Genomic DNA, 57,671 nt, shown 5'->3' with positions numbered 1-57,671 from the left:
AAGGTCATCATACCTACACCCGGCCACAATAAAACCACAGGGTTGGTATCGCGAATGGCCGGGCTATTTGGGTGTTTGCACCGCTCGTAATAAGCCGTATAATCGGCACGGTAATCGGCAAACGCCTGGCCAAGATAGGCCGTGCTGTCCTCTCCGGTTAGTTTCTCAGGGTCGAGCACTAATGGGCGGATTTTGGTGCGCAGGAAGTGGTCGGGGCAGCTTGTACCCAGGCGAGCCAGACGAGGCAGATCGTTGGAGTTTACAAATTCCAGTACCCGTTCGTCATCGGTAAAATGACCGATCATCTGCCGATAGCTGGAAGCCAGTCCCCGTAAGGTCGGCATCAGATCGGCTGCCAGTTTTTTCCGGGTATCGGCCGTTTCACTCTGGCGAGCTGCTCCTCCGAACACCGGACGCTTTTTACCGAAGTTCTGATGCAGGTATTCTGATGCCTGTTCAATCACTTCCAGCGTATTCATGTATGATTCGTAGGATGTATCCCCCCAGGTGAACAGCCCATGGCCCCCCAGGATAATCCCCCGAAGATTCGGATTTTTCTTAACGGCTTCTTCAAGCTTCAGGCCCAGATCGAAACCAGGCCGCTGCCAGGGAATCCAGGCCATCTGATCGCCCCAGATTTCGTGCATGATGGCTTCACCATCTTTGCTGGCAGCAATGGCAATCAGAGCATCAGGGTGCAGGTGGTCGATGTGCTTGAAGGGGAGCAATCCATGCAGGGGAGTATCGATGGATGGCGCGGCACATTTGGGATCGAAGAGGCAGTGATCAAAAAGACCAACCATTTCATCTTCAAATTCCAGACCCCGGTAGCGGCTTTTCAGCGCATGCAAACGCTCAACATACAGATTGGCACAGCCTTTTTTGGTAAGCGTACCAATATCTCCACCAGACCCTTTCACCCACATCACCTCAACAGGCTCGCCGGTTAATGGATTGGTTTCCATCAACTTAACCGACGTATTCCCACCGGCGTAGTTCGTCAGACGCAGGTCAGCACCCAGCAGGTTAGAACGATAAATAAACAAAGCTACTTCATCACCCGCGAGCTCTGCGGCTTTCTGATCATCCCAGAGATAGCTAACGTAGTTGAACGCTTGCGTCGTATTCATAGATAAATTGTAAGTAGTATCTTTCCGAAATCTTGTTTTTAAGCAAAGTACGTTTTATTTGATTTCTCCTGTGTCATGCACTCTCCTGTTATAAAAGAGATTCTTTTTTTCGGATGGAATCATTACATGGCCATCCGGTAGTCATTTGTTGTCATTGATAGTCATTAGATAGCAAGGGCACCGGATGACCATGTAATGCCATACAGGAGAGAGCAGGTAAGTTTGTGGATCAAATTAGGATAAATTTGTTAAAATTCATGAATACGAACTATCCCCTTGGGGTTACTCAGTATTCGCTCTAAATCATTCATCATTCAAAAACCGTGGCTGTAATCTGGGGAGTTGTACTGCATGCGCTGGGAGGCTTTGCTTCCGGCAGTTTTTATCTACCATATAAAAAAGTTCAGGGATGGGCCTGGGAAAGTTACTGGCTGGTGGGCGGGCTATTCTCCTGGGTGGCCGCTCCGTTGATTTTAGGCGCACTCACCGTCCCCAATCTGTTTGGTGTACTGGCGCAGGCCCCAACCGAAACCGTCCTATGGTGCTATTTCTGGGGTGTGTTATGGGGCTTCGGGGCCTGACGTTTGGCTTAGCCATGCGGTATCTGGGCTTATCGCTGGGCATGGCAGTTACTCTCGGTTTATGCGCGTTCTTTGGCACCCTGGTTCCGCCCATCTGGCAAGGTCAATTTGGTGAACTGATCAGCACCACCTCCGGGCAGGTTATTATTTTGGGGCTGGCCGTATGCGTACTGGGCATTTCGATCTGCGGCATTGCTGGCATGATGAAAGAGCGCTCTTTAACGGATGAACAAAAAAAGGCCGTCATCGCGGAATTTGACATTCGGAAGGGGCTCATGGTAGCCATTTTCTCGGGTGTCATGAGTGCCTGTTTTGCCTTTGGACAAACGGCCGGACAGCCAATTGCTCAACTGGCGGTAAAGGCCGGGGCCGATCCGCTCTACATGAACAATGCCGCCCTGGTTATCATTCTCTTGGGGGCCTGACTACCAACGCCATATGGACCATTTACCTGAATATCAAAAACCGTACGTATACCGATTATACAAATTATTCAACCCCCATTGTGGCGAATATCATTTTCTGTGCGCTGGCCGGATTCACCTGGTATTTCCAATTCTTCTTTTACGGCATGGGCGACAGTAAAATGGGCGAGTATCGTTTCTCTGGCTGGACATTACACATGGCCTTTATTATTGCCTTCAGTAGTTTATGGGGGCTAATCCTGCACGAATGGCGAGGCTCCAATCCCAAAACGATGCGGACGATTTCGCTGGGGATACTGACCGTCGTTCTGTCAACGGTTATTGTCGGCATCGGTAATTACCTGGCTGCATAACAATTGAATGACACACAAATCGTATCTACTCTAAAAGATGGCCGCTTCTCTGTTAAAACAAGAAGCGGCCATCTTTTTTGAACAAGCCCTGGCGAATCGCCTGCTCGACCGGAGAGTAATCACCATCCGATCGATTGAGCTGTATGGGTTCGGCCGGAAGTAAAGGGGGTTGCGCCATAAACCGGGGTACCGAACCTCGATGAGGCTGAGCGGCATGAACCAGAAAAGGATGGCAGAGATATACGGTTCCGGCCGGGCCCGTTGCCAGTTCAACCGGGCGATTCAGCGTGACTTCGTCGAATTGTTGCGCCAACTCTATAAACGACAACCCATTATCGCCAGCCGGTTGCAGCCATTTCGGTACATCCTGATGCGAACCCACCAGAATTCGGGTTGGTGCATCCTCTGGCCCCACATCCGAGAACAAAAATAGCATGAGCAAGGCCCGTCCTTTCGAAGCCACATTCAATCGCCATGACCCATCTTCACCCGCAAAACTCGCTTCGGCATGCCAGCCTGTATCCCCCGGATCGTCGGGACTTGGAAACCGGATTGGAAACGTCCCTAAACTGTTGCGCGGCTCCCAGCGTCCTTTACCGACCAGTTGATCGAAGGCGTCGTGCAGGCTGGGTGTATTGACCGCTTTCTGGAAAGGCTCCTGTGCATACCCGCCCAGCCGGATCACGGGCTGTGTCCAGGTCGTAGAATCAGTTGGATTACATCCCGTGTCTTTCCACAAAATCGCACAACCTTCATCGGCCAGTTCACGCGGAAAGGCATTATCGATACGAACAAACCCGTCGCGGATAAACTGATTAATTTCGGTGTCACGTAGCATAATTTCTCTCTGCCCTTACCCTACTCCCCTATTGCATCAGAACAGTTCGCGGGCAATTTTCATGATATTATCGGCTTTCCCCATCGTATAAAAATGCAGGACAGGTGCACCAGTTGCCGTGAGTTCCCGACATTGCTGGATACACCACTCCACCCCAACCTGTCGGGCCTGTTGATCGTTTTCGCAGGCTTCAACGGCTTTCCGTAACTCCTCTGGAATTTCCAGATGGAAGAGCTTGGGCAGAATCTGAAGTTGCTTCCGTGTGCTGAGGGGTTTCAGACCCGGAATGATCGGCACAGTAATACCTTCCTGCCGACACCGGGCCACAAAATCCAGAAATTTTTTATTATCAAAAAACATCTGGGTTACGATATAATCCGCCCCCTTGTCGATTTTCTGCTTGAGGTAGTGAAAGTCAATGTCGTGATCGAGGGCTTCAAAATGCTTTTCGGGATAAGCGGCCACCCCGATACAGAAATCACTGGGAGCGAGGGCCGTATCTTCCTCATGCAGATAAATACCCCGGTTCATGTTGGCGACCTGCTCTACCAGTTCGCTCGCATACGAGTAGCCGTTTTCTTTAGGCTTGAAGGTCGTAAACGGCTTGGCAGGGTCACCACGCAGCACCAGGGCGTTATCGATGCCGAGGTAATGCAGATCGATCAGAAAATCTTCAGTTTCTTCGCGGGTAAACCCACCACAGAGTACGTGTGGTACCGGGTCGACACCGAACTTATGCATGATAGCCGCACAAATACCTACCGTACCGGGTCGTTTACGGGTTACTATTTTTTGAATGGTTCCGTCGGGCAGGGGCCGTTCCATGTATTCTTCCCGATGGTAGGTAACGTCGATAAACGGTGGTTTAAACTCCATCAATGGCTCGATGTTGTCGAGCAGATTCTTGAGATTATCGCCTTTGATGGGCGGTATCACTTCAATCGAAAAAATAGGCTTGCCGTTCGCAGCTTTTATGTGATCCGTAATTTTAGTCATTCGTCAAATACTCATGTCGGTTATTGATGCGTGAATTAGTTTGTAATGAAGGCTATTTCCTCTTTGTTGAAAAAAGCCTTAACTAACTCATGATTGGCTTGTAGATGTTTAATTTGTTCACGAATCGCAATTGTTAGCTCATCTAAATTAGTGAACACCTGATTCTTTAACTGACCTTTCAGGTAGCTCCAGATCAGTTCTACTGGATTCAGCTCTGGGCTGTAAGCCGGTAAACGCTCTAAATGAACTCGGTTTGGACGTGCTTTCAAAAAAGCTTTGACGGCCTCGCTGCGGTGGATGGCAGCCCCATCCCAGATCACCAGCATATTTCGTTTGCGATAACGCCCGCACAGCATAGTGAGGAACCAGACAATATCTTCACCCGTAAACGGCTGGTCTTGCCCCGCTACATAGATACGACCGTTAGGCGCAATAGCAGCGATCAAACTTAGATGAGCCCGTCCCGCTTGCTCAACTAATATCGGTGTTTGCCCCCGAGGGGCCCATGTGTTAGCCAGCATGGGTAACAAATAACAAGCCGATTCATCCACATATAAAATGACGCGCCCTTCAATTTGGGCTTTTTTTGAGTTCGGGTAAGCGTTCTTCTTTCCATTGGGCAACCGCTTGAGGATCTTGTTGATAGGCTTTGCGCTGCGGCTTCTGTCTGCTCCAGCCCACCTTTTTTAAAATCCGGCCTACTTGTGAGGGGTCATAACTGACAGCAAATAACTTTTTGATCACCTCATTGACGCGAGGACGGGTCCATATCTGGCCCGGAAAGCCATGATGCTCAGCTCCTTTATTCAATTCCTCAACTAGTTGAGCCAGTTGCGTATTAGTCAGCTTAGCTGTAGCCCCGGCAGGTTTGCGCCAAGTCAGTGCATCTTGACCTTGCTGACGATATTTAGTTATAGTGCGACTGACCCAGCCTTGAGTTAGCCCTAAGGCCTGAGCGATATCGGCCTGTTTCCAGCCTTCTTGATGGAGAGTGGCACATCGTCGGCGCAGGACTTCATATTGGGTCTGTTGATAGCTTGCCATAATGAAGGCAAGATACGAACATTACAAACCTATTCACGGATCAATAAACGACGTCAGGCAGCAGTACGTAACCGTTAACGCGAAAACACCGCTAAGCGCATATAGATTCCGTTGGCCATTCCGTTGCTCCAGGGCTGCACATCCAGCCGTTTCCCCAGGTCACTTCCCTTTTTTATCTGATGAAGCTTAGGAATTCCCCAACCGACCAGCGAACCAAACGCAGCACCAGCCAGCAGGTCTGTCGGATAGTGTAAACCGGCTTCGTACCGAAACAAAGCCGTAGCTGATGCCAGCCCAAGTGTTCCAACCCAGACTACAGGTTTTAATTTGGAATGGGGAAAATAATGCCGAAAGACCTCACTTGTAAAAACAGCCGTAGCAAACGCATTGGTCGCATGGCCTGAAAAGAAGGACTGTCGGGAGGTTCGATCCAGCTTTTCATCCAGTGGAACCAGCGGGTTATATACATACGGCCGGGTACGTTGAGTTACTGATTTGACTGTCCGTTCAATGCCATTCGCCAGTAGCAACGTTTCGACGTACATGACGGCCACGGTCTTAAAATCCTGCCGTATGGGCTGCAAACCCAGCGACACTACCCCTGCGGCCCCAATCGTACCTACCAGCGCAACATCACTCCACTTATCGGCCGAGGTCGACCAATGGAAGGTAGCATTACGGTCGAAGGAGCTAATGTCTCCCCGATTGAGTGAAGCAATTTCGGCGGTAGTAAGTGGGTCGATGGCATTGGTCAACGCTACCGATGCCCCAAGCGTTACAGCGCCCGCTCCTAGTAAACCGATTTCGCGGCCTGTGCGTAGCTGATAGGGCGACTGTGCCAGGCAGATGCCAATGGATACTGAATAATGGATAATGTATACTGTTGGAACAACAAGAATCTTACGGTGTATTCCTTTCCAAACCCTCTGAATCGTTTCAATCATGTAGCTTGTTCATTAAATCTATTTCATTCTTCACACGCGCACCACCACCGGTATTTCTGCCAGATAAACCAATCGGCCCTCTACTTCCGGGAAGCCCATGTCGCGATAAAGGCTTGTAAAGTATTTTAATGAAGCCGTCGGATTTCTGGCTTGTTCGTTATACTCATCCGCTTCATAGCCAGTCGGTGCAATGGCTACCGATTCGTATTGTACCAGCACAACAGGCCCATCTGGAAAATGGACAACGCGGTGGGGCGCTCCATGAATACGCTTGCTACTTAAAATACTTCTGTCGGTATCTATACGCAACTGAGAATCAAAGAGATTAATCAGATCAGGATGCGAGATAATAGCCAGCAGATTATCTTTCATCAATTCACACTCAACTTTGCGAACTAATCCCTCACTGACGAGCCGACGTAGTACCAAATCAATTGTTTCCGGGCCTTTGATCAGGCTCAGGGCCGCGCAAAGCTTTCGGTCACGTTCACGGGTATGCTCAAACGTAGCCACATCAAAAATACGGTCGGCCAGTCGGCGCAATTGCAAATCCTGCCCCCGGTGCCCGCTTACAATATTGTTCAGTACAATTTCGTCCAGGGGCTCCTCAACGGCCTTATGCGACCAAACGTCGGCGCATAAGCTAACCGGATACGAATACAAGCCATCCTGCCAGGCACAACCACAGTTACGGGCCACCTCACTATCTCGCAGAAATCCATGTAGCCAGTGCCCAACGGTATTCTGAGGCCCTTTGCCAAAGTCTCTGGCTTCGCTGATTACATACAGACGGTCGGTAGGGCGGGTAAAGGCCACATAGAGCAGATTCATGTTCTCCAGAAACGTACGCGTTATTTCTTCTTCGTACTGGGCCGCAACGGGTTCAGGAGTCCCCCTCAGTTTACCGGTTGCATTGACGGGCGCTGTCAGAAGTCGAGTGGACTGGCCTTTATCGGTCGAATGGGTCAGTACATCCGCCTGAATCTGATTCAGATTAAGCCAGATGGTGCTATCGTTGATGGGCTCAACCCGCCAATTGGCAAAAGGAATAATGACCACCGGAAACTCCAGCCCTTTCGATTTGTGAATCGTCTGAATACTTACCGCATTGCGGGTATTGCCTTCTACGGAAATTTTCTGCCGTACACTTTCCCAATAGAGCAGAAAATCGCTCAGATGACCGCTCCGTTTCTGATTGAACGTTAACACTTCGTCCAGGAACCGAAACAGAAAGGGATTATGCTCCGCCTGATTGAACAGCCCAAACTGAGCCGTCAGGCGTTCCGCCAGTTCGTACGGATTCAACTGGCCTAAGGCATACACATCTAACGCATAACCTTGTTCGGCCAGGTAGTCGTACATCGCCAGCATAGGGCCTTCGGCAACAGCCCGCAGCTTCTCTGTAAGGGCATCGTCTGGAAAAATACCCTGCACAACCCGGTGAAACAGATACAGCATTTCGTAACGAAGCATTCGCTGATCGGGGCGCTGTAACACCTGCATAAAGGTCACCAGCCACTTAACCGGGTCCGAAAACTCCAGCGATAAGGAATCGGCTGAAACCAGTGGGATCTGACGGGCGTTCAATTCATTGGCTAATGCTTTTGCCTGCGATTTTTTACGACAGAGAATGGCAATGTCACCATACCGATACCCGTCGGCCAGCGATCGATTCAGGTGCTCGATGGTCTTTTCGAGCATCAGCGTCGTCAGATCTTTATCGGCGTCTTCCTCTTTCACCACAAAGTCGAGCTGCACATGGCCAGCCTGCCGGGCTCTGGGCGAAGGTGTCTGATGGAATTGTCGCTCTGGATCAAATATATCGGCTACTTTGGGATGCTGATGCTCGAACCGACGAGCCGTAAACTCAAAAAAGTCATTGTTGAACCGGACAATTGGTTCGGCACTTCGCCAGTTGGTATTGAGGACTTCAGGTTGTAGATGCCCGTCGAGCATTTCAATCCGTTCAGCGGTCCAGGATTCGGGATTATGAGCTTCTTTCAGTGTTGTCAAATCCCGGCGATGTAGCGCTACAATCTGATCCATATCGCCCCCCCGAAAGCGATAAATCGCCTGCTTCCCATCGCCCACAGCCAGGTTAAAGTGATCGCCCCCGAGCGCATTTTCAATCAGGGGCAACAGGTTGGCAAATTGTAGTCGGGATGTATCCTGAAACTCGTCGATCAATATATGATTGTACCGAACCCCCAGCCGTTCGTACAGAAACGGGACCGGCTCCGAGGCCACAATAGACAGGATTTTCTTGTTAAACTCGGAGATATGTACCCGACCATCCTTTCGTAGCAGCTCGTCGAACTCAACCCGCATCTGCTTTAATAAGGCCAGTTTCTGTAAATGAGGCAACAGGCACTCGAACAGGGTAACCTCACGACCACTTTTTTCCCGGATTGTATTGATTTGAGTCAGGCAGTCGGTCAGTTCATCGGTCATAGCATCGATCATGCCCTGAACAGGCAACGGTGTTTTTTTTCCGTACCACTCTCCCTTTTGAATGGCATTATACACCCGCGTACCAGGTTCTTTCTGGGCATTTCCCTCGGCTACAGCCTTAATAAAACCCGCTACCCCACTCAAGCCATAGGCAAAATCAGCTTCTGACAAACCGGCACTGGTAATCAGTTCCCAAGCACGCTGACCACAACCAACAATGTCGGCCTCAATCTGCTGATTGTGGTGGATCAACTGTTCCCGGATGATTCGCAAGGCAGCAGGTGAAAGTTCCTGAGCCGCATTGACGGATTCGTAAAACTGGTCGGAGGTTAGGTTGCGACCGAATTCTTTCAGCACCTCCGGCAGTTGGTTCCAGCTTTTTCCTTCGGCCGCTACATGCGTGTAGTACTCACCCAGAATGGTAGTAATTTCCTCCATCTCCTCGGTTCCAGCCTTTTCGATCAGGTTATCGATAGCCAGTTCGAGGACTTCGTCGGTTTCCAGTTCGACCTCAAACGAATAGGGCAAACCCAGTTCGTCGGTAAACGCCATGACAATGCGCTGGGTAAACGAGTCGATCGTGGTAACGCTAAAATCGGCGTAGCGATGCAGAATGGTTCTGAAAACTGAAGCCGCCTTTCGACGAAGCGTAGCTTTGGCAATCTCGAACCCATCCGAATCACTAGCTGTGCCGTAGAGTTCAACGACCAGTTCATCGAGCAGGGGGAGTTCTTTCTCTCCGGCCATGTCGGAAAGGCGTTCAAGAATCCGGTTCTTCATTTCATTGGCAGCCGCGTTGGTAAACGTTACCGCCAGAATGTGCCGGAAATAGTCATCCTTCACATCGGGCCGAAGCGCCAGTTTCAGGTATTCTTTGGTAAGCGTGTACGTCTTACCTGACCCCGCCGAAGAACTGTAGACTTTGAACATAGTGAGTAGTAGTGAAGAGCGAGGAGTGAGGAGTGAGAATGCTGGCGCATATTTTTTTGCTGTTGCACCAGCATTCTCACTCCTCACTCCTCGCTCCTCACTACTTTAAAAATTATACCGCAATCCCAATCCTGTATTTAAACTCAGGAAGAAGGGAGCCTGAAGGAGTTCGACATAAGCGCCGGTTTCCAGAAAGAACGAATAGGGTTTGCTGGGAGGAAAAAACTCGATGCCCCCAATACCCGACCCGCCCAGCGAAATATTGCCTTTCACATAATTAACGGACTGACCAGCCAGATAGTCTGGATAATACCGACGGTTATTTATTTGACCGCCGAAACCATAGTATGCCCGGATGCTCTCACTTTTGGTAAGGGCCGTATGCCATAAGTAGTGCCCCTGAATCGACAGACCGACGGTCTTATAATCGCCCGAACGATAGCTTCGGTTCGTTCCGTAAATGCCACCATACGTTCCGATATTCAGGTCGAAGGCATGATTGTTTCCAAAATATTTACGGACGTTTATCCCGGAAGGCTCCCCAATTCGGAACCCCAACGACCAGTTGTTATACTGTGCGCAGACCTTATTGACCTGCATTAGAAACCCCAGGAGGGTCAGACTTGTTAACAGCAACGATTTTCTCATAGAGCCAGCATTAATCACTCTTAGACTATCGAAACCCATCCACGTAACCAGCTTATGCATTAAACAATCAGGTATTTGCCACCAATTCAGGTTTGGTGGCGCCTTAGCCGTTTATAACTGGAAGCTCCGATAGAATAGGGTTACCATTCATTTGCCAAAGCACCTCAAGCAGCCGTTCGTTTTCCTCGTGTGTACCAACCGAAATGCGCAGGCAGCCTTCGCAGAGCTTCACCTTCGACCGATCACGAACAATAACCTGTTGTTCGATCAGATAGTCGAACACCTGTTTGGCATCGTCAAACTGAACGAGCAGGAAGTTGGCATCGGATGGATGGACTATCCGTACGGAGGGCAAAGAACGTAGTTTTTCGGCCAAAACCTGCCTGTCGCTCAAAATTTGAGCGACCATTTCGTCCTTTCTTGATGCCTGCAAGAGCGCTTCCAGTGCCAGTGCCTGCGTAGGTGCCGAAATATTGTACGGAGGTTTAATCTTGTTTAGGATCTGAATCAACTCTTCCGACGCAAAGCACATACCCAGCCGCAAAGCTGCTAGTCCCCAGGCTTTCGAGAAAGTTTGCAATACCACCAGATTCGGATAGGTATCCAGTTGGGTTGTCCAGGAAGGCGTATTAGCGAAATCGATATAAGCCTCATCGACAATCACCAGCGAATGGTCGGCTGCTTCCAGAATCCGACGGATGGCATCGGCCTGTAGCAGATTACCCGACGGATTGTTGGGCGAACACAACCAGATCAGCTTCGTATTCTCTGTAATAGCTGCCAGCACAGCCTCCGTATCGACCTGATAATCGGGCGTGAGCGGCACTTTGATCAGGGCGACATCATTCACGGCTGCCGACACCTCGTACATCCCATAGGTAGGCGGCATAATCAGTATGTTATCCTTGCCGGGTACACAGGTAGCCCGCACTAACAGATCGATGGGTTCATCGGAACCGTTTCCCAGAAAAATCTGCTCCACTCGAACACCTTTAATTGGTGCCAATCGCTGCTTGATTGCCCATTGGTGGGGGTCAGGATAGCGGTTGTAATCACCGGCATTGGTCGTCGAGCCAATTGGGTTTTCATTAGCATCCAGAAACACGCCGATCGTACCCGTATACTCGTCGCGAGCCGATGAATAAGGCGTCAACGAGAGAATATGTGGGCGAAGAAAGTTATTCAGATTAAACATAAAAATTAGTCGAATTAAAGAGTGGGAGTTGGTCGCCAGCGAAATGCCTGTTCGTCAATGGCCCGCATCGTACACAATACTCCATTCAGATGGTCGTATTCATGCTGAATCAGCTCCGACAGGGCCCAATCACTTACCTCCCATGTATGGGATTGCCAGTGTTCATCACGGTACAGCATCGTTAGGTTTCGATGTCGGCGGACCCGGACCAGTAAGTTTGGAAAACTCATGCAATCGTCCCAAAGCTCACCCATATCGTCGCTGAGGGCGATCAGTTCAGGATTGATGATCACCTGAGGCCGGTCGACATTCAGATAGATCAGTCGTTTCATAATGCCCAGTTGCGGAGCGGCAATCCCCCGTCCAAACTGGTACTTTGCCCTGATTTCTTCCATTACATGGTGCAGGTCGACTACCCAACCCGCCACCAAGGGCAACTCCGATTCCAGTACCGGCTCACAGGTTTCATACAGGCGCGGATCGCCCAAGAGCAGAAGATCAGCGAGGTGTTTCATGAGTTTACGATGTCGGACAAGGCAATAAGCTGTAGCCCGTCGATGTCCGAAAAGTCGGCTACATTGTTTGTCAGAATAGGTTGATTGTCGATTAGTCCCGTTGCCACTCAGATGGATCGCCAAATGAATCACCAACACCCCCTCGTGCAGCAATATCCTCCATTACTTTTAGAAATGCTGCTTTTTTTCTTTATCACTCTGCGGATCAACAACCCGTGCATTCAATCGTGGAAGCAGGGCAAGAAGTAACTCTTTGTCTTGTACGGTTCCGACTTCTATAAGTATCTGTTCCATAATCTACCCTGTTTTTTAGCAAAATAACGAAATCAAACCAGATTCGTTTCGTCCAGACTGGCCAGTCGCAGGCTCACCGCTCGTTTATGAGCCTCCAGTGATTCGGCCTCGGCCATCGCTTCCACGACGGGCCCAACCCGTTGCAATCCGGCAGGCGTTATGTACTGTACTGTAATTTTCTTCACAAAACTGTCCAGCGATACGCCACTGTACGCCCGCGCAAACCCATTGGTCGGTAGGGTATGGTTGGTTCCTGATGCATAATCGCCCGCCGATTCGGGGGTATAGTTCCCAAGAAAAATCGAGCCTGCATTCACAATCTGGTTGGCCACTTCTTCTGCATTCTCAACACTCAGAATAAGGTGTTCGGCAGCATATTGATTCAGTAAGTCAATGGCATCTGCCTGATTTTCGACCAGAATCATCTTGCTATTTTCCAGCGCTTTAGCCGCCATTTCCTGCCGGGGTAATCGACCAAGCTGGGTTGATAAGGTCAGATTGACACTCGCCAGGAGTTTTTTACTCGTCGACACCAGAAGCACCTGGCTATCGGCTCCGTGTTCGGCCTGCGAAAGCAGATCAGCCGCTACAAACGACGGAACCGCCGAATCATCGGCATATACGGCCACTTCGCTCGGCCCGGCCGGCATATCGATCGCCATTCCCTCTTTAGCCACCAACATTTTAGCGGCTGTAACATACTGATTGCCTGGGCCAAAAACCTTGTACACCTGAGGAATAGACTCGGTTCCGTAGGCCATAGCCGCAATAGCCTGAGCGCCACCAATCCGAAATACTTTCGTAACACCCACCAGTTTGGCCGCGAAATAGATAGCCGGATGGTTGCTTGGCGTACACAGCACAACTTCCCGGCAACCAGCCAGTTGAGCCGGTATTCCCAGCATCAGCACCGTACTAAACAGGGGAGCCGTTCCTCCTGGAATATACAACCCAACTTTTTCGATACCCACACTCTTGCGCCAGCATGTAACTCCGGGCATTGTTTCGATCTTCTCAACAGGCTGTTTCTGCTTTTCATGAAACAGGCGGATGTTTTGATACGCCTGCCGGATCGCCGTTTTTAGCTCATCGCTTAGCTGGGCTTCGGCAGCCTCCAACTCGACACTATCGACACGCAGTTGCGCCGTAGTCAGCTCAACCTTGTCAAATTTTTGCGCCAGCGCCAGCAAAGCCGAATCGCCTTCAGCTTTTACCTGAGCCAGAATCGGTGCCACAGCCGCTTCGATCTGCTGGGTCGATTGCACTGGACGGGCCAGCAAAGCAGACCATTCAGTACGGGCGGGAAACGGAATGATATTCATTTTTTAGGAGGGAGGAGGGAGGAGCGAGGAGTGAGAATGACGATGCAGTACTAGATGAATGCGTCAGCCATTCTCACTCCTCGCTCCTCACTCCTAGCTACTTAATGTTAATAAATCATTTTCTCTATCGGAATCACGAGTATACCTTCGGCACCAGCGGCCCGGATGGCTTCGATATTTTCCCAGAATTCATTTTCATTCAGCACCGAATGGACCGAACTCCAGCCTTCAGTAGCCAATGGGGTAACGGTCGGGCTTTTCATCCCAGGAAGCAGGGCTGTAATCTGATTCAGTGAATCGTTCGGTGCATTCAGGACAATGTACTTATTATTCTTAGCCACCTGTACCGCTTTGATGCGGAAGAGCAGCTTATCGACAAGTTCCTGTTTTTCCTCATTTAGTTCATTTGGAGCAATCAGAATGGCTTCCGAACGAAAGATGGTTTCCACTTCTTTGAGGCCATTACTGAGTAGTGTACTTCCCGAACTAACAATATCGCAGACAGCCTCGGCCAACCCGATACTGGGTGCAATTTCGACCGATCCACTAATCTCGTGAATTTCGGCCCGAACGCCCTGTTCGTTCAGATAACTTCCCAGAAGATTCGGATACGAGGTTGCAATATTCTTTCCTTCCAGGCACTGAATTCCCGTCCAGTCGGTACCGCGCGGTACAGCGATGGACAACCGGCATTTGGAAAACCCAAGTTTATGGATCGTTTGCACCTGACGGCCCATTTCGACCGCAACATTCTCACCCACGATGCCCAGATCAGCGACACCATCTTCGACGTAGCCGGGAATATCGTCATCACGTAAAAAAAGAAACTCGGCCGGGAAGTTGGACGAAACCGATTTGAGTTTGCCGGTACCATAGTCGAAACGGATACCACACTCTTTAAAAAGCTGATACGAATCTTCGCTCAGCCGACCCGATTTTTGCAAGGCAATTCGTAATACAGAAGACATTAATCGATGTAGGATGTATGAGGTAGGATGTATGAGCTGGCCCATACATCCCGTAATACGTTTGTTTTGAGGCAATATCCCGCAAGCTTCTTTTTCATAAAGCGTGCGGCCGGAAAATCAGGGGGCAAACATACAGGAAAACGGGGATACAACGACGTATTGAGGTGCCTGATTAGCAGCCATGATGGTGCCGACGATGTCGGAAAGGCGAATGAGTGTCCCGTTTTGAAATCATGACACAAAGGTAAAAAGAAAATTCTTAAATCGCGGGAGTTGTTTCGACCAGTTTCGCACCAGCCCAATCCAAACCAATAACGTAACTGCGAGCGCCACCGGATGAACGGCGATGTTCATCAGTTCGTGGGCACAGGCAACGACCAAAACCGCCTTGGTAGTGTCGACCAACGCGCCCAGTCCCCAGGCCATCAGAATCAACACGCCAACCACCATTAGTGCATTCGTTTGCCCACCACTGATTCCCGACAAATCGGGCATGAAGGTCAAATGCCAGCCTGCGTGCATAACACCGATCAGAATGGCCCGGTAAAGCGTAGGCAATGGGCGAAGTGCATCCTGCAAATAGCCACGCCAGCCCATCTCTTCCCCAAATCCGTAAAGCACACCCGATATACCCAGAAGCAGACCGAACACATGGCTATTCTGACCCGCTTTGCTTGGTACACCAAGCACTACAGAAAGCAGGATAGGCGTTAGTACGAATAGAATGGTTTTTAGCGGTGCAGAGCCGAAAACAGAAATTGTACGCGGTGCCTGAGGAAATAGAAACCGACAGGACACCGCTGCCAGCAACGGACCCATGCCATACGTAAATACATTATGAACGGGCAGGATACCTTTGTTTAGGTTAGGTAAAAAATGCAGACCATATGACAATGCACAGGCCAGCAGGTAAAAAACACTAACCGATTTCCAGTTAACCTCGGCAATGTGTGAGCGGGTAATTTTTAGTGTATTCAGCATAGCGATTCTATCTTTAGTTCCGATTGACAGACACAAAACTGAATCACCAGAGATACCCTTGCAATAGCCAGGGATGGCCGTTTCTGTAGGGGGATAAATGGGTAGCTTTAGGGATAGTTGGGAAGAACTGGGACAATCAGGAAACTTATAGAATCTCGTTCATCCGGGCATCAAATGCATCGAGATATGTGCGAGACACTGGAATTTTTGGTGAAACCCCATTTAGTGTTAACTGATACCCACGCGCATTGCCTTCGGTCTGATTAACCATTTTCAAGTTCACCAAAAATGCCCGATGGCACCGAAAAAACTGGGGATAAATGCTAAGTATATCGGCCACCTCTTTGAGCGTACTTCGCAGAACCGTTTTCTGACATTCATTCCGGTTAAGCCAATACACATCAACATAATTACCGACCGACTCAACATACAACAACTGCTCAGGCTGAAGAGACAGTCGCTCTTTGCCATTTTCAGAACTCAATAGGATTGGCTTCTCAACTACGGGAGCCATTTTTGCATTGGTCTGCTGGGAGGGTAAGTAGTCTGTCGGTGGTAGCCCGGCTCGCTGGGTCAGTTGACGATTAAGCTCCTGCGCCTGTGCCAGATTCCGTTTTAGCCGACGACGCTCCGATACAAACACGCTACTGATAATTGGAAAAAAACCAATCAACGTCACAATCAGATACATCTGCCAAAACGACGGATAGTCATTTTGGGTAAGCACAAGCAGGAGTTGATTACCCAGGCTGATGCAAAACAAAACGAAGAAGGTGTGAAGAATGTATTTCCACACGACCCAGCGATCTTCATCGTAAATCCGACTGAGCAGGGTTGGAACAAGCCAATTTGCAAACAGGGTTGACACCGTACAACCGGCCCCAAATAAGGTGAGCACTCCTACCCGGTTCGGTCCACCAAACGATGAGCCGCCAAAAAAATAAACAAATAGAAACACGTAAATACCCGTCTGAATCGACTGCCAAATCTGGGCCTTAAAGCTGAAATCTTCGGCAATTGGCCGATTCATGAATGTTGTTACGGTTTGAAGCATAGTGACAAAAATAACCATTCAACCGAACCTTCGTATCTTTGTACTATGCTAGCAGAACAGAAACAACCGATAACTCCTGATAACAACATCGAAATGACTCTCCCCGTCATGGAAGCGTTCTACACCCTTCAGGGCGAAGGAGCGCATACGGGTCGGGCCGCTTATTTTATCCGGCTCGGTGGGTGCGACGTCGGCTGCCACTGGTGCGACGTCAAAGAATCGTGGGATGCCGACGCCCACCCAAAACTGTCGGTCGATACAATTCTGGCAGGCGCTTTGCAGTACCCAGGTCGGATGGCCGTTATTACCGGGGGAGAACCGCTTATGCACGACCTTACGGAACTAACAGCCACCTTACAGGCAGCAGGTTTCCGCACCAATATTGAAACATCGGGGGTTTGTCAGGCCGTTACGGGTTCGTGGGACTGGGTTTGTTTTTCACCCAAAAAGTTTAAAAAGCCCAACCCAGCGATTTTCGCCAAAGCCGACGAGCTTAAAGTAATCATTTACAACGCGTCCGATTTCGCGTTTGCCGAGTCCTTCGTGCCGTTTTTACGACCCGATTGTAAACTCTTTTTGCAAACAGAGTGGAGTCGTTCCAATGAAATGCTGCCTCTTATCGTTGATTACGTAAAAAATAATCCGCAATGGCAAATCTCGTTGCAGACGCACAAATACATGGATATTCCCTAAAGCCATGGGGCAGAACGCGTAGGGTATGGTGCCAACGGTTCTCTAATCCTGTCATTCCATACGTCCTACTGATCGCCCTGCTCCTGGCTCCATGCACTCTTCTCCACGCGCAAACCAAAAAGGCGAAGGAGCTTTACGATCAATCCATCCGATTGTTCAGCGAGCGGAAAGCAGCTGATGCCATTCCCTTTATGGAACAGGCAGTAAAGGAAGACCCAAGCTTTACCGATGCCTACCTGAAACTCGGCCAGTTGTACGAATTCACCAGGCACTACGATCCTGCCCTGGCCGCTTACCGGAATGCCGTCCGACTCCAACCCGATAACCCGGCTTCAGGATCGGCTTATCAGGCATTAAGTAATACGTTACTCCGACTAGGGCGTTATACCGAAGCCATCCCCTATCTCGAAAAATTCCAGACGCTGTTTGCCCCCCAGTCGGCACAGGCCAAACGAATTGCCCGTCAGCTAGAAACTGCCCGTTTCGGTCAGGAATCCATGCAACACCCACAGACTGTCGACCCTAAACCCCTATCCTCGGTTCTGCAAACAACCCCTTCGCAATACTTTCCTGTGTTGACTGCCGATGAACAAACGCTGGTCTTTACGGCTCTGAAACCCGAAGGCGACGAAGACCTGATGACGGCGACTTTCAACGGCGAAACCTGGTCCCCTCCTACCTCATTGGCGAGCAGTATCAATACCCCCGAAAATGAAGGGACTGCCAGTCTGTCGGCCGATGGGCGGACCCTTGTGTTTACCGCCTGCCAGGGTCGTAAGGGATTTGGCAGTTGCGACTTGTATTTGAGCCACAAAACCGGCAACGACTGGTCGAGTCCTGAAAATTTAGGGGCTACCATCAATACCCGTTATTACGAATCCCAACCGGCGCTCTCAGCCGATGGGCGACAACTCTATTTCGTTTCGGACCGACCAGGCGGCAAAGGTCGTCGCGACATCTGGCGCAGTGATCGGGATGCCAACGGCGAATGGACAGAGCCGGTCAATCTGGGTGAGCCGGTCAACACCGCATCCAATGAAGCATCCCCGTTTATTCACCCCAATGGCCAAAGCCTGTTTTTTGCCTCGGAGGGGCATATAGGTATGGGCGGATATGACCTGTTTGTTGCGGATAACGGCCCGTCTGGCTGGACTGCGCCCACCAATCTGGGTTACCCGATCAATAATTCGGAAGATCAGGCTTCGCTTTTTGTGTCGGCCAATGGCACTCGCGCCTACTATTCCTTTGAAGAGCAGAAAGATGGCGTTTCCCAGAAATCCAGGCTTTATACCTTCGAATTGCCCGAATCCCTGCGCGAACGGATCAAACCCGTCAGCTATTTAAAGGGAACTATTGCCGACGCCAAAACGAAAAAACCGCTGCCCGCTACCGTCGAACTTATTGATTTAAAAACCAACCAGGTTGTCTCGCGGGTACAGGCTGACGCCCAAACGGGTCAGTACACAGCTGTGCTGCCGAGTGGTGGTGAGTATGCCTTATATGTCAGTCAGTCCGGCTATCTGTTCAAAAGCCTATCCTTCGATTTCACACAAAAAACGAAAGGGGAAGGCTTATCGATGGTAGTACCCTTAGAGCCCGTAACAACCGGAGCAACAGCCAATGAAACCCTGAACAACTTATTTTTCGAATCAGGGCGATACGATCTGGCCGATAAATCGCGTACGGAACTAGCCCGACTGGCGGCATTTTTACAGGCTAATCCAGGGGTAAAAGTTGAGATTTCAGGCCATACCGACGACAAAGGAGATCCGGCAGCCAACCTGATACTATCCCAAAAGCGAGCTCAGGCCGTTGTGACTTATCTTACGCAGTCGGGTATCGAAACCAATCGAATACGGGCCGTCGGCTACGGCAAAACCAGACCCCTCGTTCCGAACACAACCGACGAAAACCGACGACTCAACCGACGAATTGAATGGAAAGTACTTTAAAATGTAGGATATAGGATGTATGACGTATGATGTAGTAGATGAGAGAGCTATATATCCTACATCATACGTCATGCATTTCATTCCTTTGCTTTCCTGCGGGATTTTTTTCAATTTTGTGTATGTTGTCCAGATACCCCCGCTTTTTGGGAGGGGGTATTTTTAGTTACCAGACAACACATTCCCACTACAATGACACCCGAACACGTTAAGTGCTTAATTATAGGTTCTGGTCCGGCCGGTTATACGGCAGCTATTTACGCATCCCGAGCAAATCTGCAACCCGTTCTGTTTCAGGGCGCTCAACCCGGCGGACAACTCACCATTACTACAGAAGTCGATAATTTTCCAGGATACCCCAATGGCGTGCAAGGTCCCCAAATGATGCAGGATCTGGAAGCGCAGGCTCGTCGGTTTGGCACCGACATCCGCTATGGCATGGTGACCAAAGTCGAATTTATGGAGCAGCCTGGTCCGGGGAACCCGCACCGCATTACCGTTGATGATAAGTATGAAATCACGGCCGATTCAGTTATTATTTCAACCGGTGCCACTGCTAAATGGCTCGGTTTGCCCTCTGAAATGCGGCTCAATGGCCGGGGGGTATCTGCCTGTGCTGTCTGTGATGGCTTCTTCTTCCGGGGGCAGGACGTAGCCATCGTTGGAGCGGGCGACACAGCTGCCGAAGAAGCGAGCTATCTGGCCAATTTATGCCGCAAGGTGTATATGCTGGTCCGACGGGATGAAATGCGGGCGTCCAAGTTCATGCAACAGCGGGTAAAAACGGCGCACAACATCGAAGTACTCTACAATTCAGTAACCGAAGAAATTCTGGGGGATGAAGATGTGGAGGGGGTTCGAATTAAAAATACCGAAACAGGTGAAGAGTCCATTCTGAATGTTACGGGCTTTTTCGTGGCCATCGGTCACAAACCAAATACTGACATTTTCCGGGAGTTTATCGATTTGGACGATAATGGCTACATTTTGACCGAAAAGGGAAGCACCCGAACCAATATACCCGGCGTTTTTGCTTGTGGCGACGCACAGGATAACATCTATCGTCAGGCCGTTACTGCGGCTGGTACAGGCTGTATGGCAGCCCTTGATGCGGAGCGTTATCTGGTCACCCTCGAAATGCAGCCAGAAGAAATTTAATTCATTAACAAAACCAGGTTTTCGGTTTACAGATTACGGTTTACAATTGGCTCACTGCCCAGTATACATGCGTCAGCCAACTGTAAACCGTAATCTGTAAACCGAAAACTCATCGAAACTAGATGAGAAGAACCGCTACACAGTGGCTTTTGGCCATTGGGTGCCTGTGCATAACCCTGACCGCACAGGCCCAGGAGCGTGGGCGATTTAAAAATAACCTGCGTATTACGCCCAAAAATGGGGCAACCCCAAACGCACCCGTCGTCGAACAGCCGCAAAAAGCGGACGACCCGTTTGAGCAAGAAACCACTCAGCTGCGCTTCAACAACCAGTTTGAGCCAAAAAAAGAATTAAACCCCGTTGTTAGCGAAGACACCAGTCAGATTGATCAGGGTGAAACAAGTGTCGTAGAAGTGATTGACTCTGTACTGGTCGGCAACGAATGGGTTAAAATCGCCGATTACTACGCGGTATGGGATTCCCGCACCATTGATCCGTACAATATCGATCCGCTTGAATTCGATGAGACGATTGATATTAAACTATACGATCCCCCTGCCAATCGCTACTGGTCGGCCCCGCTGAACGAGGGTAAAATGACCTCCAATTTCGGGTTTCGCTGGGGGCGCTGGCATACGGGCACCGATCTCGATCTGGAAACCGGCAACCCCGTTTATGCCGCCTTCGATGGCATTGTACGGGTCGTTGGCTGGGATGGTAATGGCTACGGCCGCTATGTGCTGATTCGGCATTACAATGGTCTTGAAACCCTGTACGGTCACCTATCCAAACAGACCGTCGAAACGGGGCAGCTCATCAAAGCAGGTGACCAGATTGGCCTAGGAGGCAGTACAGGGCGAAGTTCTGGCCCGCACCTGCACTTCGAAACGCGCTACGAAGGGAATCCATTTAGCCCGCTCAACATTTATGCTTTTCCTGAAAACACGATCCTGTCCGACCATTTTCTGTTAACCGGATCGGTATGGGATTACCTGCGGGGAGGGCGTTCAAGTTCGTCAGAATCTCGCTCTAAGCCTCGTTTCAAACGAACGGTTCTGCACAAAGTGCGCTCCGGTGACACCCTGAGTTCCATTGCGGATCGGTATGGCATGTCGGTGTCGGCCCTGAAGCGTAAAAACCACATATCGGGGTCACGGCTTCGGGCAGGGCAAAAAATTCGCGTACATTAATCTAGTTGTTGGATTGTGCAAAAAAAATAGTACCTTTGCACCCTCATTTCCAATTTCATACACAACACATGTACGCAATCGTAGAGATCGCAGGGCAGCAATTCAAGATCCAGAAAGGTCGTTCTATCTATACCCACCGGTTAGAGGGCGATGTGGACGCTGCACTTGCCTCCGACAAGGTGAAGGTTCTCCTTGTTGACAACGAAGGGAGCATTTCCGTCGGTGCCCCAACCGTCGCTGGAGCGACAGTATCGGCTAAAATTGTCGAACATCTGAAAGGCGAGAAAGTTATCGTCTTCAAGAAAAAACGTCGGAAAGGATACAAAAAGAAAAATGGACACCGTCAATACCTGACCAAAGTCCTGATCGAAGACATAACTCTGTAAAACAGTAGTGAGGAGTTAGGAGCGAGAAGTGAGAATGGCTGACGCATTCAGTTTTCTCCTCGCTCCTCCCTCCTCGCTCCTAACTCCTTCAAAAAAAATGGCACACAAGAAAGGTGTAGGTAGTTCCAAAAACGGCCGCGATTCGATCAGCAAACGTCTGGGCGTGAAGTTGTTCGGCGGTCAGTCGGCTATCGCCGGCAATATCATCGTGCGTCAGCGTGGCACGAAACACCACCCCGGTAAAAATGTTGGGTTGGGTAAAGATTATACGTTGTTCGCCCTGGTTGATGGCGTAGTTAAATTCCGCCCTGGTCGCGACAGCCGTTCGTATGTCGATATCATTCCAGCGGGCCCATCAGCCGTTGAAGTTGCTCCTGTAGCAGAAGTAACAGCATAAGCTCATTTTACTGCTCTGAATGTATAGACCCGCACGGCAAATGTCCTGCGGGTTTTTTCATGGGCAAAAACTAAAAAAAAGATGTCGGTGTTAGACAGAAAGAACCAGAAACCGTTTCTGTCCAGACATTTTGACTAACCGTGTACGGTAAACCGAAAACCATATGAATTCTACGCTTAGCCGTCCCGTATCTATTTTTACGGAAGGTAGCCCCAATCCGAACTCGATGAAGTTCGTGGTCAGTTTCGACCTTGTGCCCAGTGGGCTTTCATTCGATTATGCAACACCAGGGGATGCTCTGGTTGAAGGAAAAGCATCGCCATTGGCCGTAGCGTTATTTGGGTTCGACTTTGTCCGTCGGGTATTTATCTCAGGCAACTTCGTTACCGTTACCAAAGACGACGAAACCGAGTGGGATGATGTGCTGTTTGAAGTAAAGCTCTTTCTGAAAGACTATTTCAGTGAGCAAAAGCCCGTTTTTGCACAGCGAACAATGGACGCCAACACCACAAAGCTGGATATGGATTCGGAAACTGTTCAAAAAATCAAGGCTGTGCTGGATCAATATATTCGTCCTGCAGTCGAGTCAGATGGAGGAGCCATCAGCTTCCACACGTTCGATGAATCTACGGGTATCGTCAAGGTATTACTTCAAGGTTCATGCAGCGGTTGCCCATCGTCGACGTTGACGCTCAAAGCTGGCATTGAGAACTTATTGACTCGATTAGTACCTGAAGTAAAAACCGTAGAGGCAGAAGGCGTATAGTTGTAGATCTTTGGGGGCCATAGCCTGTGTCAATTGTTTATGCTGGTGACAATCGTTAGCTAACCGTTGACTAAGAAGTCAAAAATATAACCGCCATTAGTTAACCCTAATGGCGGTTTTGCGTTTCTTTTGCAAACGATATTGCATTCACTGATTCACTACATGAAGTATTTACTCTCACTGGGACTGCTCTTACAGATTTCTGGTGCCAGTTTTTCACAAAATCTACTAGGCATTTCAACCAGCCGTTTCGGTGGAACCAACCGGCTCTATATTAATCCTGCTCTGGCTGCCGACTCTCCTTCCCGGTTTTACCTGAATGTTTTCACGGGCAATGGTCATGTGGATAACAATTATGTTCGCTACCAAGCTCCTTTCTCTTTATTGCGGCTTATCACAGGCAACGTCCCAGCGCAGTACAAATCCGCCGATGGCTCCATACGTTTTGAAACAGATTACACACGTGAAACGCTGGATGGAAAACCCAAAAATGGCACGATCTGGGGCGAAGTACGTGGTCCTTCGTTTCTGATGCAGGTAGGTGAGCGTGGGGCCGCGCTGGCCTTTACAACGCGTTTTCGAGCCGTTGGACAAGTAATCAGCGCATCCGAAGGATTGTTATCTGCGTTTCGGGCCAGCCTGAATACAGGTGGATTGTATAGTATTCCTACAACCGACAACAAGTTTGGAGCAAGTACCAATACCTATGCCGAACTGGGGGTAACCTATGCGGTGCCTATTGTGGAAGGCGACGGACGTAAGATTTTATTCGGAACAACAGCTAAGCTCCTGCTGGGTTATCATGCTCAACGGCTTATCAATCGGGGCATGAGCTATAGAATTGTACAGGACCCAGCCATACCAAACACCAACTTACTGGAAGTAAGTAAATTGGATGCCACTCTTGCCTACACTACGTTTCTACAGAATCGTAGCCTGACACCGGCCATTCTGTTTAGTCCCTCTTCGCCAGGACGAGGCTTTGGGCTTGATTTAGGCTTCACGTATGTCGATCAGTATGACGCCGACAGCCCGGCTTTACGGCTTGGTATCGCTCTAACGGATATTGGGGGGCTAACCTACAAAGGCCAGGAGTATAGCTATTCCGATCTGGGATCAAATCCTGTACGATTCAGTACTAAAGATTTCAATGACCTCAGCGGCACAGGCTCGATTGTTGAAGTCATTCAAAACAAGCTGACTACCGGCCGAGCTCCCGACAGCAATACCTTCAGGGTTGGACTGCCTACTTCTCTGAACCTACAAATGGACTATCAGCTACCCAGTGGATTTGGTCTTAATCTGACTTATTTGCAGGACGTTCGATCAACCTCCGCAACCGCGACTCATCAGCCTACCTTAATCGCGGTGACCCCTCGGTACGATTCACGCTGGGTGAGTGCATCGGTTCCGATTGCCTACCTGAATGGCGGCCTTACTGCTGGTGGTTCTGTTCGAATAGGCCCAGGCTGGCTGGGCACCGACAATTTACTGGGTTTATTAGGCAACAGTTCAAACGGTATTCAACCACGAGGTCTGGATATTTACGCAGGTATTGCTTTTGGGCTGGGAAAAGTGGAGGAGAAATAAAAGGTCATTTTTTATCATTTGTTGCTTTATGAATAAGGTTAGTCCTACTGAAAAACAATGAATGACCACAAATGACAATCAATGACTACGAATGACCCTTTATGACAACTTATGACTTTTTTGTATTTTTGATCAATCCAGACCGGTGCAGTACACGCCCACAATGGGGCCAGCTATGACCGAACGTGTTGCTTTTTTTGATACCCCTCTGCTTTATCTGAAAGGATTAGGCCCCCAACGGACTGAATTACTCAACAAAGAGTTAAATCTGTTCACGTATGGCGATCTGATCCAGTATTACCCCTTTCGTTACGATGACCGAAGTCGCTTTTATACAATCAGCGAGTTAATGGATTCGATGCCCTCAGCGCAGATACGAGGCCGTATACGCGAGTGGTATCAGGAAGGAGAAGGACCTAAAAAACGGCTGGTCGCCACGTTTCAGGATGGAACCGGCTCCATGACGCTGGTCTGGTTTCAGGCTATTACCTACCTGGAAAAGACTCTCCGACGCGATGGGGAATATATAGTCTACGGTAAACCACAATCGTTCAACGGACAATTTAGCATCATCCACCCCGAGCTAGATAACACAGCCACTGCTGCAGAGCACGAGGCAGGTTTTTTCCCAGTTTACAATCTTACAGAGAAGCTCCGTAAACGTCATCTCGATAGCAAAGCCATTGGGAAAGTGATGCGAATACTGCTGGAGCAGTCGTGGCCATATATTCGCGAAACCCTGCCCGATTCACTAATTCAGCAATTTCGGCTAATTAGTAAGCAGGATGCTATGTGGAATATTCATTTGCCACAAAATCAGGCCTGGCTCAAACAAGCTCAACGGCGGTTAAAATTTGAAGAATTATTCTACAACCAGCTTCGGCTGATCAAAAACAAACTGATTCAGAAAGAGGAGTTTCCGGGGCAAATTTTCCGGGATACTTCGCTCATGAAACACTTTTACAAAGAACTCCTCCCCTTTGAGTTGACGACTGCCCAGCAACGGGTAATCAAAGAAATCTATGCTGATTTTCTGACGGGTAAACAGATGAATCGACTGTTGCAGGGCGATGTGGGCAGTGGAAAAACGATTGTTGCCTTCATTGCCTGCCTGCTAGCCATCGGCAACGGAGCACAAGCCTGTATCATGGCCCCAACTGAAATTCTGGCCGATCAGCATTACAATGGACTGAAACCGTTTGCCGAGTCGATGGGCCTCAACATCGGTATCCTGACGGGTTCGACCAACAAGAAACGTCGGATAGTACTTCATGACGAATTGCAGTCGGGCAAAATGCATATCCTGGTCGGAACGCATGCCCTGCTCGAAGATGCAGTCCAGTACAAAAATCTTGGCCTATGTATTATTGATGAACAGCATCGGTTCGGTGTAGCACAGCGCGCTAAACTCTGGCGGAAAAATGAAGTAGTGCCTCCTCACATCCTGGTCATGACAGCTACGCCCATTCCGCGAACCCTAGCCATGACACTTTATGGGAATCTGGATGTGTCGGTGATCGATGAGCTACCTAAAGGACGTAAGCCTATCAAAACAGTACACAAGTTCGATAAACATCGGTCGGAAGTGTTTGGCTTTATTCGCCAGCAGATTGAACTCGGCCGCCAGGTGTACGTCGTATATCCGTTGATTGAGGAATCGGAAAAGCTCGACTATAAAGACCTCATGGATGGCTTTGAAAGTATGCAGCGAGCTTTTCCCCGACCGAAGTATGAGATTGGAATTCTGCATGGCAAAATGTTGCCCTATGAGAAAGATGACGAGATGAAGCGCTTTCTGAAAAATGAAACCCAGATTCTGGTTGCTACCACCGTTATCGAAGTAGGTGTAAACGTCCCGAATGCCAGTGTCATGGTCATTGAGAGTGCCGAGCGATTTGGTCTTTCGCAACTGCATCAGCTACGCGGCCGTGTCGGGCGGGGAGCCGAACAATCGTACTGCATTCTGATGACTGGCTATAAACTCAGCAGTGATACGCGTACCCGACTCGAAACGATGGTTCGTACGAACAATGGATTTGAGATTGCCGATGTCGATCTGCAACTGCGCGGCCCCGGCGACCTTACGGGCACGCAACAAAGTGGTGTAATGGATCTGATGATTGCTGATCTAGCCAAAGACGGTCCTATTCTGACAGCGGCCAGAGATTCAGCCCAAGCGATCCTCGCCGAGGATCCAGAACTCCTCCTACCCCAACACGCCCCAATCCGCAATCACCTGGATGGCATAAAGCAAACTGAAAGTAATTGGGGCCGTATCTCCTGAAACGGCTTTATTCAAACGATTTATGACGCTCATGTATCCTTCTCTATAGCCCCCACCGGCGGTTAGCGGTCGTTGATTTCCTACTCATCCTTCATACACCGTTTCCATTTTCTGCTATTTCAGCGATTGATGCGGAAGTTGCTGATTACTGTTCTGCCAATGCGTTGGTTCAGTAGTTGGAGATGTTTACCTACCCGTTTGTTGTAACGGCTTTTAACCCTATCTTACCACAGGTACCGTACAATCAATTATTCGGCGTAACACATTGGTTATTAGTTAACAATGCAATTAAATTCATTGTGTATGTGTGTTATTTTTCTATTTACCTTTCAGCACATACAACGCTTAATCTAACCCATATCATCAATACCAATGGAACCCAATCAGGACTTGTTTTTTCAATCGAATACGCATCTTTTTTTACGCATTGACGGTATCTATTACCAACGCAATAATGGTAAAGGGTGGACAATTATAACGGAGGAACAAGTTCCAGCCGATGCACTTTGGTCGCCACTTAGTAAAAAAGTACAAGCCGTATTTCTTCCAGTTCTAAAAGACGAGGGTTTGTTAAAAGGCTAAACATAACTGCTATTGTCGCTGCTCTACAGACATTTACCTGCTAATTCGACTAACGACATGACTTTCTTTTTCCTTTTGACATAGAAAATTATTTACCAGAAGTTCATAGAAATCGGCAGATTCCTTAGCTTAATTCTAAATCATGCTTAATTTTGACATAATGCAGCCTCTGTTGCATTATTATATTCCTATTTTCGACCATCCATACTATATTCATAAGTAGCCGAGTATATATTTTTTGACACTAAATACTGAAGTATTTTTTATCGAAATTTCTACCGTAACCAACCACGTATGGCTGTTTATCCTGGTTTAGAGCTATTAAAACAGTATATAAAAACCTTAGTAGCTAACAATAACATGTTTCCTGACGTTTTCCCTCGTCCATACGGGCACGAATTTAGCAGGGCCGAACTTCAGGCAATTTATTATAGTCTCTTTCTAATCATGAACAGAGCAAATTCAGAAACTAATCGATTGATGATTGCCAGATTCCAAACATTAGATGAGCCCTATATTCATCTGCACTGGTTTTTGTTTGATTTCTGGCAGGAGCTGGTACCATTAATCACTCAGCATACTAAAAGGCATCAAATCGTACTGAACTAAACAAAAAAACCGGCCACATTGTAGCCGGACTTTATGAATTACCCACTTTTATGACAACACTGCATTCGCAGTCCTCACTCTATCATTGGGAGTGGATACCCATACGTCAACCACCAAAGTAGGCATTTTCGATGAATAAATCCGAAAAGTGTACGCAAATTTTAGCTTGAAGTAGTAACTTATAGTACATTTTCAAGACTACAGCCCATGTGGGTACTGTACTGAGTTCAGCTATTTGAAAACATCTGCTTTATAGCGTCAAAAAGCCATTCATCGAAGAGCCTGTGCATGGCCTCGCTCAGCCCCGAAATTCTGCACTAATCGGCCAAAAGGCGCTCTACGTTGCTCATAGGGCTGTCCTGATAAGAGTGCTGCACAACCAACATGCGTAAACGCTGGATTTAGAAGGTTGGCCCGGTGATGGGGCGATTCCAACCATTGTTGTACAGCATATCGGGCATAGCTGGCATAACTGTAAGGCTGATATACTTTTTTCGTATCGCTGGCAACATATTCGTATCGTCGAGTCTGTCTATTAAAACGAACACCATACCATTCGGGGGTATCAATCGTCTGATACAGGCCAATATTTTCAGCCATCCAACCAAATCGATTTGTTTGTTTTTGGATGCGCTTAAGCAACGTCATGGTTTCCAGATTGTAAAGATCTTCATGACTGGTATAGTCATTACGCATCATAGATTCGGCATGATTGCGGGCAGCCTGATAGAGCGACCGATCGTACCGAAAAACGGGCAAACCTGCCAACCGACGCGCTTCATTGGTTGCCTGGAACAGGGCCAGATTCAGCAAAGCAGTATCCGGGTGTTCTAAAGCAATTATCTTTTGCGCAATTGGCTTAGCAAAAAAGACTTCATCACTCAGTTGATAGCCTTCAGGCGGGCTATTGAATTGGGCAAGGGTTAGCCCGATTTGGTAAACAATCCACCAGTTCACAATCAGGGAAATAATAGTGTGTAGTATACTGATCCTAAGTTAGTAAAGAAAATGATCATTTTTAAATTTTGGTTATACCGCACTTCCACAGGTAAAAAAGTGCGGTTACCAAACGAAGACTGAGAAAATCGGCAGGGGCTGGGGTGTCAAAACTTTGAAATACTTCGGGAAAAAGCATTCATTGTGTAAATTTTACACATAAAAAAGAGTAGTATTGCATGCGTAGACCATTTAGTAATCGCCAACCTAATGCAACTCTTCCATTTCCCCCGTCCATCGTACCGACCTGCTTTGCTGCTCTCCGGGTTAGCTATGGGCTTATGGTCTTACTCCGCAAGGCCCATTCAGGACTCCGGCGACCAGCCCCGACCTGAAGAAAATCGCTTTACGAAGGTTGTGCTTGCCGAAAAGCTTAATGAACCGCTCGAAATGACGATCTTACCCGATGAACGGGTGCTGCTTGTCGAACGACATGGTGCCGTACGCCTATATTCACCGGTAACCAAACAGCTAAAAACCATTACAACCATCCCGGTCAGTACTAAATATAAAGACAAAGAAGGCAACGAAACAGAGGCAGAAGATGGCCTGCTTGGGATTAACATTGACCCGAATTTTGCCCAAAATCACTGGGTTTATCTGTACTATTCGGATCCAGGCGCTCCCCGAAATATCCTGACTCGCTATGAACTGAGGGGTGATGAACTGGTACTCTCCACAAAAAAAGTGATGCTGGAGGTGGCTACCCAGCGTGAACAGTGCTGTCATACCGGCGGCTCAATTGACTGGGATCGAGCTGGTAATCTCTACCTCTCAACCGGCGATAATACCAGCCCACGCGCTACCTTGTATGCACCCATTGATGAGCGGGAAGGCCGAGCCCCCTGGGATGCACAGAAATCGTCGGGCAATACAAATGACCTACGGGGTAAAATTCTCCGTATCCATCCTGAAGCAGACGGCTCCTATACCATTCCAGAAGGCAACCTGTTTCCTAAAGGAACGCCCAAAACCCGTCCTGAAATTTATACCATGGGGCATCGTAACCCCTATCGTATTTCGGTAGATAAGCACACGGGGTATCTCTACTGGGGCGATGTAGGCCCTGATGCCGGGGCCGATTCAGCCGGTGTTGGACCAACCGCCGAAGACGAATACAACCAGGCTCGCAAACCGGGAAATTTTGGCTGGCCTTACTTCGTTGGTGATAACAAAGCCTACAATGATGTCGATTTTGCCACCGGCAAAAAAGGTGAGAAATTCAATCCGGGCCACCCCATCAACAACTCCCCCAACAATACGGGCTTGCATGAATTGCCACCGGCTCAGCCTGCCATGATTTTTTATCCAGCCGCTGAAAGTAAGAAATTTCCTGTAATGGGCACAGGTGGTCGAAGTGCTATGGCTGGTCCAGCGTATTACACCGAGGACTTTAAAAACGCGAAACGCCCTTTTCCCGATTATTACAACGGGAAAGTGTTCCTCTTCGAATGGATGCGTGACCTGATCCTGTCGGCCAGTTTCAACGACAAAGGTGACATGATTCATGTCGAACGCTTTTTACCAACTATGCCCTTCAGCCATCCTATCGACATGGGCTTTGGCCCAAATGGCGATTTGTATGTTTTGGAGTATGGAACGGGCTGGTTTGTGCAAAACGACGATTCGCGGCTGGTACGGATTGAGTATAATGCTGGCAACCGCAAACCAATGGTTCAGGCATCGGCCAGCCAGACAGCCGGAGCGGTGCCTATGAACGTGGCCTTTTCATCAGAAGGCACTAAAGATTTTGATAATGATGCCCTAACCTATCAATGGAAAATCTACGCGAAAGCAGGTGGTCAGCCTACGGTGCTGAATGGCCCAAATCCCTCGTTTACCTTCCAGAAACCAGGTCAATACAAAGCTGTTCTGACAGTTAAGGACGATAAAGGACTGAGTGACTCACGGGAAGTAGCGCTTGTAGCTGGCAATCAGCCACCGGTTGTAACGCTTGATCTGATACGAGGCAACAAGAGTTTTTATTTTCCCGGTGAGCCAATTGCCTATCAGGTGAATGTTAGCGACAAAGAAGACGGAAGCCTGTCGGCGGGTAAAATTCAGCCCAGACAGGTATTGGTCCGGGCTACTTATCAAGATGAAACCGCTTCGTCAGGTAATTCTAGTGAAGCCGCCGGACACAAATTCTCAGAAGCTACTTACCTGGGAACAGGCAAAACGCTGATGGAAAAAAGTGATTGTAAGTCCTGCCATTTTGTTGATAAAAAATCCGTTGGTCCGGCATTTGTCGAAGTGGCTAAGCGCTACAAAGGTGATGCAACTGCGGTGGCCAGCCTGTCGAACAAAATCATAAAAGGTGGTGGCGGTGTTTGGGGAGACGCCATTATGACGGCTCATCCGCAACTCAGCTCTTCGGCTGCAGGCGAGATCGTGAAATATATTCTAACTCTTTCTGAAAAGCCCACCGTTGCACCATCACTTCCAACCAAAGGAACCCTTACTCCCGATAAGACTCAGAAAGGAAATCTGGTATTACAGGCCTCTTACAAAGATAAAGGAGCCAATGGCCTGCCCGCTCAATCGGCTGAGCAGATACGCATTCTAAGAAATCCATTACTGTCAATGGGGCTTAGCGATAGGCAATCGAAAGGAACCATGCTTTACAAAATGGGGCAAATGCCCTTGGTTATTGTCATGGCATCGGATACGTACGTGCAGTTTAAGCAGCTCGACCTGACGGGTATCAAGTCTATGGAATTTTCGGTGGCGGCTCCCAAGCAGGGGTTGAATGCAGTGGGGGGCCGGATTGAGGTACACATGGATTCACCAACCGGACCACTGACAGGTCAAACAGAAGAGATTCTACCTACAACAACTGAGGCCAAAAACATCAACGATGCTTTTAAGCCCAGTATGGCTAAAGCAACACTTTCCCCGGTGAGCGGTATGCATGACGTATACTTTGTTTTTAAGAATGAAAAAGCGGGGAAACTACCATTGTTTGTACCGATTACAGTTCAGCTTTTTAATTAATTCTATTGTCCAGGCAGTGCCGTTGTGGTGCTGTCTGAGTATTTTTAACTGCTGTTTCTCCCCAGACCTCGTTGTAAAACCAGAAAGGCTGGTTTTACAACAATCATGACAATTCATCATGGCGGGTCAATTGATGAGCGCCTGTTTTTACATATGTAAAAACAGGCGCTCATTTTTCTACCGATACCTAAAACATTCCAGTATCAGCCCCTGCCACAAAAAAACTGATAACCAACTTATTATTCATTCAGTTACTTGGTTGTTACCAGTTTTTAGCCGTTATGAAACCTGCTCAGGGCCAACTCCATCTCACTACTAATTTTAATAATGCCAAACTTCTGGTTATTGAAAGCAATAATGACCATTGGGAACTGATTCAACAGGCCCTCAGGTCTTCGTTGCCTGAAATAGCTTTCCAGCATGTTGCCACGGCCGAAGATGCGTTACGGCAAATCAACCAATGGAGTACGCAGGAATGGGATCTTCCGAAATTGATTATGCTCGATTTATGCTTACCTACCCGGTATGATGGGCTTCATTTGCTCCAGCAGATTAAATCTATGGAAGCTACCATTAGTTCGATTCCGGTGGTCATATTCAGTGGATCAGGAGCCAGAACTGATATACAGGCTGCCTATCAGGCAGGGGCATCAGCCTATATGATTAAACCACAAAACCCACAACTATGGTCCAAGGTTTTCGCTCATCTTCGTCAATACTGGTGGGAAACGGTGCATTTACCCAACGTTAATTACAGGCTATAGCCTTAACTATCCGGCTGACGACCACGACAAGAATGTTTCACTTAAATGAATAAACTTTTTAATTTTGTTTATCGTTTCCTCGTTATCCTTTAAACAGGAAGAAATCATGCTTACTCAACAATCATTTGATGTATTAGTTGTCGAGGATGATCAACTAACTTTTGAGCTATTAAAACGGCTCGCAGAACGCCATTTTCCAGAGGCAACTTTTATCTGTACTGCTTCTCCATCAAGTACTTTCGATTACTTAAATACAAATCCTGGTAAGCGTCCCAGGTTGATTCTGTTAGACATTGCCCTGAGCAGCGATGCAGATGGCTTTACTATTTTACCAGAGTTGCGTACACGTTTCGATGGTCAGGTTCCGATCATTATGCTTACGAATTCAGAAAATCAGCAACATGTCTGGCAATCGTATGCTGATGGCGCAACTGCCTTTACAACCAAGCCTTCTAACCTCGACGATTGGAAAACGTATATCGACATGTTAAAATCTTATTGGTATGAGGTCAATACATTGCCTACCTCATAAACGTATTAGTCCGCAACTCTACACAGACGCGCATCGTCCTGACAATCGATAAGGAATTACAAGCTAGAGATTCACCGAAGCTTAAAACAAGCTGTTCAGATACAAATTATCGGCTTTCCCGAGCCCTTTTGCTGCACACAGGAAAAAATCTTTTCCTGATCAAGTCCAAACCTCCGCATCAGCGATACGTGAATTGTATTGATTTTCACTGATTGCAGATGGCCAGAAATGCGCCCTTCAAGCAGATACCTTTCTAAAAAATAAAAAATATTCACTCAGAGTGTGGGGTGAAATAATAAAACTTTGTCTTTGAATTAGAATATTTTAAACCGTATTCTATCTTACCCTGGCACCTAACTCTTCGGGTGAATAACCTTGCCGAATGCACAGTTGCCCGAACCAGTAAACCAGTATTGACCATTGAGCCTACCCACTAACTCATGATACAGGCGAATCAGGAAAGCGATGATTTTGCTATTGGAAAACACTACGTTCGGGTATCGAAGGATTCACCAGATACGAAAGTTGTTTCGGACGAATATTTTATAAAGAATTGCTTTGACCAGTCGCCAAGGGAAGGCTTCGAGCTGCTCTTTCGTAAATACTACACCAATCTCTGTAACCATGCCATCCGCTATGTGTATTCAAAAGAACTAGCTGAAGACATTGTAGCCGAGGTATTTACAAACTTTTGGAAGAATAAAGCCTACGAACAGATTACTATGTCGTATCGGGCTTACTTATACATATCAGTCAGGAATCGGGCGCACAATTGTCTGAAAGTTGAACTAAGCCGAAATGTTGCCTTCGAAAGCAGTACCATCGACTTTCAGGATGTTAACAATACAACTGTTTTACGGCCTGATGAAATCACTCAATTTCATGAATTAAGTCAAAAGCTGGATATAGCCATTCAGGGTTTACCACAGCAGGCAAAAAAAGCCTTTCAATTAAATCGGCTGGAGGGTAAAAAATATGCAGAGGTTGCCACTGAAATGGGAATAACTATAAGTGCCGTAGAGCGGCTTATTAGCAGGGCATTAGCTAAAATCAGAGAAGAACTTAAAGCTCACTATTTATTATCTATTTTCCTGTTCTATTGCAGTTAATATATAACACGGTAATAAAGCGATTTTGATAACAATAGTTATGGATAATACATCATTAACAAAAAAAATCCTGTTCGATTATTTTGATGGAAAAAGCTCATTCATTCAGCGAAAAATGGTTGAAGAATGGCTTGTAAATCCACAAAATAAAGAAGTATACTATCAGTATCTGGATGAATGGGAACAGCTGCATCCACAATATGTTTTTGATGTAGAATCCGGATTTTCAAAAGTTCAACAAACTATTGAAAATCCGTTTAGCGAAATCAGTATTGTAAACTCTTCTACTGCCTCCATTAACTCATTTGATTTCTACAGAATTGGCCAGTGGCTATCCGCAGCAGTGGTTATTTTGGTAGCTGGCTGGTTCAGCTGGAACCAATTGACTAAACCAAAAGCAGTTACGTATGAAAAACTTGTTAAGTTAACAAAAAACGCAACAGGTGAAATCTACGAAAAAGTCAACGTTACTCCGTTACCTATTCTTATAAATTTACCGGACAAGAGTTCTGTTATCCTTCAACCGAACAGTAAAATCTGTTATTCCCCAAAGCGATATAATCAATCAAAACGCGAAGTTATTTTATCAGGTGAAGCCTTTTTTGAGGTCCAGAAAAACCCTGAAAAGCCTTTCTTTGTCTACGCTAATGAATTAGTTACCAAAGTTTTAGGGACGAGTTTTTTCATTAAAAGTCAGCACTCGAATGCCGACATGGAGGTTATCGTTAAAACGGGGAAAGTTGCCGTTTTTTTACAACATGACCCCAACAAGTCTAAAAAACTTACCGATAATTCCCTTACCGGACTAGTACTAAAAGCAAATGAACGAGTACAAGTAAATGGGAGTGACTTTATCATCAATAAACCTATCCCTATAAACCCGGGACAACTCAGGTTACCCATTCAAAAGCTTACCTTTAATTTTGATGAAGCCCCTGCTACAGTCGTCCTTTCTGAACTTGAAAAAGCATACAATATTGATATCATTTTTGATTACAATAAGCTGGCTAATTGCAAATTAACGGCGCATTTATCGGATGAACCGTTAATGGAAAAACTGGAATTGATTTGTACCGCCCTCGAAGCTACTTATAAAGAAGTAGATAATAAAATAATTCTAGAGGCTAAAGGTTGTCAATAATACCTATACTACTAGCCTTTCTATGGTATTCTTCTATCCAACTAAAATGAAGACAACGGTAATTCATTTGTAACTGTATTTCCCCTATTCCCAATAAACCTGTATAAAACCGATGAAAAATTATGTACAACTGTTTAGGATACCTCCTAAAGTGTATCAGGTCTTTCTGACACAACTAGTATTATCCCTACTTTTTTTTGGAATTTCCGTCGCGCATGATGGCTACGGTCAGGAACTACTTAATAAACGAATTAGCTTAAAAGTTGAGAATCAGCCCGTAAAAAAAGTGCTAAGTGAGATTGAGAAATCAGCTGAGATTCGATTTATTTATAGTTCAAGTCTTATTCGCTCGGAGCGAAAAATAACCCTGAACCTGGATAATTCTACGCTAGGTACTATCCTGGAAAGCGTGTTAAAACCGCTTCAGCTTGACTACAAAGTTCTGGGTAAACAGATCGTTCTGAATCGGGCCGAAATCAAAACCGGCTTGATCCAAAATCAGCCTACTGAGTTACCCGTAACCAGTGTTGCCGAAATTCCCGTTAAAGGCAGCGTTAAGGACGAGAAAGGCGAACCCATCGTTGGTGCCAGTGTCATCATAAAAGGATTGACGAAAGGAACGACAACGGATGCCGATGGAAAATTTTCGCTTACCGTTGCGGACAAAAGTGCGGCTCTCATTATCAGTTTTATTGGCTATGAAACCCAAAGTGTTCCGGTTGGCAATCGGTCAATGTTTGATATTATTCTGAAGACCGATCTGAAACAACTGGATGAGATTGTGGTAGTGGGTTATGGCGAAATCAAAAAAACGGATTTGACGGGTGCCGTTGCGTCGATCCAGTCAAAAGATATTGTTCGCGCCAACCCGGTTGTCGCTGCCCGCGCCATTCAGGGTCAGGTAGCAGGTGCCACCGTAACCAAGTCGAGCAATAAACCCGGCGCCGGGTACAGCATCACCATTCGCGGTGAAAATACGATCAACAACTCGACGGAACCACTGGTGGTGATCGACGGATTAATCGGGGGCGATTTGAATAACCTGAACCCGAACGACATTCAGTCGATGGACGTCCTCAAAGATGCCTCATCAACCGCCATTTACGGGGCCAGGGGAGCAAACGGCGTAGTTATCGTAACGACTAAGAAGGGGTTATCGGGTAAGCCCCGCGTGAGTTACGATAGTTACATCGGCATAAAGACGCCCGCCCATATTCCCCGCCTGATGAATGCGCAGGAATTTTACAAAGCGACGTATACCGACCGTGTGCTCGAAGGCGCTACGGGGGCCACATTCACCGCTGCGGAACTGGACAATATTAAAAGTGGACGAAGCACCGATTGGGTCGATTTGATTACCCATCCCGCCGTTCAGACGAGTCAGAACCTGAGCGTATCGGGTGGTAGCGAAAAAACAACCTATCGATTTTCGGGCGGTTATCTGAACGAAAACGGAAACGTGCTGTATACGGGGTTTAAACGATATAACCTGAACGCGGGTCTGGATAGTAAGCTGGGCGAACGGGTGAAGGTTGGGTTCACGTCGTATTTGACCTACAGCAATCAGGATGTGGGTTCTCAGGAATCGTTACGGGGAGCTTACCGCGCCCGTCCAACTGGAACCGTTTATTTTTCAGACCTGGCCAATCCGTCTGAAAACTCGGATTTTAACATCGACGGCTATGCGTACTGGATGGGTATCAACGACAAGCAGGTGCCTAACCCATTGGTCGATGTTGAACCGGCTAATTCCAAATTACAGACGACAATTATGAACGCGCTGGGGAATGCCTATGCCGAAGTGTCTATCGTAAAAGGATTAACGTTCCGCTCGTCGTTGTCAGCCTCCTACAGCGCTACCAAAATCGGTGACTTTCGCGGGCAATGGTCAAAATCACAGATCGGCACCAAACCCAGAGCGCAGTACGATAACCGTACCATGGGCAATTACACCCTCGACAACATTGTCAATTACAACCTGGATATGGGCAAGCATAAGCTGACGGTTACGGGGCTGCAAAGTGCTTTTTATCAGCGCAATGAAACCTACACCATCGCAGCCAAAGACCTGCCCTATGCGTCGGATTGGTATGCCTTGTCCACAGGTACCGTTACGTCCTATGCCAGCTCGCTTACCGAACGCTCCCTGCTGTCGTTTATGGGGCGGATCAACTATACCTTCAACGACAAGTATTTGCTGACCGTAACCGGCCGTTCCGATGGTGCTTCTCAACTGGCCGAAGGAAATAAATGGGCGTTTTTCCCCTCGGTAGCGTTGGCCTGGCGCATGGGTGATGAGCCGTTCATCAGTAACCTTAATGTGTTTTCGAACCTGAAAATGCGGATCAGCTATGGACAGGTAGGCAACTCGACGGTGGCCCCATACAGCACCCAGGCAGGGCTGATCAATACGGGCTATGATTTTGATGGTACGGCGGCTTATGGCTTTGCACCCGCTAACCTGGCCAATAAAGACCTCAGATGGGAACGCAGTAAAGAGTTCAACCTCGGTATCGATTTCGGTTTCTTTAAAAACCGCATTGCAGCCTCGCTGGAATTGTACCACCGCAAAACGGTCGACTTGATTCTGAACCAGAAAATACCCACCGTTACGGGCTTCAACCAGGTCGTTACCAACGTAGGGGTCATTGAGAATAAAGGTATCGAACTGACCCTCAACACGGTAAACATTAGTAAGCAGAATTTCAACTGGAACAGTACGTTCGCCTTTACCCTGAACCGAAATAAACTGCTGTCGTTGTATGGCGATGGTCAAACGGTCGATAAGGGGAACAAACTCTTCGTCGGTTATCCAATCAAATCCAATTTCGATTACCAGTTTGCGGGTATCTGGCAAACGGCCGATAAAGATCTGGCGCTGAAATACAAGCAGGAGCCCGGCTCTGTTCGTGTAGTCGACCAGAACAACGATGGGCAGATTTCATCGACCGATGCCATCGACGACCGGGTCATTCTGGGCACCCAGCTCCCCAACTGGATTCTGGGCGTAACGAACCGATTCAAATACAAAAACTTCGACTTTTCGTTTTTCACCTATTATCGCAACGGGGTGCAGTATAACAACAGCACCTTATCGGGTACGTTCGGCGAAATGAACAACACCCGGTATAACAAACTGGCTTCCCTCGATTACTGGCGTAGCGATAACCCGTCCAACACCTATTTCGGTGTTGTAGCCGCTAACCCGTACCGGAGCGCCATCAACTATCAGGATGCCAGTTTCTTACGCATTTCAGATATTACCCTTGGCTTCACCCTACCCAGGTCTTTGATCGATAGCTGGAAAATTTCAAACGCCCGTATCTATACGCAAATCCTGAACCCGATTGTTGTTACCAAGTTCACGGGTTTTGACCCCGAATTCAATTCGGCCATCTATCAGGATGATGTTCCATCGGCAGTCTACACACTAGGCGTCAACTTCAGCTTCTAACCTTGTATCTAATCTTCGAACAGAGCGATGAAATCATTAGTCAATAAACGGTTTACGTCTTTCGCCCTTGCCCTGATGTGTACAGTGCTGGCAGGTTGCAAAGAAGATTTTCTGGATGAAAAACCCGTTACTACCTTAACCACCGACGTATACTATGCCACGGAAGCGGGCTTTGAGGACTTGGTCCGGGCTTGCTATCCGTTGCTGCGAAACATCCATCAGGCCCGAACGCTGGTGCTGAACGGCACCGATATTTTTTCTCAATCGGGCTTTAGCGATCCCAAGTTTGCTACCCTCTCCACCAGTCCGCTGGAACATTACGATGTACGACTGAATGCGAGCCTGGCCGACTTACAAACCCTCTGGACGCTGCTCTACGCCGAGATCGCCCGGACCAATACGGTGATGAGCCGAGCCGATGGCATTACAACGATGGCCCAGGCAACTAAAGACGCCCGCATTGGTGAAGCCAAGTTTCTGCGTGCCTTATGCTATTTCTACCTGGTTCAGCAATGGGGGGATGTACCAATGCCGTTAACCGAGCAAACTACTGCCAGCAAAGAAGCGAAACGGGTTGCCTCAGCCGATATTTACAAACAGATTCTCAGCGACTTGCAGGATGCCGAAAGCAAGCTTCCAGTAACGGCATCGAACTATGGACGGGCCACCAAAGGAGCCGCTCAGTTTTTGCTGGCCCGTGTGTACCTGACTCGTGGCTGGAACTTCAAAAATGCGCTGGGCGGAACGGCCGCCGATTTTGATCTGGCCCTCCAATATGCCGACAAAATAATTGATGCCTACCCGCTGGCTGCTACGTACAGTGCGTTATTCCCACAGCATTCGGAAAATCCACTGAAGCAATATACAGGTGCCCAGAATGACAAAAATGCGGAGATTGTCTTTGCGGTACAGTACAACACGGATGTTCTGACCAATAAAACCGACCCTTCGTTTACCCAGGATGCCGCTGGCGGCAGCAACCTTCATTCGGTATTTGGCGGTAGTGGTGAAGGCTATCCAGGTACGAAAGGGCGAACGTCTGACTACAATCGCCATCAACCATTCCACGTCACCAATCCGGCTGCGTATCGATTATTTGACCCTGACAACGATTCTCGTTACGACTGGAATTTCGTTGAGGTCGGTTATGCCCTACAGGCCGTTTCGGGTTTTAAGCCACTGCCTACGACCAATGCGAACCTAAAAGTTGACATCAAAGCCGGGGATACGGTGGTGTATTTCCGCCCCTGGAACAAACCCGCCCTTACCCTGGCCGAACGCGGTATCGATTATGGGGGCAAAAAGAACTATTCGGTCGTAAATCTGGATGAGTACGGTGGGGGCTACGGCTTTATCAACGGCAGCGCTGTAAACGTCAGCGGTTTCCCCGGCGACTACCCCATGATGTGGAAATTCTGGCAACCGGGCATCCCCTATGGCGACGCGTATGGTACGCTCAACGAAATCGTCTTCCGGTCGGCCGAAGCCTATCTGATTGCGGCTGAAGCCATTGTAAAAGGAGCTAAAAATGGTAAGCTGGGCACTGCCGATGTATATTACAACAAAGTACTGGATCGAGCATTGACCAAGAAAGGCATCGATCCCCAATGCGCCAAGGCCCCGGAAAATCTAAAATCGCTGGAAACGGTTTCATACCGCGCTACCCCTGCCAACATCAGCATCGACCTGATTCTGGACGAACGCGCCCGCGAACTGATGGGTGAGTACAATCGCTGGTTCGATCTGAAGCGTACCGGGAAACTGGTTGAACGGGTCAAAAAATATAACCCCTGGGCCGCCAAAAGTGCGTCGATCACCGATAAACACTATTTACGGCCGATTCCGCAGAGTGAAATTGACTTGTCGTATCCGCCAATGCCCCAAAACGAAGGCTATTAAACTGGCCATTTAGCGTATTGTCCACAGAGGTACAGAGATTATACAAAAGGTTGGTTGAGTGTCATAACGCTGGATCTCTGTGGACAATCCCCTGCATTTCTTACCCTGTTTTGCCGCTTCTCAGGTCAGAAACCAGGACGGAACTCATAGCCATCCGATTCCAGACCGCCTTTGCGGAAACGGCCACAATTCGGGAGGGCTGGACTAGTTCATTTGAACTCCAGCCGTCACGAATGATTCAGAAAGGGGGAGAATTTTCTTTCTCTTCCCCTTTTTTTGACCTATCTACAACTACCCCTTCTTCCACTGTCTTAGTATATCCGCTATGCTGAAGCATCGTCTTCTTATTTCTTTAGTTGTACTATCCACCATACCCTCCTTTGGTCAGGCCAGGTGGAAAGACCTGTTCAATGGAACAGACCTGAAAGGCTGGGTCAAACGCAACGGCAATGCCGACTACAAGATCGTTGATAAAACCATTGTGGGCGTTTCGCAGCTTAATACGCCTAATACCTTTCTCTGCACCGAAGAAACCTATGGCGATTTTGTGCTGGAAATGGACGTCAAAGTCGAAAAAGGGCTCAATTCGGGCATTCAGATCCGAAGCCTGAGCGACCCCAACCAGAATAACGGGCGCGTTCACGGTTATCAGGTCGAAATCGACCCCGGCAACCGCGCCTGGAGCGGGGGTATTTACGACGAAGCCCGTAGTGGCTGGCTCTATCCGTTGTCGATCAACCCGAAAGGGCAAACGGCTTTCAAAAGTGGGCAATGGAACAAATACCATATCGAAGCCATTGGTCCTCACCTCAAAACCTGGATCAACGGCATTCCCTGCGCCGATGTCTGGGACAATCAGACAGCTCGCGGATTCATTGCCTTACAGGTACACCAGATTAAACGTCAGGAGCAAAACGGGCTAACCGTTCAATGGCGAAACATCCGAATTGCCACCGAAAATCTGCCGAGTGTTACCATAAAGGGCGGTGACGCCATTCAGGAGGTGAGTTACCTGCAAAACCAGTTGACCGAACGCGAGCAGAAACAAGGCTGGAAACTTCTGTGGGATGGCAAAACGTCGAACGGCTGGAAACTGGCGAATGCCGATAATTTCCCAACGGCAGGCTGGGCCATGCAGGATGGCGTACTGAAAGTGTTGGGCTCCAAGAAAGACAGCGTCCGCAAAGGGGGGGATATTGAAACCGTGAAGGAGTTTGCCAATTTTGAACTGGAGCTTGATTTCAAACTCACGACCGGGGCCAATAGCGGGGTGAAATACTTTGTGGTCGATGATCCGAAGAAACGCCCCGGTACGGGCGCTGGGCCGGAATACCAGATTCTGGACGATAAAGTCCATCCCGACGCCAAAGAAGGTGTCAACGGCAACCGCACAACCGCTTCGCTCTATGACCTCATAACAGCCGAAAACCTTTCGGAAGGCGGCACTGATAAACGCATGAATGTGCCCGGCAAGTGGAACAAGTTACGTATTGTTGCCAAAGACGGACACGTTGAGCATTGGCTGAATAACCTCAAAATGGTGGAGTATGACCGGCATTCGCAGATCTTTCGTAATCTGGTGGCCAAGAGTAAATACAACACCTACCCCAACTTTGCACAGGCCCCCGCCGGACACATCCTGTTTCAGGATCACGGGGATGAAGTGCAGTTCAGGAGTATCAAGATCAGAGAGTTATAAGATCGCTTTTGTCTACTTTTTGTCATCCCGACGCAGGAGGGATCTCAAGCTTTTCGATGGTATGCAATAATGAGATCCCTCCTGCGTCGGGATGACAAAAAAAATCCATAGTTCATGAACCGAAGAAATTTTATAACCCTTGGAGCAAGCACCCTCGCCATTACTCCAATGCTAGGTTTCAAGGGCTTTGCTCGTACAAGTCAAACCAAACCCGCCTGGCTCCTCGACTGGATTACGATCAATGACCAGCAACTGGCCAATTATAAGCCGTTAAAGGTTACAGACCCGGCCAATCGGTTTGTGGGTGGCTACATGAACGATTACGAAATGCCCAATCCGCATACCACCAGCGGCTTCCTGATGAAGGCCAGTATGTTGTTTGCAACCCCGGAATCGGTTCATTACCAGTCAAAAGAGGTATTACAGGAAATTGAAGCAGCCGCCAGGGCATTACTGAACATGCAGCACGACGACGGCACCATCGATTTGCTGGATACCAACTTTCACTCAACGCCCGATACTGCATTTGTGCTGGAGAATATTGTTCCAACCTATAAGTTTCTGAAGCCCTTTAAGGGTACAGAGTCGGCAACCGATGCCATTAAAGCCTTTCTAACAAAGGCTGGAAACGCCCTCACGGTCGGCGGCATTCACACACCCAATCACCGCTGGGTAGTGTCGGCCGCATTAACCAAACTCAATGAGTTGTTTCCTGACCCGCGCTATACCAAACGCATCGATCAGTGGCTGGCCGAACACATCGATCTTGACCCCGATGGGCAATTCAACGAAAAGAGTACGAATACGTACTCGCCCGTTGTCGACCGTTCATTAATCATCATGGCCCGTGGCTTGAACAAATCCGAATTGGTTGAACCCGTCCGCCGAAACCTGATGATGACGCTCTACTATGTTCACCCCAATGGCGAAGTCGTCACCGAAGCCTCCAATCGGCAGGATAAAGGCACCATTGGTAACATGTCGCGGTATTATTACTGCTACCGCTACATGGCCCTACGCGACAATAACGGCGAAATGGCTGCCATGTGCCGACTCATTGAACAGACCTGCCCGAAGGAGCAACTGGCCGGATACCTCGATTATTTCCTGGAAGACCCAACCCTCTGGAAAGAGCTACCTGCCAGCAAACCCATGCCTACCAACTACGCCAAAGCCTTTCCGTATTCGGGCGTAGTACGCATTCGGCGTGGCAACTGGGACAGCACCCTCCTATCGAACAACGCAACCTGGCTTACTTTCCACAAAGGCAATGCGGTGTTACAGGGTATGCGTGTTGCCGCTTCGTTCTTCGGAAAAGGCCAGTTTCAGACCGAAAAGATTGAACAGGAGGGCAATAGCTGGGTTATGCGCCGGACGTTGGATGGCCCCTACTTCCAGCCGCTCCCTGCCGATAAGATCGACCCCAACGGCGACTGGGATAAAATGCCTCGAACAAATCGCCAGCAAAGCGAAGTGCAGCGATTTGAAACGGTAGTGAAAGTAACGGAAGTAGCCAACGGCCTCGAAATCGAGGTTACTATGAGCGGAACGGAGTATGTCCCCGTTGCTCTGGAGTTGATTTTCCGGCCGGGGGGAACCCTGTCGGGCGTTGCTAAACATCCAAAACGTGACAACTCGTACCTGCTTTCGGGAGAATCAGGTACGTATACCGTTGGCTCCGATAGCATTCAGTTTGGCCCCGGCAAAGCCGAACATAAAGGCGTTCAGTTGCGCGGAGCGTTACCGGCAATGGACGCGCCAACGGTTTATCTGACTGGCTATACGCCCTTTAACCACCGTATTTACCTACGTTAGCTCTTCATGAAAACTCACTACCTACTCTTACTTGGCTTGTTACTGTATGCAACCGATGGTTTCAGCCAGCGCAAAGACTATCGGATAACCGCTTATGGGGCCGTAGCCGATGGCGAAACCAACAATGCGGCTGCTATCCAAAAACTCATCGACAAGGTTTCTTCAACGGGCGGTGGTCGTGTCATTGTCCCCGCCGGGAACTTCATGATAGGTTCTATTTACCTCAAATCCGGTGTTGAGCTTCATATTGAGAAAGGAGGACGGCTACTTGGCTCCACCAAACGCAACGACTATAGCAATAAACCCAGTCGGCCCGCCCTCATTTCGGCGTTGAACCAAACCAACGTAGCCATCACAGGGCAGGGTGTCATCGACGGGCAGGGTCAGGAACTCATGCTCGACATTTTTAAGCTGCTGCGCAGTGGTGAAATGGTACAGGACACAATCTGGCAGGTGAAACGCCCCAACGACCGGGTGTTCCTTGTGTTTATGCTTGGGTGTACGGGCGTACGGATTTCAGGGATCAGCCTCAAGAATTCGTCGGAGTGGGTGCAGGACTATCGGCAGTGTACCAACGTAACCATCGACCGCATGACTGTGCAGAGTACCGCCTACTGGAACAACGATGGTCTGGATATTACCGACAGCCGGAACGTTCGGATCACCAACTGTTTCATCAATGCCTCCGATGATGCCATTTGCCTGAAATCAGAGAATCCAGCTATGGCCTGCGAAAATGTCACCATCGATAGTTGCATTCTTCGGTCAAGTGCCAACGGGTTTAAACTGGGGACGGCCTCACACGGCGGTTTTCGGAATATTAAAGTCCGCCACCTGACCGTTTTTGATACTTACCGCTCGGCCATTGCGCTGGAGTCGGTCGATGGGGGAGCACTCGAAGGTATCGACATTCAGTATGTCAACGCCAAAAATACCGGAAACGCCATTTTTATCCGCCGGGGCCACCGTAATACCACTGGCCATGTAGGTACGTTAAAAGGCGTGTATATCGCCCACGTTACGGTCGAAACGCCCCTCCACAAACCCGATCAGGGCTACCCGATTGAAGGCCCACCCGACCACCTGCACCCCGGCGAAGACAAGATGCCCAAACGGCCATCCAGTTTCCATATTTACGGGCATCCGTGGTTGCCCTACAACTTAATTCCTTCGTCCATCGTCGGTATCCCCGGTTACCCCGTTCAGGATGTCGTTCTCGAAGATATTACCATCACCTATGGCGGTCGGGCCGATAAAAACATTGCCCACATTCCGCTCGACAAGGTCACCTCCGTACCCGAAAACGAAGCCAATTACCCCGATTTTTCGATGTTCGGTGAGTTACCGGCCTGGGGTTTTTATATGCGCCATGCCGAGGGGATTCAATTTAAAAATGTGCGCTTACAGTACAAGGAGGCAGATTTTCGGCCCGCTGTCGTCCTGGACGATGTCAAGAATACAACGCTGACGGATGTGCAGATTCCAACGGCCAAAGAGATGCCTGTTATCCTGTTCAATAATTCGACGAATGTTAGTACGCATAACCTAAAACTGCCCGTTGAGGAGGCTAAAGGAATTTTGAAGGCGAATTGAAACTGTTTAAGTGCTGAAGTACAAATAGTTTAGGGTATTCTACAAGGGCGCTTTTGTCATGCTGACGAAGGAAGCATCTTTGGTAGGTGAATAAATAGCCGCACCCGAAGATGCTTCCTTCGTCAGCATGACAAAAGATAACCTAATGTATTTTCAATGCCCTACTTAACCTTTTTAATTCTATGATATGCTGAATTTGTTTTTTTGTCATTCCGACGAAGGAGGAATCTCAACTTCACTTATTAGTCAGGCCTGAGATTCCTCCTTCGTCGGAATGACAAAAATAGGCAAAACAAGCCTAAACAGATCACCATAATCAATTGGTTTTCAACATGAAAAGATTATACACCTGTCTACTCCTTACCGGGCTGGCCCTACAGGTTCAGGCGCAGAAATCGGCAAAGCAGCCAGTTGACCTGGTGAACCCAATTGTGGATGCGGCTAATTCGCGCTGGTTCTTTTTCAACTCGGCGAGTCGCCCGTTTGGCATGGTCAATTTAAGCCCCGACAATGCGGTTAATGCCGACTGGGGCGCAGGCTATCGCTACCACCTCGATAGTATCAAGTGCTTTAGCCATATTCATGGCTGGCAGTTGTCGGGCGTGCCTGTGCTGCCCACAACCGGGGCCTTTAAAGGGCATCTGGGAGCCGATCAATACGGATCGCGGTTTTCGCATCAGAAAGAAGTAATCAAAGCGGGCTATCACAAAGTCGTACTGGATGCATATGCCATCACCGCCGAACTAACCTCAACCACCCGCGTCGGCTTTCATAAATACACCTTCCCGGCTGCCGACCAAAGCCATATCCTGTTCGACTTCGCTACGTTTCTGGGCCCGTCGGAAACGCAAAAGGGTTTCGTAAAAAAGATCAGTAATCAGGAAATTGAAGGCTACGCCATCATGGCCCCGACCGTTCGACGGCCTAAAATCCTGCCCGTTTATTTTGTGGCTGTTTTCGACAAACCGTTCGACTCGTTTAATGGCTGGCGTAAAGGTCAACTCGAAAAGATCGACAACCAGATCGAAGGCGAACGCATCGGCGCGTATGTGAGCTTTAAAACCAAAGCGGGTGAGGTACGGAAGATGAAAGTTGCCATTTCGTACGTCAGCGAAGAGCAGGCCCGGCTTAACCTCAAAACCGAACTGCCCCACTGGGATTTTGAAAAAACGGTGCAGGATAGCCGCACCGATTGGAATAACTGGCTTAGCAGAATCGAGGTGGAAGACGGCTCCGATACTGTCCGCAGCCGCTTTTATACCGATCTCTGGCACGCCCTGCAAGGTCGCCGGATTATCTCCGACGTCAATGGCAAGTACTCCGACATGACCGGGCCAGAACGCCGTATTCGGCAGATTCCGCTGGATGCCAACGGCAAGCCCAGGTTCAACCACCACAACTCCGACTCGTTTTGGGGAGCGCAGTGGACCATCAACACCCTCTGGCATCTAGTCTACCCAGAGGTCACCGAATCGTTTGTGAATTCAATGGTGATGATGTATCAGGATGGCGGACTCATTCCGCGTGGCCCGGCGGGTGGCAACTACACCTACGTAATGACTGGGGCCGCTACTACGCCTTTCATCGTGAGTGCTTATCTGAAAGGCATTCGGGGTTTCGACATCGAAAAGGCTTACGAGGGAATGCGGAAGAACCACTTCCCCGGTGGCATGATGAGTAAGGCGGGTTACGAACATAACACCTTCAAGGGCGGGGGCATCGAATACTACATCGAACGGGGTTATGTGCCACACCCGCTCAGCAAAACCCGCTACGGCTTCCATCAGGACGGTTCCACGCAAACGCTCGAATACGCCTATCAGGATTATACCCTGGCGCAAATGGCTAAAAAATTAGGCAAAACCGACGACTATACACTATTTATGAAGCGGTCGGAGAACTACAAAAACGTCTGGAACCCGGACATTGGCTGGATGTGGAACCGAACCCTGGACGGCAAATGGGGCGAACCCGTCGATATTCTGCGCTACGATAATGGGTGGGAAGAAGGTAACGCGGCTCAATACACCTGGTTTGTACCACACGACGTACCGGGCTTAATCAACCTGATGGGTGGCAAAGAAGCCTTTACCGCCAAGTTGAACAGCTCGTTTGAAAAAGCGCAGAAACATGATTTTGTATCAGGCAAATCGCACGACAAAGAAACCCAGGAACAGTATCGCCGGGTATTTATCAACTACGGCAACCAGCCCAGTATTCAAACGGCCCACCTCTTCAACTACGCCGGTTCGCCCTGGCTGACGCAGTACTGGACTCGGCAAATTATCGACAAGGTATACAGCGGTATCTCCCCCGATGCGGGCTACAGTGGCGACGAAGATCAGGGGCTAATGGGTAGCCTCGCGGTTCTGCTCAAAACTGGCCTTTTCTCGACCAACGGCGGCACATCGCCCGAACCGTTTTACGAGATCAGCAGCCCTATTTTCAACAAAATCACGTTTAAGCTCAACCCAGCGTATTATAAAGGAGGTCAGTTTGTCATTGAGACAACGAATAACTCAGCCCAAAACCTGTACATTCAGTCAGCTCAGTTGAACGGAAAGTCGCTCAACAGCCCCTGGATCAAGCACGAAACCGTAGTGAACGGAGGAAAACTGCAACTCACAATGGGCCCACAACCGAATAAGGCATGGGGAAATTGACGGCAGCGGCCGTCCGTCCCACCCCCTCTCCTGAAACCAGGAGAGGGGAGGCTTACCAGACGCTTTTGTCAATCTCAAATAAACTTCTTTAACTGCATTTCAAAGTTTTTTTAACAAATACAAGTTAGCTGTTCACGTCTCCCCTCTCCTGAAACCAGGAGAGGGGCCGGGGGTGAGGTCAACGCGATAAAACATGAAACGCATACTTAACAACCGACTCACAGTGGTCTCCCTATTTTTTGGGTTACTGATGCTGAGCACCCTCCTTTCCTTCCGAAACCCGAAAGTCGTGGAGCAACGGCCTAATATCATCTTCATTCTGGCCGACGATATGGGGTTTTCGGACATTGGCTGCTATGGCGGAGAAGTCAGCACACCCAACTTGGACCAGTTGGCGGCTAATGGCATCAAACTGCGCAGTTTTTACAACAATGCCCGCTGCTGCCCCACCCGTGCCTCGCTGCTCACCGGGCAATATCCACATACGGCCGGGATGGGCCTGATGGTAACGATGCCTAATGCGCCCATTCAGCCGGGGAGTTATCAGGGTTTTCTGGACGACCGTTACCCAACCATCGCCGAGCGACTAAAACCGGCTGGCTACAGCACGTACATGGTTGGCAAGTGGCACGTTGGCGAACGTCGGCAGCATTGGCCCCTCACCCGTGGTTTCGACCGCTATTTCGGGCTAATTTCTGGGGCATCAAGTTATTACGAGATCATCCCCGCCGAAAAAGGGAAACGCTTCATCGTGGAAGACGACAAAGAATTTACCCCGCCCGCCGACGGCTTTTACATGACCGACGCCTTTACGGATCACGCCGTCCAATACCTGAATGAGCAAAAACAGCAACAGGCCGACAAACCCTTTTTTCTGTATATGGCCTACACGGCTCCGCACTTCCCGCTACATGCCTATGAGTCGGATATTGCGAAATACGAAAAGCTCTATGCACAGGGCTGGGATGTGATTCGGGCCAACCGCTACCAACGGATGCAGAAGCTGGGATACGCCGACAAACGCTACCCGCTTACACCCCGCCCGGCTGATATTCCCGACTGGAATACGGTGACCGACAAAGCTCAGTGGGTTCGTAAAATGGCGGTGTATGCGGCTATGATTGACCGGATGGACCAGAACATTGGGCGACTCATTAAAACCCTGAAAGCCAACGGCCAGTACGAGAATACGCTCATCGTCTTTATGTCGGACAACGGCAGTTCCAACGAAAATATGGAAAGTCGCAAACTCAACGAGCCCAACAAAAAGATTGGCGAAAAAGGCTCTTACGTTACCTACGACACGCCCTGGGCCAACGTGTCGAACACGCCCTTTCGCAAGTACAAACGCTTTCTGCACGAAGGCGGTATGATTACGCCCTGCATCATACAATGGCCACGCGGCATTCGTCCAACGACTGGCTATGTCGAAGGCGTTGGGCATATTATGGACCTGGTGCCTACCAGCCTCGAACTGGCTGGATTACCAGCCAAAGACCTGTCGGGCAACCCGTTGCCCGGAAAAAGCCTGTCGTACCTGTGGGCTACAAACAAGGCCGTTTCGCGTACCTATTGCTGGGAGCACGAAGGCAACAAGGCGATCCGCAAAGCCGACTGGAAGTTGGAAAAAGACACGGAAGATGCCGATTGGGAACTGTATAACCTAAAAACTGACCCTTGCGAGATGAAAAACCTCGCCCAACAAAGGCCGCAACTTGTGACCGAATTACGAACCGAGTTTGATGCCTGGGCCCAAAAAGTGGGTGTCCGCGAACGACCCGCTGGCAAGAGCGAATAAGCTACTACCCACTATAACTATGACAAACAAACACATCGTCTTTGTCCTACTAGCCTGTTGGCTGGTCGCCAATGGGGTAAACGCGCAGGTTCCTGTGTCGTGGAAAGTCAGCGTTTCGGTGGCTCCAGCCCTCCGGCCGTCGTTTCTGAAAGGTGGCCGACTGCTGCTGCACGTAACGAAACAAAAGGAGCGCGAACCCCGTACTCGCTCCGAAATTACGGTGGGCATTACCCCAAAAAACTGGGACGGTAATACAGCCTTTCTGATGGATACACAAGCCAAAGAAGCGCTTTCGGTCGGGTTGGATAAGCTGGGGGACAACCCATCGGGCCTATACTATTTTCAGGTCGTTTACAAGCAGAACCCCGACGACGCGCAGGAAAACGTACCGGGCAACCTCTACAATACCATCGACTCGGTACAGGTTGAAGCTAACCTTAGTCTGAACCTCACGCTTAACACCCAGATCCCGCCCTGGACTATTGTCAGCAACAAGTTTGTCAAAACGGTCGAAATCAAAAGCCAGTTGCTCACGGCCTTCCGGGGTCGCCCAAGCGTTCTGAAAGCGGCTGTGTTGCTGCCTTCGGGTTACTTCGACAATCCCGGCAAAACGTACCCGATCTGCTACCGTATTCCGGGCCTGAATGGCCGGTATACGGCTGTGAATACGGTGCTGGGCAACAAAGAGTTTGCAGATTGGTGGTTTACGCCAACGGCTCCACAGGTCATTTACGTTTTTCTGAATTCGCAGGGGCCGTATGGTGACACGTATCAGGTTGATTCGGAGAATAATGGCCCTTGTGGTCGAGCATTGACCGAAGAACTAATTCCCGAAATTGAGCGGCAGGTTGGCTATAAGCCTGCGTCAAAAATGCGCTTTCTGACTGGCAATTCAACGGGTGGCTGGGTATCGCTGGGCTTACAGATTTTCTACCCCGACTTTTTTAATGGCACCTGGTCGTACAGTCCTGATCCGGTTGATTTTGAGCATTATGGCCTCATTAACATCTACGAAGACAAAACCATTTTCTACAATCGGTATGGCTACTTACAACCCGGTCGCCGGACGATTTATGGGGAACCAACGTTCTCGATGAAAGACTGGATAGCGGGCGAAAATCTGGCCAGTCGCACAGGCAACTACCTTATTTCGGGCGGACAGTTTGGGGCCTACAACGCCGTTTTCGGGCCAAAAGGCAAAGACGGCTTACCGTCGCTGATGTTCGATCCGGTTACGGGTGAAATCGACCACGCCATTGCCAAACAGTGGGAAAAATATGACCTCAAGAAGGTTCTAGAACGCAACTGGACAACCCTCGGCCCCAAACTACAAGGCAAAATTTATATCTGGATGGGCGATATGGACGGCCTGTACTCCAACGTAGCCACCCGGTTTTTGCAAAAATTCCTTGATAAAACCGAAAACCCGAAGTCGGACGCTACCGTCCGGTTTACGGCAATGGCCGGGCATGGGCAGGAATGGAGCGATAAAGCCGTATTAACGATGATTGCTGAACGAGTTTCTGGTAAATAGATGAAGCGTTTAACCCAACTTTTACTGGCAGGGTTCTGCTGCCTGACCACCGCCACCTACGCGCAGCAAACCCGCGCCATCTGGCTGGACGAGATCAACATCAAATCCTTCTCGGAGGGCATTCCGGCGGTGCTGGGCAAAACCAACGCGGCTGGCGATTCCATGCTCATCAACGGGCAGTATTTTACGCACGGCGTGGGCGTCAACGCCACCAGCATTCTGGCTTTTTACCTTGATGGCAAGGCAACCGAATTTTCGGCCCTGGTGGGCGTAGACGACAAAGGCAATAAAAATCTACCCCATACCTTCTACGTCATAGGCGACCGTAACATCCTGTTCAATAGCGGAGAAATGCGACTCGGCGATGCGCCCAAAGCCGTAAAAGTGAACCTGACGGGCATCAAGCGATTGGGCCTGCTCGTAAACGTGGAGGATGCTGGTCGAACCAAAGTCTATTCAAACTGGGCCAATGCGCAACTGGTGATGCTGGGCAACCACCTGCCCCAAAACATCCCTAATACCGACGAGCGGTACATCCTGACCCCACCTTCGCCAAAAACACCACGCATCAACTCACCCAGCGTATTCGGAGCAAGGCCGGGCAATCCATTTCTGTATACCATCGCTGCCACCGGCGACCGGCCCATGACATTTGCCGTTGATCGCTTGCCCAAGGGCCTATCGCTGGACGAAAAAACCGGACGCATTACGGGTAGTGTAGCCCAACGCGGCACCTATCAGGCCACGCTCACCGCTAAAAACGCCCTGGGGAAAACGACCAAAACCCTGAAAATCAAGATTGGGGATACCATTTCAATTACTCCGCCTATTGGCTGGAACGGCTGGAACTCCTGGGCCCGCAACATCGATCAGGAGAAAGTAATAGCCTCCGCCGATGCGCTGGTGAAGATGGGGCTGCGCGATCATGGCTGGACGTACATCAACATCGACGATGCCTGGCAGGGTAAGCGCGGTGGGCCGCTCAACGCCATTCAACCGAACGAGAAATTCCCCCGCTTCAAGGAAATGGTCGACTATATTCATTCGCTGGGGCTGAAAACGGGCATTTACTCAACGCCTATGATTACCAGTTATGCGGGTTACGTGGGTGGCTCTTCGGATTTCGAAGATGGTCACATTACCAATGAGATTATTGCCAACAAGCGGTCGTACCGCTACGTGGGGAAATACCAGTTTGAGGCCAACGACGCCCGGCAGTTTGCCGAATGGGGCATCGACTACCTCAAATACGACTGGCGCATTGAGGTGCCATCGACCGAACGCATGGCCGTTGCTCTGAAACAATCGGGGCGGGATATTCATTATAGCATCTCCAATTCGGCCCCGTTTGCCAACGTCCGGGACTGGGCGCGGCTCACCAACAGCTACCGCACTGGCCCCGACATTCGCGATAGCTGGAACAGCCTGTTTGTGTCGGCCTTTACCCTCGACAAGTGGGCACCTTTCGGCGGCCCCGGCCACTGGAACGACCCCGATATGATGATTGTCGGCAACGTAACCACCGGAACGCAACTACATCCCACTCGACTTACGCCCGACGAACAATACAGCCACGTGAGTTTGTTTAGTTTGCTGGCCGCTCCCCTACTGATCGGCTGCCCGATTGAACAACTCGATCCGTTTACGCTGAATCTGCTCACCAACGACGAGGTAATTGCCATCGACCAGGACCCGTTGGGAAAATCGGCCCGGCTGGTGCAGGAAACCGATGGCGTTCAGGTCTGGCTTAAACCGCTCGAAGACGGTTCGTATGCGGTAGGCTTATTTAACGTCGGTGACTTCGGCAAAACGCCCGAATCGTACTTCCGGTGGGGTGACGAACCAAAAAAAATATTCACGTTTGACTTCACTAAGGCTGGTCTTAATGGCCGTTTTAATCTAAGGGATGTGTGGCGTCAAAAAGACCTTGGTAACTTTACGGGAGCATTCAAAACGGATATTCGCCACCACGGCGTTGTGCTGTTGAAGATGAGTCCGGCAAAATAAAATCAATACCAAACATGGCTAAAAAAAGACCATTTAAATTAGTTATTACCGTATTAGTAGTGTTTTCTGCTGTTCTGGCAGGCTTTCAATTTGGTTCGTTTAACGAACCCCGCTTTTCGCTGGCCGACTATCAGATAGAAGACGGCTTTTCGTTAAAACTGATTGCGTCGGAACCGTTGCTGAACGCACCCGTAAGCATGGATTTCGACAATAAAGGGCGCATGTGGGTGGTCGAAATGATTGGCTACATGCCCAATCTAGAAGGCATCGGCGAAGAAGAACCCAATGGTCAGGTTGTTATTTTAGAAGATGTAAACAAAGATGGCGTGGCCGACCGCCGAAAGATATTCCTGGACAAACTGGTGCTGCCAAGAGGGTTGGCCCATGTATATGGTGGCCTGCTGTACGTCGATGGACCCAAGCTGTGGTTTGTCGAAATCGTCAACGATAAACCCGGCAAAAAAACGCTGGTCGACCCGGTTTATGCCGAAGGGGGCAATGTCGAACATTCGTCTAATGGCCTGATGATGAACATCGACAACTGGATTTACAATGCGAACTACAATTTCCGGTATCAGCGCAGAAACGGGAAATGGATTAAAGAACCAACCACCGACCGGGGCCAATGGGGAATCACGAAAGACAACTTTGGGCGGCTCTACTACAACAACAATTCCACTAACCTACAGGGCGATTTTGTGCTGCCGAACAAAGTAATCCGTAATAAATACTTTAAACCCTTCGCTGCCGAGCATCAGCGATTAGGCAACAACCGGGTGTATCCGATCCACCAGACGTCTGTTAATCGGGGGTATCAACCGGGTGTTCTGGACGAAAAGGGGCTACTTAAAGAAGTGACGGCGGCTTGTGGGCCAATGGTTTACCGGGGTGGTGCTTTCCCCGAAGCGTACAATCTAAACGCGTTCGTCTGTGTTCCCGAAGCCAACCTAATCAAGCGGAATATTCTGGAATTTAAACCACTGCAAACAACGGCCCGTCAGGCTGTTGAGGGCAAAGAGTTTATCGCGTCTACCGACGAAGGGTTCCGGCCCGTAAACCTGTTCACGGGCCCCGACGGTGCCATGTACATCATTGATATGCACCGGGGCATTATTCAGCACAAAGCGTATATTTCGCAGTACCTGACCGAGCAGCTCGCCAACAAAAAACTGGATACCTTACAACATGCCGGGCGCATTCTGAAAGTGACCAGTAACACCGCGAAGTCCACCCCAATACCCGACCTGAGTAAAGCAACCAATGCCCAACTAGTCACCTTGCTCAGCAGCCCAAATGGCTGGTTACGAGACCGTTCGCAGCAAATCCTAATTCAGAAAAAAGACCTTACAGTAGTCAATCAACTCGTTGCGCTGGCTAAACGTAACAATGAGTTCTTGAGTGGTATTCATGCCCTGTATGTTCTCGAAGGCATCAATGCCCTGACCTTTGAACGGCTAAGCAGCATCATTAATGAATCGAAACAACCCGAAACCATCGCCCATGCCGTAGGGCTTTTAGAGCGTTTTGCCACAAAAGAGCGCGTGGCCAGCATGAAGGCGATTTCGGCCAGCCTGATGGCGCAAAACAACGAAACGATTGATCTCTATTTAGCCGCTTCGTTGACGGGCTGGATAAATGTGTCAGACGCTACGTTCCTGCCCGTTCTGTCGGGTATCGAGAAAAAATATGCCACACAACGCGTGGTTCAGGAAGCTATTACCAGTGCGCTTGATGGTAAAGAAGAACAGTATCTGGCCTCCATGAGTCCTACTGACCTGCTGAAAACCAACCTGACTAATACCATCGGCAAGCGGCAGCGTAAAGAAATGAACTCGATCTATGTGGTCGAGAAAAATGAGGTAGACAACCGAACGCGAGGGCTGAAGCTTTTCAGGAGTATTTGTGCAACCTGCCACGGTGCCGATGGCAAGGGCATTCAGGATCTGGCTCCGCCCCTCAAAGGCTCCGAATACATCGACGGTTCTATGAAACGGCTGGCGGCTATTATTCTGCATGGTGTCAGTGGCCCGATTACCGTCAATGGAACTGTCTACAAACTCAACAACGAAATGCCCGCGCTGCTCAACAACAAAGACATCAGCGACCAGGACATTGCCGATATAATTCGCTTCACGCAGAACGCCTTTGCCAAACAGGGAAAAGGCATTACGAACAACGACGTCAAAAAAATGAGAGACAAAAAACCAGCCGGAAGCGGGGTTTTTACCGAGAAACAACTACTGGAGACCGATTTTGAGAATTGATTGACCCCACCCCAGCCCTCCCCTTAAACAAGGGGAGGGAGCTATGGCTATCAAGTAATTCCCTCCCCTGAGTTCAGGGGAGGGTTAGGGTGGGGTAGAATGCCAGAAGACTTAAAAATACCTTTAACCCTTACTCCATTTATGCCTAAACTCTTTACCCTCCTACTCCTTTTCGCATCCATCGGCGCCGTTGCCCAAACCACCAGAACCGTTTGGCTGGACGACCTGCCCATTCAGACGTTTTCGGAGGGCCTACGCCCGGTGAAGGCCAAATACAATTACCAGGACGACACGCTACGAACGAAAGGCGTCAGGTATTCGCGGGGGTTAGGGGCGCAGTCGCCTTGTGTGCTGGCGTTTGCACTCAATAAACAGGCTAAACGGTTCTCAGCCCTGGTTGGCCCCGACGATCAGGGCAACAAGGATATTGCGCTGACATTTTATGTACTAGGCGACAGTAAAGTGCTTTTTGAAAGCCGGGAAATGAGCATAGGCAATGCCCCCGTTCCCGTCGATGTTGATCTGACCGGCATTCGTCAATTGGGGCTTTTGGTGACCGATAAAGTTGGTGGTGTCGGCAACAAGCGAACCTACTGCAACTGGATCGATGCACGGGTAGAAATGATTGGCAACGCCCAGATTGAGCATGTTCAGTATGTAGGCGAAAAATACATGCTGACACCTCCTTCGGCCAAAACGCCTAAAATCAACTCGGCAAAAGTAGTTGGTGTTACGCCCAACAATCCGTTCTTGTATTACATCGCAGCCACCGGAAATCGGCCCATGACCTTCTCCGCCGAACCTCTCCCGGCGGGACTCTCGCTGGACACCAAAACAGGCATCATTTCGGGCAAAGTCGCTCAACGCGGTACGTATGCAGTTACGCTCAAGGCTAAGAATGCGCTCGGAACAGCCACCAAATCCCTAACCATCAAGATTGGCGACACCATTGCGCTAACGCCCCCTATTGGCTGGAACGGCTGGAACTCCTGGGAAGCCCACATTGACCGCGAGAAAGTAATTGCCTCTGCCGATGCAATGGTAAAAATGGGCCTGCGCGACCACGGCTGGAGCTACATCAACATCGACGATGCCTGGCAGGGCAAACGGGGTGGCCCACTCAACGCCCTCCAACC

Annotated in this window: 44 protein-coding genes and 1 pseudogene (2 of these 45 cut by a window edge); 29 read left to right on the top strand and 16 right to left on the bottom strand. The window is 49.1% G+C overall.

The features are described 5' to 3' along the window. Nucleotides 1-1,130, bottom strand: partial view of a bifunctional aldolase/short-chain dehydrogenase gene (locus B5M13_RS14420; protein WP_080056344.1) — the 5' portion only. 976 nt of this gene lie to the left of the window's left edge; the window shows 1,130 of its 2,106 coding nt (coding positions 1-1,130); it begins with the start codon at nt 1,128-1,130; its stop codon lies off the left edge, out of view. Between the two features lie 323 nt (nt 1,131-1,453). On the opposite strand from B5M13_RS14420, the pseudogene B5M13_RS34435 reads away from it, so the two are divergent. Then, nucleotides 1,454-2,136, top strand: a pseudogene (locus tag B5M13_RS34435) (L-rhamnose/proton symporter RhaT). A gap of 80 nt (nt 2,137-2,216) precedes the next feature. Further along, on the top strand, nt 2,217-2,489 hold the full coding sequence (locus tag B5M13_RS34430) for an L-rhamnose/proton symporter RhaT (protein WP_262508079.1): 273 nt from the start codon (nt 2,217-2,219) through the stop codon (nt 2,487-2,489). A gap of 52 nt (nt 2,490-2,541) precedes the next feature. Here B5M13_RS34430 and B5M13_RS14410 read toward each other — a convergent pair whose 3' ends face one another. The 14 genes from B5M13_RS14410 to B5M13_RS14350 form a co-directional block, all read right to left on the bottom strand. Beyond that, entirely contained in the window at nt 2,542-3,327 is a 786-nt protein-coding gene (locus B5M13_RS14410; protein ID WP_080056343.1) for a phytanoyl-CoA dioxygenase family protein, read from the bottom strand. Between the two features lie 36 nt (nt 3,328-3,363). Then, a complete protein-coding gene (gene metF / locus B5M13_RS14405) occupies nt 3,364-4,323 on the bottom strand; it encodes a methylenetetrahydrofolate reductase [NAD(P)H] (RefSeq protein ID WP_080056342.1) in 960 nt (319 codons plus the stop codon). 35 nt (nt 4,324-4,358) lie between these two features. After that, entirely contained in the window at nt 4,359-4,874 is a 516-nt protein-coding gene (locus tag B5M13_RS34160) for an IS630 family transposase (protein WP_245860049.1), read from the bottom strand. Nucleotides 4,875-4,893: 19 nt separating this feature from the next. Beyond that, nucleotides 4,894-5,367, bottom strand: a complete 474-nt coding sequence (locus B5M13_RS34155; protein WP_245859354.1) for a winged helix-turn-helix domain-containing protein — start codon at nt 5,365-5,367, stop codon at nt 4,894-4,896. A gap of 74 nt (nt 5,368-5,441) precedes the next feature. Continuing rightward, the gene (locus tag B5M13_RS14395) at nt 5,442-6,311 is read right to left on the bottom strand and encodes a phosphatase PAP2 family protein (RefSeq protein WP_155297250.1); all 870 of its coding nucleotides are present in this window, start codon (nt 6,309-6,311) and stop codon (nt 5,442-5,444) included. A 30-nt stretch (nt 6,312-6,341) separates the two neighbouring features. Then, on the bottom strand, nt 6,342-9,692 hold the full coding sequence (locus B5M13_RS14390; protein WP_080056341.1) for a UvrD-helicase domain-containing protein: 3,351 nt from the start codon (nt 9,690-9,692) through the stop codon (nt 6,342-6,344). 105 nt (nt 9,693-9,797) lie between these two features. Beyond that, nucleotides 9,798-10,340 (bottom strand): hypothetical protein, encoded by a 543-nt coding sequence (locus B5M13_RS14385; RefSeq protein ID WP_080059927.1) that lies wholly within the window; start codon nt 10,338-10,340, stop codon nt 9,798-9,800. A 103-nt stretch (nt 10,341-10,443) separates the two neighbouring features. Beyond that, a complete protein-coding gene (gene hisC / locus B5M13_RS14380) occupies nt 10,444-11,535 on the bottom strand; it encodes a histidinol-phosphate transaminase (protein ID WP_080056340.1) in 1,092 nt (363 codons plus the stop codon). A gap of 14 nt (nt 11,536-11,549) precedes the next feature. Beyond that, the gene (locus tag B5M13_RS14375; RefSeq protein ID WP_080056339.1) at nt 11,550-12,050 is read right to left on the bottom strand and encodes a peptide deformylase; all 501 of its coding nucleotides are present in this window, start codon (nt 12,048-12,050) and stop codon (nt 11,550-11,552) included. A gap of 168 nt (nt 12,051-12,218) precedes the next feature. Then, on the bottom strand, nt 12,219-12,344 hold the full coding sequence (locus B5M13_RS34425) for a hypothetical protein (protein ID WP_262508078.1): 126 nt from the start codon (nt 12,342-12,344) through the stop codon (nt 12,219-12,221). A 32-nt stretch (nt 12,345-12,376) separates the two neighbouring features. Beyond that, on the bottom strand, nt 12,377-13,666 hold the full coding sequence (gene hisD, locus B5M13_RS14370; RefSeq protein ID WP_080056338.1) for a histidinol dehydrogenase: 1,290 nt from the start codon (nt 13,664-13,666) through the stop codon (nt 12,377-12,379). A gap of 107 nt (nt 13,667-13,773) precedes the next feature. After that, on the bottom strand, nt 13,774-14,634 hold the full coding sequence (gene hisG / locus B5M13_RS14365) for an ATP phosphoribosyltransferase (protein ID WP_080056337.1): 861 nt from the start codon (nt 14,632-14,634) through the stop codon (nt 13,774-13,776). 231 nt (nt 14,635-14,865) lie between these two features. Then, nucleotides 14,866-15,615, bottom strand: a complete 750-nt coding sequence (locus B5M13_RS14355; protein ID WP_080056335.1) for a CPBP family intramembrane glutamic endopeptidase — start codon at nt 15,613-15,615, stop codon at nt 14,866-14,868. A gap of 145 nt (nt 15,616-15,760) precedes the next feature. After that, on the bottom strand, nt 15,761-16,645 hold the full coding sequence (locus B5M13_RS14350; RefSeq protein WP_245860005.1) for a LytR/AlgR family response regulator transcription factor: 885 nt from the start codon (nt 16,643-16,645) through the stop codon (nt 15,761-15,763). Between the two features lie 69 nt (nt 16,646-16,714). Here B5M13_RS14350 and B5M13_RS14345 point away from each other — a divergent pair, with 69 nt between their 5' ends. From B5M13_RS14345 to B5M13_RS14295, 11 genes are all read left to right on the top strand, one after another. Continuing rightward, nucleotides 16,715-17,362 (top strand): 7-carboxy-7-deazaguanine synthase QueE, encoded by a 648-nt coding sequence (locus tag B5M13_RS14345; protein ID WP_080056333.1) that lies wholly within the window; start codon nt 16,715-16,717, stop codon nt 17,360-17,362. Then, nucleotides 17,317-19,314, top strand: a complete 1,998-nt coding sequence (locus B5M13_RS14340; RefSeq protein WP_080056332.1) for an OmpA family protein — start codon at nt 17,317-17,319, stop codon at nt 19,312-19,314. The genes B5M13_RS14345 and B5M13_RS14340 overlap by 46 nt, the downstream gene beginning before the upstream one ends. A gap of 189 nt (nt 19,315-19,503) precedes the next feature. Further along, a complete protein-coding gene (trxB, locus tag B5M13_RS14335) occupies nt 19,504-20,469 on the top strand; it encodes a thioredoxin-disulfide reductase (protein ID WP_080056331.1) in 966 nt (321 codons plus the stop codon). A gap of 122 nt (nt 20,470-20,591) precedes the next feature. After that, nucleotides 20,592-21,659, top strand: coding sequence for a peptidoglycan DD-metalloendopeptidase family protein (locus tag B5M13_RS14330; protein ID WP_080056330.1), 1,068 nt, complete (start codon nt 20,592-20,594; stop codon nt 21,657-21,659). 68 nt (nt 21,660-21,727) lie between these two features. Next, complete coding sequence (gene rplU, locus B5M13_RS14325) at nt 21,728-22,045, top strand: 50S ribosomal protein L21 (protein ID WP_020595800.1); 318 nt, start codon at nt 21,728-21,730, stop codon at nt 22,043-22,045. Between the two features lie 97 nt (nt 22,046-22,142). Further along, a complete protein-coding gene (gene rpmA / locus B5M13_RS14320; RefSeq protein ID WP_080056329.1) occupies nt 22,143-22,442 on the top strand; it encodes a 50S ribosomal protein L27 in 300 nt (99 codons plus the stop codon). Nucleotides 22,443-22,605: 163 nt separating this feature from the next. After that, the gene (locus B5M13_RS14315) at nt 22,606-23,208 is read left to right on the top strand and encodes a NifU family protein (RefSeq protein WP_080056328.1); all 603 of its coding nucleotides are present in this window, start codon (nt 22,606-22,608) and stop codon (nt 23,206-23,208) included. Between the two features lie 162 nt (nt 23,209-23,370). Next, the gene (locus B5M13_RS14310; protein ID WP_080056327.1) at nt 23,371-24,798 is read left to right on the top strand and encodes a DUF5723 family protein; all 1,428 of its coding nucleotides are present in this window, start codon (nt 23,371-23,373) and stop codon (nt 24,796-24,798) included. Nucleotides 24,799-24,973: 175 nt separating this feature from the next. Continuing rightward, nucleotides 24,974-27,082 carry an ATP-dependent DNA helicase RecG gene (gene recG / locus B5M13_RS14305; RefSeq protein ID WP_080059926.1) on the top strand — a complete coding sequence of 703 codons (2,109 nt, stop codon included), beginning with the start codon at nt 24,974-24,976 and terminating at the stop codon, nt 27,080-27,082. Between the two features lie 372 nt (nt 27,083-27,454). Further along, the gene (locus B5M13_RS14300; RefSeq protein ID WP_080056326.1) at nt 27,455-27,664 is read left to right on the top strand and encodes a hypothetical protein; all 210 of its coding nucleotides are present in this window, start codon (nt 27,455-27,457) and stop codon (nt 27,662-27,664) included. A gap of 294 nt (nt 27,665-27,958) precedes the next feature. Next, entirely contained in the window at nt 27,959-28,273 is a 315-nt protein-coding gene (locus B5M13_RS14295) for a hypothetical protein (protein WP_080056325.1), read from the top strand. Between the two features lie 270 nt (nt 28,274-28,543). On the opposite strand, the gene B5M13_RS14290 is transcribed toward B5M13_RS14295, so the two are convergent. Beyond that, nucleotides 28,544-29,230 carry a CAP domain-containing protein gene (locus B5M13_RS14290; RefSeq protein WP_170061133.1) on the bottom strand — a complete coding sequence of 229 codons (687 nt, stop codon included), beginning with the start codon at nt 29,228-29,230 and terminating at the stop codon, nt 28,544-28,546. Between the two features lie 249 nt (nt 29,231-29,479). On the opposite strand from B5M13_RS14290, the gene B5M13_RS14285 reads away from it, so the two are divergent. The 16 genes from B5M13_RS14285 to B5M13_RS14210 form a co-directional block, all read left to right on the top strand. After that, on the top strand, nt 29,480-32,263 hold the full coding sequence (locus B5M13_RS14285) for a PQQ-dependent sugar dehydrogenase (RefSeq protein WP_245860003.1): 2,784 nt from the start codon (nt 29,480-29,482) through the stop codon (nt 32,261-32,263). A 281-nt stretch (nt 32,264-32,544) separates the two neighbouring features. After that, nucleotides 32,545-33,027: a response regulator gene (locus B5M13_RS14280; RefSeq protein ID WP_080056323.1), complete on the top strand. Its 483-nt coding sequence runs from the start codon at nt 32,545-32,547 to the stop codon at nt 33,025-33,027. 106 nt (nt 33,028-33,133) lie between these two features. Next, on the top strand, nt 33,134-33,559 hold the full coding sequence (locus tag B5M13_RS14275) for a response regulator (protein ID WP_080056322.1): 426 nt from the start codon (nt 33,134-33,136) through the stop codon (nt 33,557-33,559). Between the two features lie 440 nt (nt 33,560-33,999). Further along, complete coding sequence (locus tag B5M13_RS14270) at nt 34,000-34,668, top strand: RNA polymerase sigma-70 factor (RefSeq protein ID WP_080056321.1); 669 nt, start codon at nt 34,000-34,002, stop codon at nt 34,666-34,668. Between the two features lie 40 nt (nt 34,669-34,708). Then, entirely contained in the window at nt 34,709-35,809 is a 1,101-nt protein-coding gene (locus tag B5M13_RS14265; RefSeq protein WP_080056320.1) for a FecR family protein, read from the top strand. Between the two features lie 112 nt (nt 35,810-35,921). After that, entirely contained in the window at nt 35,922-39,263 is a 3,342-nt protein-coding gene (locus B5M13_RS14260) for a TonB-dependent receptor (protein ID WP_080056319.1), read from the top strand. Between the two features lie 27 nt (nt 39,264-39,290). Next, nucleotides 39,291-41,162, top strand: coding sequence for a RagB/SusD family nutrient uptake outer membrane protein (locus B5M13_RS14255; RefSeq protein ID WP_080056318.1), 1,872 nt, complete (start codon nt 39,291-39,293; stop codon nt 41,160-41,162). 325 nt (nt 41,163-41,487) lie between these two features. Beyond that, nucleotides 41,488-42,861: a 3-keto-disaccharide hydrolase gene (locus B5M13_RS14250; RefSeq protein WP_080056317.1), complete on the top strand. Its 1,374-nt coding sequence runs from the start codon at nt 41,488-41,490 to the stop codon at nt 42,859-42,861. A gap of 114 nt (nt 42,862-42,975) precedes the next feature. Continuing rightward, nucleotides 42,976-44,676, top strand: coding sequence for a hypothetical protein (locus B5M13_RS14245; RefSeq protein WP_080056316.1), 1,701 nt, complete (start codon nt 42,976-42,978; stop codon nt 44,674-44,676). Nucleotides 44,677-44,682: 6 nt separating this feature from the next. Continuing rightward, nucleotides 44,683-46,269, top strand: a complete 1,587-nt coding sequence (locus tag B5M13_RS14240) for a glycoside hydrolase family 28 protein (RefSeq protein ID WP_080056315.1) — start codon at nt 44,683-44,685, stop codon at nt 46,267-46,269. 332 nt (nt 46,270-46,601) lie between these two features. Further along, complete coding sequence (locus tag B5M13_RS14235; RefSeq protein ID WP_080056314.1) at nt 46,602-48,932, top strand: GH92 family glycosyl hydrolase; 2,331 nt, start codon at nt 46,602-46,604, stop codon at nt 48,930-48,932. A gap of 193 nt (nt 48,933-49,125) precedes the next feature. Further along, on the top strand, nt 49,126-50,730 hold the full coding sequence (locus B5M13_RS14230; protein WP_080056313.1) for an arylsulfatase: 1,605 nt from the start codon (nt 49,126-49,128) through the stop codon (nt 50,728-50,730). A 19-nt stretch (nt 50,731-50,749) separates the two neighbouring features. Continuing rightward, nucleotides 50,750-52,264 (top strand): alpha/beta hydrolase-fold protein, encoded by a 1,515-nt coding sequence (locus B5M13_RS14225; protein WP_080056312.1) that lies wholly within the window; start codon nt 50,750-50,752, stop codon nt 52,262-52,264. Beyond that, nucleotides 52,265-54,271, top strand: coding sequence for an NPCBM/NEW2 domain-containing protein (locus B5M13_RS14220; protein ID WP_080056311.1), 2,007 nt, complete (start codon nt 52,265-52,267; stop codon nt 54,269-54,271). Nucleotides 54,272-54,285: 14 nt separating this feature from the next. Next, nucleotides 54,286-56,535: a DUF7133 domain-containing protein gene (locus B5M13_RS14215; RefSeq protein WP_080056310.1), complete on the top strand. Its 2,250-nt coding sequence runs from the start codon at nt 54,286-54,288 to the stop codon at nt 56,533-56,535. Nucleotides 56,536-56,676: 141 nt separating this feature from the next. Continuing rightward, on the top strand, nt 56,677-57,671 hold the 5' end (the start) of the coding sequence (locus tag B5M13_RS14210) for an NPCBM/NEW2 domain-containing protein (protein ID WP_080056309.1). 1,006 nt of this gene lie beyond the right edge of the window; the window shows 995 of its 2,001 coding nt (coding positions 1-995); the start codon lies at nt 56,677-56,679; its stop codon lies beyond the right edge, outside the window.

This window comes from Spirosoma aerolatum (assembly GCF_002056795.1).
GTDB classification, from domain to species: domain Bacteria; phylum Bacteroidota; class Bacteroidia; order Cytophagales; family Spirosomataceae; genus Spirosoma; species Spirosoma aerolatum.
This window is presented reverse-complemented; position numbering and strand designations above follow the sequence as displayed.

What these genes read in the sequence shown, in the direction of transcription:
- B5M13_RS14410 (WP_080056343.1), bottom strand. Translation starts at nt 3,327, where the DNA reads ATGCTACGTGACACCGAAATTAATCAGTTTATCCGCGACGGGTTTGTT.
- metF (WP_080056342.1), bottom strand. Translation starts at nt 4,323, where the DNA reads ATGACTAAAATTACGGATCACATAAAAGCTGCGAACGGCAAGCCTATT.
- B5M13_RS34155 (WP_245859354.1), bottom strand. Translation starts at nt 5,367, where the DNA reads ATGGCAAGCTATCAACAGACCCAATATGAAGTCCTGCGCCGACGATGT.
- B5M13_RS14395 (WP_155297250.1), bottom strand. Translation starts at nt 6,311, where the DNA reads ATGATTGAAACGATTCAGAGGGTTTGGAAAGGAATACACCGTAAGATT.
- B5M13_RS14390 (WP_080056341.1), bottom strand. Translation starts at nt 9,692, where the DNA reads ATGTTCAAAGTCTACAGTTCTTCGGCGGGGTCAGGTAAGACGTACACG.
- B5M13_RS14385 (WP_080059927.1), bottom strand. Translation starts at nt 10,340, where the DNA reads ATGAGAAAATCGTTGCTGTTAACAAGTCTGACCCTCCTGGGGTTTCTA.
- hisC (WP_080056340.1), bottom strand. Translation starts at nt 11,535, where the DNA reads ATGTTTAATCTGAATAACTTTCTTCGCCCACATATTCTCTCGTTGACG.
- B5M13_RS14375 (WP_080056339.1), bottom strand. Translation starts at nt 12,050, where the DNA reads ATGAAACACCTCGCTGATCTTCTGCTCTTGGGCGATCCGCGCCTGTAT.
- B5M13_RS34425 (WP_262508078.1), bottom strand. Translation starts at nt 12,344, where the DNA reads ATGGAACAGATACTTATAGAAGTCGGAACCGTACAAGACAAAGAGTTA.
- hisD (WP_080056338.1), bottom strand. Translation starts at nt 13,666, where the DNA reads ATGAATATCATTCCGTTTCCCGCCCGTACTGAATGGTCTGCTTTGCTG.
- hisG (WP_080056337.1), bottom strand. Translation starts at nt 14,634, where the DNA reads ATGTCTTCTGTATTACGAATTGCCTTGCAAAAATCGGGTCGGCTGAGC.
- B5M13_RS14355 (WP_080056335.1), bottom strand. Translation starts at nt 15,615, where the DNA reads ATGCTGAATACACTAAAAATTACCCGCTCACACATTGCCGAGGTTAAC.
- B5M13_RS14350 (WP_245860005.1), bottom strand. Translation starts at nt 16,645, where the DNA reads ATGAATCGGCCAATTGCCGAAGATTTCAGCTTTAAGGCCCAGATTTGG.
- B5M13_RS14345 (WP_080056333.1), top strand. Translation starts at nt 16,715, where the DNA reads ATGCTAGCAGAACAGAAACAACCGATAACTCCTGATAACAACATCGAA.
- B5M13_RS14340 (WP_080056332.1), top strand. Translation starts at nt 17,317, where the DNA reads ATGGCAAATCTCGTTGCAGACGCACAAATACATGGATATTCCCTAAAG.
- trxB (WP_080056331.1), top strand. Translation starts at nt 19,504, where the DNA reads ATGACACCCGAACACGTTAAGTGCTTAATTATAGGTTCTGGTCCGGCC.
- B5M13_RS14330 (WP_080056330.1), top strand. Translation starts at nt 20,592, where the DNA reads ATGAGAAGAACCGCTACACAGTGGCTTTTGGCCATTGGGTGCCTGTGC.
- rplU (WP_020595800.1), top strand. Translation starts at nt 21,728, where the DNA reads ATGTACGCAATCGTAGAGATCGCAGGGCAGCAATTCAAGATCCAGAAA.
- rpmA (WP_080056329.1), top strand. Translation starts at nt 22,143, where the DNA reads ATGGCACACAAGAAAGGTGTAGGTAGTTCCAAAAACGGCCGCGATTCG.
- B5M13_RS14315 (WP_080056328.1), top strand. Translation starts at nt 22,606, where the DNA reads ATGAATTCTACGCTTAGCCGTCCCGTATCTATTTTTACGGAAGGTAGC.
- B5M13_RS14310 (WP_080056327.1), top strand. Translation starts at nt 23,371, where the DNA reads ATGAAGTATTTACTCTCACTGGGACTGCTCTTACAGATTTCTGGTGCC.
- recG (WP_080059926.1), top strand. Translation starts at nt 24,974, where the DNA reads ATGACCGAACGTGTTGCTTTTTTTGATACCCCTCTGCTTTATCTGAAA.
- B5M13_RS14300 (WP_080056326.1), top strand. Translation starts at nt 27,455, where the DNA reads ATGGAACCCAATCAGGACTTGTTTTTTCAATCGAATACGCATCTTTTT.
- B5M13_RS14295 (WP_080056325.1), top strand. Translation starts at nt 27,959, where the DNA reads ATGGCTGTTTATCCTGGTTTAGAGCTATTAAAACAGTATATAAAAACC.
- B5M13_RS14285 (WP_245860003.1), top strand. Translation starts at nt 29,480, where the DNA reads ATGCAACTCTTCCATTTCCCCCGTCCATCGTACCGACCTGCTTTGCTG.
- B5M13_RS14280 (WP_080056323.1), top strand. Translation starts at nt 32,545, where the DNA reads ATGAAACCTGCTCAGGGCCAACTCCATCTCACTACTAATTTTAATAAT.
- B5M13_RS14275 (WP_080056322.1), top strand. Translation starts at nt 33,134, where the DNA reads ATGCTTACTCAACAATCATTTGATGTATTAGTTGTCGAGGATGATCAA.
- B5M13_RS14270 (WP_080056321.1), top strand. Translation starts at nt 34,000, where the DNA reads ATGATACAGGCGAATCAGGAAAGCGATGATTTTGCTATTGGAAAACAC.
- B5M13_RS14265 (WP_080056320.1), top strand. Translation starts at nt 34,709, where the DNA reads ATGGATAATACATCATTAACAAAAAAAATCCTGTTCGATTATTTTGAT.
- B5M13_RS14260 (WP_080056319.1), top strand. Translation starts at nt 35,922, where the DNA reads ATGAAAAATTATGTACAACTGTTTAGGATACCTCCTAAAGTGTATCAG.
- B5M13_RS14255 (WP_080056318.1), top strand. Translation starts at nt 39,291, where the DNA reads ATGAAATCATTAGTCAATAAACGGTTTACGTCTTTCGCCCTTGCCCTG.
- B5M13_RS14250 (WP_080056317.1), top strand. Translation starts at nt 41,488, where the DNA reads ATGCTGAAGCATCGTCTTCTTATTTCTTTAGTTGTACTATCCACCATA.
- B5M13_RS14245 (WP_080056316.1), top strand. Translation starts at nt 42,976, where the DNA reads ATGAACCGAAGAAATTTTATAACCCTTGGAGCAAGCACCCTCGCCATT.
- B5M13_RS14240 (WP_080056315.1), top strand. Translation starts at nt 44,683, where the DNA reads ATGAAAACTCACTACCTACTCTTACTTGGCTTGTTACTGTATGCAACC.
- B5M13_RS14235 (WP_080056314.1), top strand. Translation starts at nt 46,602, where the DNA reads ATGAAAAGATTATACACCTGTCTACTCCTTACCGGGCTGGCCCTACAG.
- B5M13_RS14230 (WP_080056313.1), top strand. Translation starts at nt 49,126, where the DNA reads ATGAAACGCATACTTAACAACCGACTCACAGTGGTCTCCCTATTTTTT.
- B5M13_RS14225 (WP_080056312.1), top strand. Translation starts at nt 50,750, where the DNA reads ATGACAAACAAACACATCGTCTTTGTCCTACTAGCCTGTTGGCTGGTC.
- B5M13_RS14220 (WP_080056311.1), top strand. Translation starts at nt 52,265, where the DNA reads ATGAAGCGTTTAACCCAACTTTTACTGGCAGGGTTCTGCTGCCTGACC.
- B5M13_RS14215 (WP_080056310.1), top strand. Translation starts at nt 54,286, where the DNA reads ATGGCTAAAAAAAGACCATTTAAATTAGTTATTACCGTATTAGTAGTG.